This window comes from Stenotrophomonas sp. PS02289, assembly GCF_029960115.1.
Taxonomy (GTDB): Bacteria; Pseudomonadota; Gammaproteobacteria; order Xanthomonadales; family Xanthomonadaceae; genus Stenotrophomonas.
In genome coordinates this window covers 1-48,950 of record NZ_JASCOZ010000012.1, presented here as the reverse complement: position 1 = coordinate 48,950, position 48,950 = coordinate 1, and the positions used below count along the sequence as shown (strand labels likewise).

Here is a 48,950-nt window from a genome sequence, read left to right as displayed (position 1 = left end):
GAGCCACGCCCTGCGTGGCTGCGACTGCGTTTGCCACCGCGAAGCCACGCAGGGCGTGGCTCTACGGCAGATCACCACCACGGTGTGACCTTTGGCCGGTCCGCCCTGCGTCCCGCCCGCGCTACCCTGCGAGATTGCCCGCCCTGCGGGCAATGCTTCCATCTGCAGCCGGAGTGACGCATGACCTTTACCAAGCTGGCCCCGCTGGGGCTCACCGTTGCCATTGCCGCCTCGCTTGCCGCCTGCGGCAAGACCGACGCCCCCGCCGCCGACGCCACCCCGGCCAAGGCCGCGTTTGATCAGTCCCAGATCAAAACCCCGCTGATCTCGCTCAACAGCGCCGACCTCGATCCGACCATTGCCGCCTGTACGGACCTCAACGGTTACGTCAACAGCAAGTGGCTCAAGGCCAATCCGGTCCCGAACGACCAGACCACCTGGGGCAGCTTCGAGATCCTGCGCGAGCGCTCGCTGGAAGTGCAGCACGCGCTGGTCCAGCAGGCTGCCGCCAGCCAGGCCAAGGCCGGCACCGTTGAAGCCAAGATCGGCGACATCTGGAAGACCGGCTCGGACGAAGCCAAGATCGAAGCCGCCGGCATCGCCCCGCTGCAGCCGCAGCTGGACAAGATCGCCGCGCTGAATGACACCGCCGCCATCACCCAGTACCTGCGCGACAGCCAGGCGCAGGGCCAGGGCGTGCTGTTCTCGCTGTTCGCCAATGCCGACTACAAGGATTCGGCCAACGTCATCGCCTACGTCGGCCAGGGCGGCCTTGGCCTGCCTGAGAAGGGCTATTACTTCGACGACGCCCAGGCCAAGATCCGCGACGCCTACGTCGCCTACATCGAGCAGGTGCTGACCCTGTCCGGCGTCGACGCCGCCCAGGCCAAGACCGATGCCAAGGCCGTGATGGACTTTGAAACGCGTCTGGCCAAGGCCTCGCTGTCGCGCATCGAACTGCGCGACCCGGCCAAGCGTTACAACCCGCTCAGCGCCGCCGATGCCGACAAGCTCACCCCGAACTTCAGCTGGACCGCGCTGTTCGACACGCTCAAGGTGCCGGCCGCGCAGAAGTTCTCGCTGGCCCAGCCGGGCTTCTTCACCGAAGTGGACAAGATGCTCACCGAGGTTCCGGCCAGCACCTGGCAGGCCTACCTGCGCTTCCACACGGTCGATGACGCTGCGCCCTACCTGAGCAGCAACTTCGAGAAGGCCAACTTCGACTTCTACGGCAGCACCCTGCGCGGTCAGAAGGAAATGCAGCCGCGCTGGAAGCGCGTGCTCGACTCGGTCAACACCTCGATCGGCGAGGGCCTCGGCCAGCTGTACGTCGAGGCGGTGTTCCCGGCCGAATCCAAGGTGCAGATGCAGCACCTGGTCGAAAATCTCTCGGTCGCGCTGAAGGCGCGCCTGGAGAAGCTGGAATGGATGGGCGAAGACACCCGCAAGAAGGCACTGGAGAAGTGGGCCAGCTTCACCCCGAAGATCGGCTACCCGGACAAGTGGCGTGACTGGTCGGGCCTGGAAACCAACGCCGACAGCTACCTGGGCAACATGCAGGCGGCGCGCGCGTTCAACTACCGCTACATGCTCAACAAGATCGGCAAGCCGGTCGACAAGACCGAGTGGGGCATGACCCCGCAGACCGTCAACGCCTATTACAACGCGACCAAGAACGAGATCGTGTTCCCGGCTGCGATCCTCCAGGCTCCGTTCTTCGACGCCAAGGCCGATCCGGCGCTGAACTACGGCGGCATCGGTGCGGTCATCGGCCACGAGATGATGCACGGCTACGACGACTCCGGCAGCCAGTTCGCCGCCAACGGCAACTTCGACAACTGGTGGACCGACGCCGACCGCAAGGCCTTCACCGGCCGTACCGATCAGCTGGTCGCGCAGTTCGACGGCTACGAGTCGCTGCCGGGCGTGAACGTGAAGGGCAAGCTGACCCTGGGCGAGAACATCGGTGACCTGGGTGGCCTGACCGTCGCCTATGACGCGCTGCAGATGGCGCTGAAGGAAAACCCGAAGGCCAACGTCGAAGTGGACGGCCACACCCAGGACCAGCGCTTCTTCATGAACTGGGCCACCGTGTGGCGTCGCAACTTCACCGACGGTGAGCTGCGCGTGCGTCTGAACACCGATCCGCATGCCCCGGCCAACTTCCGTGCCAACGGTGCGCCGTCGAACATGCCGTCGTTCGCCGCGGCGTTCGAGTGCAAGGCCGGTGACGCGATGGTGCGTGCCGACGACAAGCGCGTGGTGATCTGGTAATCGACCATGTGGTGATGTGACGAAAAGGCCCGGCAATGCCGGGCCTTTTCTGTTTCCGGGATTGCCAGGGCCGGACAACGGCCGGCGCTACCGGTATGCGTGCGCGTGTTTGGTAGCGCCGGCCGTTGGCCGGCCCGCGCATCACCCTGGCGTCAGCGTGGTCAACAACGCCTTGGCCGCATTGAAGCGGTCTTCCGGCAAGGGCAGCGGCACCTTGATGCGCAGCTTGTCCGGGCCGTCCATGGTGTACAGCTTGGGCTGCTTCTGGATCATGGTGATCACCGCCATCGGGTCGATCTGCGGCTTGGCCTCGAACACGATGCGACCACCGGCTTCGCCGAGTTCCAGCTTGCGGATACCCAGTGCGTTGCACTGCAGTTTCAGATCGGCAATCGCGAACAGGTACTTGGTCGGATCCGGCAGCAGGCCGAAGCGGTCGATCATTTCCACCTGCAGCTCGCGCAGCTCGCCACTGTCGCGCGCGCTGCTGATGCGCTTGTACAGGGTCAGGCGGGTGTGCACGTCGGGAAGGTAGTCGTCCGGAATCAGCGCTGGCACGTGCAGCACCACTTCCGCACCGCGCACTTCCTCGCCGCTGTCCAGATCGGGCAGCTTGCCCTGGCGGATGCTGCGCACCGCACGTTCCAGCAGTTCGGTGTAGAGACTGAAGCCCACTTCGGCCATCTGGCCGCTCTGGTCTTCGCCGAGCAGTTCGCCGGCACCGCGGATTTCCAGATCGTGGGTGGCCAGGGTGAAGCCGGCCCCCAGCTCGTCCATCGAGGCGATCGCTTCCAGGCGCTTTTCCGCATCCGGCGTCATCGCGCGCTTGTCCGGCACCACCAGGTAGGCATACGCACGGTGGTGCGAACGACCGACGCGGCCGCGCAGCTGGTGCAGCTGGGCCAGGCCGAAGCGGTCGGCGCGGTTGATGATGATGGTGTTGGCGTTGGGGATGTCGATGCCCGATTCGATGATCGTGGTCGACAGCAGCACGTTGTAGCGCTGCTTCTGGAAGTCCAGCATCACCCGCTCCAGCTCGCGTTCGGGCATCTGCCCGTGGGCGATGCCGATGCGTGCTTCCGGCACCAGCTCGGCCAGGTCGCGTTGCATGCGGCCGATGCTTTCCACGTCGTTGTGCAGGAAGTACAGCTGGCCGCCGCGCGACAGCTCACGCTGGAAGGCTTCGCGCAGCAGCGCGTTGTCCCAGGCGGTGATGAAGGTCTGCACGGCCAGCCGGTTCGGCGGCGGGGTGGCGATGATGGACAGATCACGCAGGCCGGCCATGGCCATGTTCAGCGTGCGCGGAATCGGCGTGGCGGTCAGGGTCAGCAGGTGCACATTGGCACGCATCGCTTTCAGCGCTTCCTTCTGGCGGACGCCGAAACGCTGTTCCTCATCGACGATCACCAGGCCCAGGTCGCGGAACTTTACGTCCGGCTGCAGCAGGCGGTGGGTGCCGACAATCACGTCGATCGTGCCTGCGGTCACCTTCTCCAGTTCCGCCTTGATCTCCTTGGTGGACTTGAAGCGCGACAGCACTTCCACCTTCAGCGGGTAGTCGGCGAAGCGGTCGCGGAAGTTGCGGTAGTGCTGCTCGGCCAGCAGCGTGGTGGGTACTAGCACCGCGACCTGCTTGCCCGCACTGGCGGCGGCGAAAGCCGCGCGCACCGCGACTTCGGTCTTGCCGAAGCCGACGTCACCGCAGACTACGCGGTCCATCGGCTGGCTGCTGGCGAGATCGCGTAGGGTGGCCTCGATGGCGGCCAGCTGGTCGGGGGTCTCCTCGAACGGGAAGCCGGCCGCGAACGGCTCGTACATGGCCCGGTCCACGTGCAGCGCAAGACCGGCGCGGGCACGACGACGCGCCTGGATTTCCAGCAGTTCGGCGGCCACGTCGCGTACCTTTTCGGCCGCCTTGCGCTTGGCCTTGGTCCACTGTTCGCCGCCCAGCGAATGCAGCGGCGCGGTTTCCGGCGACGCACCGCTGTAGCGGCTGATCAGATGCAGCTGGGCGACCGGAACATACAGGCGGTCGCCCTTGGCGTATTCGATCTCCAGGAACTCGCCGGGCATGCCGCCGGCATCGAGCACGATCAGGCCGCGGTAACGGCCTACACCGTGGTCTTCATGGACGATCGGAGCGCCTTCGGTCAGCTCACCGAGGTCACGGATGATCGCTTCCGGTTCGCGGCCTACCCGGCGGCTGCGGCGGGTGGTGCCGGCACGTTCCGGGAACAGCTGGCGCTCGGTCAGCACCGCCAGCGCCGGTTCTTCCAGCGCAAAGCCGTCTTCCAGCGGCGCGACGGTGATCGCAAAGCGCGCGCCGTCGTCGGCGAGGAAGCCGGGCAGGTCCGCCACCACCGGCGGCTTGAGTTCGGCGGCGGCAAGCACTTCCAGCAGCGCTTCACGGCGGCCCGGCGAGTCGGCGGCAATCACCACGCGGCCCGGGTAGTGGCCCAGGAACGACTTCAGCGCTTCACCCGCGGGCGCATCGCGCGCGGCCACCGGCAGCGGCGGCAACGGCTGGTCGCCCAGCGGCTGCGCCTCGGCAATGCGCGGATGATCGGCGGCCCAGATCTCGACGCGCGCCAGGGTGTTGAGGTGCGCATTGAGGCCTTCGGGGGTGAGATACAGCTCGGTCGGAGCCAGCAGCGGCCGTTCCACATCGTGCCGACGCTGCTCGTAGCGGTTCTGGGTCTGTGCCCAGAATGCCGCTGCGGCTTCGCCCACCCCGGCCGCCAGCACCGGCAGCACGTTGGGCTGCAGATAGTCGAACAGCGTGGCGGTCTGGTCGAAGAACAGCGGCAGGTAGTACTCCACGCCAGCCGGTGCCAACCCGGACTTGAGATCCTGGTACAGCGCGCTGCGTCGGGTATCCACGTCAAAGCGCTCGCGCAGGGTGGCCAGCACCCGCGACACGGCCAGCTCGTCCAGCGGCACTTCGCGGCCGGGCAGCATGCGCACGGCGTCGACCTTGTCCAGCGAGCGCTGGCTTTCCGGGTCGAAGGCGCGGATCGAGTCGATGTCCTCGTCGAGCAGCTCGATCCGCAGCGGTGCCTCGGCACCCATCGGGAACACATCGAGCAGGCCGCCGCGCACCGCGAAGTCACCCGGGTCCATCACCTGCGGCACGTTGCGGTAGGCGGCCGCTTCCAGCCGGCGCTTTTCCGCATCCAGATCCAGGCGCTGCCCGACCTTCAGGTCGAAGCTGCCGCCAATCACGTACTTCAGCGGGGCCAGCTGCTGCAGCAGGGTCTGCACCGGCACCACCACGATGCCGCGCTTGAGCGAGGGCAGGCGGTGCAGCGCGGCCAGACGTTGCGAGATGATGTCCGGATGCGGGCTGAAGGCGTCGTAAGGCAGCGTTTCCCAGTCCGGGAACGCCACTACCGGCAGGCTGTCATCCGCGCCCAGCAGGGTGTGCAGATCGGCTTCGATCTGGTTCGCCCCGTGGTTGTCGCGGGCGATGACCAGCAGAGGGCCCGCATGCGTCTGCGCGGCGCGGGCGATATGCCACGCCAGCGCGGTAGCCGAAGCGGGGGCGCGCCACCAGGCGCGGAGCTGGCCGGGACGCGGCAGCGGCGGAGCGGGGTAGGAGATACGTGACATGAGCCGGCAATTTTAGCAGACGGCCATGTGCTCACCGTGTAACCCACCGGTAGCGCCGGCCGTTGGCCGGCGTCACCTGTTACGAATCCAGCTCGAGCACCATCCGAACCAGCCCGGGCGTACCCTGCGGATGCGGGATCGGCTTGAAGCCCAGCGAAGCGGCCAGCTGCTTCATCGGCTCGTTTTCTTCGGCCACGTCGCCGTACAGACGGTCGAGATACTTGCCGCGCGCCCACTTCACGAGCTTGCGCATCAGCTGCCGGCCCAGGCCCTGACCGACCAGGAAGCGGCTGATCAGGATCGCGTACTCCGCATCGCGGGTGCCGGAGATGATCGAGGCCCGGGCCACCGCGCCCACCACCGCTTCACCGGCGGGCACCGACTCGGCGGCGACCAGGGTGATTTCGGTCTTGGGGTTGGGGTGGGTCAGGCGCTGCGTGGTGTCCGGTGACAGTTCGGTCACCGACTGCAGGAAACGGTCGCGGATTTCTTCCGGACCGAACAGACTGAACGATGCCTGCAGCGGCGCGCTGTCTTCCGGCCGGATCGGACGGATCAGCAGTTCGTGGCCGCTGGGAGCTTTGAAGATCTCGTGCCAGGGCGGCATGCGGTTACGGGTAGCCATACCGGTAGTTCCTTGGTGGTCTTCGGATTCTCGCATCCCCGGGGGCGCGTTCCGTGAACGAAACGCTCACACGGGGAACGGGGGCTTAGTCGGCCTGCTTCAACCATTGCAGTCGGGTGCTGGCTCCCGCTTCGCCCAGATGCTGCTTGAGCACCGGCATGGCCGGGGCCAGCACCTGGTCGAACTGCCACGGCGGGTTGAGCAGCAGCATGCCGCTGCCGTTGAGTCTCAACGGCGAGTCGTCCGGGCGCACCAGTAGTTCTACTGTAAGCACGGACTTGACCGGCAGCGCGCAGGCCTTGCGCAGGAAGTGCAGCACCGTGCGGCGCTGCTTGATCGGGAACCAGATGGCGAAGCTGGCCTGTGCCCAGCGGCCCAGGATCTCTTCGATCGAGGCCAGGATGCGCTGGTACTCGGCATCCTGCCCTTCGTAGGGCGGGTCGATCAGCACCAGCCCACGGCCGATCTTGGCCCCATTGGCCTTGGGCGGCAGCAGCGCCTTGTTCTGGGTGTAGCCGTCGGCCTGCAGCACGGCCACGCGGCTGTCATGGGCGAACAGCGCCTTGAGCGTGGCCGCCTCGGCGTCCTGCAGCTCGCACACCGCCATGCGGTCCTGCTCGCGCAGGGTCTGCGCGGTGAGCAGCGGCGAGCCCGGGTAGTTGACCAGCGCGCCGACCGGGTTGTCGGCCTGCACCGCCTTGAGGTAGCGCTCGACCACGGCCGGCAGCTTCGGCTGCGCCATCAGTCGCATCACCCCGTTTTCCGCTTCCAGGGTCTTGCGGCTTTCTTCGCTGGTCAGCAGGTAGCGGCCAGCGCCGCCATGCGTGTCGAGCACGAAGAACGGGCTGTCCTTGCGCTTGAACGCATCCAGCAGGGCCAGCTGGACGATGTGCTTGAGCACGTCGGCATGATTGCCGGCGTGGAAGGCGTGGTGGTAATTCATGCGCGCAGTGTACGGGGCACGGGCGTCAACGGCTATGCTGCGCGCATGAACGCTACCGCCCCTGCCGTCCTGGTCGTCGAGGACGAGACCGCCATCGCCGATACCGTGCTCTACGCCCTGCGCAGCGAGGGCTACCAGGCCCGCCATTGCGCGCTGGGAAGCCAGGCGCTGCAGCTGCTGCGCACCGAAAGCGTGGATGTGGTGGTGCTGGACGTGGGCCTGCCGGACCTGAGCGGCTTCGAGGTCTGCCGGGCACTGCGGGCTTTCAGCCAGGTGCCGGTGATCTTCCTGACCGCCCGCAATGACGAGATCGACCGCGTGCTGGGTCTGGAGCTGGGCGCGGACGATTACATGGCCAAGCCGTTCTCGCCGCGCGAGCTGGTGGCGCGGGTGCGGGCGCGCCTGCGTCGCGCGGTCGCCCCGGAACAGGCGCAGGGCTGGCAGTCGCATGGACGCTTCGCCATCGACCGCGACGGCCGCCGCATCCGCTATGGCGAGCAGCTGCTGGACCTCACCCGCTATGAGTACGCCCTGCTGGCCGCGCTGCTGCAGCGCCCGGGGGCCATTCTGAGCCGCGCGCAGCTGATGGACCGCGGCTGGGACAGCGACGCCGACAGCGCTGACCGGACCGTCGACACCCACGTCAAAACCCTGCGCGGCAAGCTGCGCGCGGCCGGTGCCGAGCCGGATCCGATCCGCACCCACCGTGGCGTGGGCTACGCGCTGGAGGTGTAGCGTGCGGCTGGGGCTGAAGCTGTTTCTGGGGTTCTTCCTGATCGTCGGCATCGCCGCGTTCTTCGTGATGCGTGTGTTCGTCAACGAGGTCAAGCCCGGTGTGCGCCAGGCGATGGAAGCGACCCTGGTGGATGCGGCCAACGTGCTGGCTGAAATGGCGGCCGCCGATCTCAAGGCCGGCCAGATCGCCCAGGGCCGCTTCGTGCAGGACCTGGCGCGTGCGCAGCGACGCGACCCCAAGGCCATGGTCTGGCGCTTCCCCAAGCGCTCACTGGACTACCAGGTCACCATCACCGATGCACGCGGGATCGTGGTGTACGACTCCCGCGGGCAGGACATCGGGCGCGACCACTCACGCTGGAACGATGTCTACCGCACGCTGCGCGGCGAGTACGGGGCGCGTTCCAGCCCGGAAACGCCCGGCGACACCACCCGCACGGTGATGCACGTGGCCGCACCGATCCTTGATCCGGACGATGGCCGCACCCTGATCGGCGTGCTGAGCCTGGCTCAGCCCAACCGCAGCATCGACCCCTTCATTGCCGCCAGCCAGCGCGCCATCATTGAGCGCGGTGCGTGGCTGATCGGGTTGTCGGCATTGATCGGCGTGCTGATGACCGCCTGGTTGATGCACGGGGTAGGGCGGCTCAACCGCTATGCGCAGGCGGTCAGTCGCGGGGAGCCGGTGCCCCCGCCGCCGGCCCGTGGCGACGAGATCGGCGACCTCGGCCGCGCGCTGGAGACCATGCGCCGCAAGCTGGAAGGCAAGGCCTATGTGGAGCAGTACGTGCAGTCGCTCACGCATGAGATGAAAAGCCCGCTGGCGGCGATTCGCGGTGCGGCCGAACTGCTGCAGGAGCCGCTGCCCGACGCCGATCGCGTGCACTTCGCACGCAGCATCCAGGGCCAGGAACAGCGCCTGACCGAAACCATCGACAAGCTGCTGGCGCTGGCGGAGGTGGAGCAGCACGGTTGGCTGCAGAAGCGCGAACGCATTGCGGTCGAACCGCTGCTGCAGGCGGCCGCCGGTGCCGTCGCCCTGCGCGCGCAGGCGGCCGGCGTTGAGGTCCAGGTGCAGGCAACGGCCGGGTTGACGGTGTCCGGCGATGCCTGGCTGCTGGGACAGGCGTTGAACAACCTGCTGGAAAATGCGCTGGCGTTCTCGCCGGAAGGCTCGATCGTGGCGCTTGGCGCGGTGCGCGACGGCGACGCCGTGGTGCTGCAGGTGGCCGATCGTGGCAGCGGCGTGCCGGACTACGCGCTGGCGCGTGTGTTCGAGCGCTTCTACTCACTGGCGCGACCGGCCACCGGGCAGCGCAGTTCGGGGCTGGGGTTGTCGTTTGTGCAGGAGGTGGCACGCCTGCATGGCGGGCGGGTGACGCTGGTCAACCGGGACGGTGGCGGGGCACTGGCGTCGCTTTCCATCGCCTAGAGCCGGGCTCTGCCCGGCCAGCCACGCAGGGCGTGGCTCTACGCTTCACATTCGCTTCAAATTCGGCTCAAACGCCCCACACGTGGCGCATTGAAGCTGGCACCCTCCCAAACCGAGGACGGGTGATGAAGTCTTTGCACATGCTGTTGCGGTTCGCCATTGTCGGCGGGCTGATCCTGCTGTTGTTGATTCCACTGATGCTGATCCGGGGTGTGATCAGCGAACGCGAGGCCTATCGCGACGAGGCCTACATGCGGGTGGCGCAGAGCCGTGCCGGCGCGCAGACCCTGACCGGCCCGATCCGGGTGGTGCCGTGGCGGGAAACCCGTCAGGTGGAAAGCGTGGACGCCGCGGGCGTCAAGAAGATCGAAACCCAGGTTGAAGAAAGCTACTGGTTGCAGATGCCGACCAGTCTGGAGGTGGAAGGCGGCATGCAGCCGGATGAGCGCCGCATCGGCCTGTTCCGGGTGCCGGTGTACACCTGGAAGGCCAAAGTGCGCGCGGCCTTCAACGAGGACGACTACCCGGTGCGCGAAGGACGCGTCTACGGGCAGCCCTACCTGGTGGTCGGCATTGCCGACGTGCGCGGGCTGGTTGGTTCGCCGAAGCTGAGCGTGGACGGGCAGGATCTGACCCTGCAGCCGGGACTGGGCGACGTCGCCGGCATGGGCAAGGGCCTGCACGTGCCGGTGCGTGGCTTCAATGACCCGGCCGGCGGCATGCTGGCGGCCAGCGCGGTGGAGCTGGACCTGGTGCTGGATGGCACCCGCACGTTGTCGGTGGTGCCGGTCGGCGATGACAGCCGCATTGCGGTGAAGTCCAGCTGGCCGCATCCGTCCTTCGCGGGCAGTTTCCTCCCCAACCAGCGCACCGTCGACGCGAACGGTTTCAACGCGCAGTGGTCGGTGTCTTCGCTGGCGTCGCAGGCACAGCGCCAGCTCCGCAGCGGTGGTGATTCCGAGGTCGAGGCGGTCAGCGTGGAGCTGGTCAATCCCGTGGACATCTACACCCAGGCCGATCGCGCCAGCAAGTACGGCATTCTGTTCATCCTGCTGACCTTTGTCGGTTTCATCCTGTTCGAACTGATCAAGGACCTGCGCATCCATCCGCTGCAGTACCTGATGGTGGGCCTGGCACTGGCGATCTTCTTCCTGCTGCTGCTCAGCCTGTCCGAGCACATTCCGTTCTGGATGGCCTACCTGGTGTCGGCGGTGGCGTGTATCGGGCTGCAGGCGGTGTACCTGTCCGGGGTGCTGCGCAGCCGTCTGCGCGGGCTGGGCTTCGCCGGCATGCTCACGGTGTTGTACGGCGCGCTGTATGGACTGCTGGTGTCGGAGAACAACGCCTTGCTGATGGGCTCGCTGCTGCTGTTCGGCGTGCTGGCGGCGGCCATGTGGATCACCCGCCGTATCGACTGGTATGCGTTGGGCGCTGCCGGAAAGTAAGCCTGGACGCGACCGGGTCGGATCGATCCGGTCGCCTCGTCACCCGTTTGCCGGCAGGGGCGAGTAAAATCGCCCCTGATTCCGTTGCCCGCCTTCGAGCCCTTCATGACCTGCCGCACCCGTTTCGCCCCCAGCCCCACCGGTTACCTGCACATTGGCGGTGCCCGCACCGCGCTGTACTGCTGGCTGGAGGCCCGTCACCGCGGCGGCGAATTCGTGCTGCGCATCGAGGACACCGACCGCGAGCGCAGCACCCAGGGCGCGATCGACGCCATTCTGGAGGCGATGGACTGGCTGGGTCTGGACTACGACCAGGGGCCGATCTATCAGACCCAGCGCGTGGCCCGCTACCAGGAAGTGGCCGAGCAGCTGATTGCCTCCGGCAAGGCCTACTACGCCTACGAGACCCGCGAGGAACTCGATGCCATGCGCGAGGCCGCGATGGCGCGTCAGGAAAAGCCGCGCTACAACGGGGCCGCGCGTGAGCTGAACCTGCCGTACAAGGACGACCCGAACCGGGTGATCCGCTTCAAGAATCCGCTCGACGGCACGGTGGTGTTCGATGACCTGATCAAGGGCCGCATCGAAATCGCCAACAGCGAGCTGGATGACATGGTGATCTTCCGCCCGGACGGCTTCCCCACCTACAACTTCGCCGTGGTGGTGGACGACTGGGACATGGGCATCACCGAAGTGATCCGTGGCGACGACCACATCAACAACACCCCGCGCCAGATCAATCTGTACGAGGGCATTGGCGCACCGGTGCCGAAGTTCGGCCACATGCCGATGATTCTGGACGAGAACGGGGCCAAGCTGTCCAAGCGCACCGGCGCAGCCGACGTCATGCAGTACAAGGACGCCGGCTATCTGCCCGACGCCCTGCTGAGCTATCTGGCCCGGCTGGGCTGGTCGCACGGCGACCAGGAGCTGTTCAGCCGGCAGGAGCTGATCGACCTGTTCGACGTGCGCAACTGCAATTCCAAGGCGTCGCGTCTGGACATGGCCAAGCTGGGCTGGGTCAACCAGCACTTCCTGAAGACCGAGGAGCCGGCAACCATCGCGCCGCACCTGGTCTACCAGCTGCAGAAGCTGGGCCTGGACCTGGGGGCCGGCCCCGCGCCGGCCGACGTGGTGGTGGCGTTGCGCGACCGCGTGCAGACCCTCAAGGAAATGGCCGAAAAGGCGGTGGTCTGGTACCAGCCGCTGACCGAGTACGACGAGGCCGCGGTGGCCAAGCACTTCAAGCCGGGCGCGGAACTGGCGCTGGGCAAGGCCGGCGAACTGCTGGCGGCGCTGCCGGCGTGGACCCTGGAAGGGGTCTCGGCCGCCCTGCACGACACCGCTGCCGCGCTCGAGATCGGCATGGGCAAGGTCGCCCAGCCGCTGCGCGTGGCGATCACCGGCACCCAGGTCAGCCCGGACATCTCGCAGACGGTGTTCCTGTCCGGGCGTGAAGAAGCCTTGAAGCGGATCGACGTCGCCCTTACTAAAGTACCGAAGGCCTGATCCCAGGAGACCGCGCATGTCCGCCAAAACCGCCTGTACCGCTCCGCATCATCACGTTCACGACGCATCTGACTTCGTGAAGGTGGTGGAGCGCGTATGCGCCGAGCGCGGACTGCGCCTGACCCCGATCCGCGCCAACGTGCTGCGCCTGATCGCCGAGGCCGGCAAGCCGGTCAAGGCGTACGAGCTGCTGGAATGGGTCCGCAACGGCAAAGGGGTGGGGGCCGATGCGCCGCCCACCGTGTACCGCGCGCTGGACTTCCTGATGGCCAACGGCTTTGTGCACAAGCTGGAATCGGTGAACGCGTTCGTCGCCTGCCACCACCCCAGCAGCGCGCAGCATTCGGTGCCGTTCCTGATCTGCAACAGCTGCCACAGCGCGGTGGAGCTGGAAGACCGCGACATTGTCAGCCAGCTGGAAAAACGCGCCAAGGAGCTGGGCTTCCAGCCGCAGGCCCAGACCCTGGAAGTGCACGGCCTCTGCGCCCGCTGCGCCGGCTGATCGGCGTTACGGCGGGGGTGACGCCGTATCCACCCGCACCACCACCGACATCCCTGGCCGCAAGCGCGGTGCCAGATCCTGCTCCGGATCAATCGCGATCCGCACTGGCAGCCGCTGCACCACCTTGGTGAAGTTGCCGCTGGCATTGTCCGGCCGCAGCACGCTGAACTCCGAGCCCGTTGCCGGGGCAATCTGTTCCACCCGCCCGGTCAGTCGCTGACCGTCAAACGCATCCACCGCGAACGTTGCCGGTTGGCCGACACGCATCTTCCAGGTCTGGCCTTCCTTGAAGTTGGCCACCACCCACAAGGTATCCGGCACCAGGAACAGCAGCTGTGAGCCGGCCGTGACGTATTGCCCCAGGCGTACCGAGGCTTCGCTGACCTGGCCGTCGCGCGGCGCGTGGATCACCGTATTGGCCAGATCAATGCGGGCCAGTTCCAGCTGCGCCTGCGCGGTGGCCACGCGCGCCTCCAGGCCCTTGCGTGCGACCTGGGTGGACGTGAGGGTTTCTTCGGCGATACGGATCTGCGCTTGTGACTGCTGCACGGCCGACTGCGCCGATTGCGTGGAGGTCCGGAATTTGTCGCGGTCATTCAACGCCACCAACTGTTGTGCGGCCAGTTCCTCATAGCGCTTGAGCTCATTGCGCGAACGATTCAATTCGGACTGCCCGGCGGCCAGGTTGGCCTGCGCGGCAGCGATCTGCGCACGATCCTGCGCCTGTGTCTGGTCGGAATTGGCCAACGCGGCCTTGGCACTGTCCAGCTCGGCTTCGGCCTGGGCGACCTTTTCCTTGTAGATGCGGTCGTCGATGCGCACCAGTGCGTCACCCTGTTTGACCTGCTGGTAGTCCTTCACCAGCACGTCGGTCACGTAGCCGCTGACCTGCGGTGCCAGCACGGTGATCTGCCCACGCACATAGGCGTTGTCGGTGGTCTCCCAGGTGGTCTGGAACGGCCACAACGACCACGCACGCAGAATCAGCGCGATACCCACCAGTGCCACCAGCACCATCACGATCACGGCGCGCCGGCTGGGCGTGATGTACTTCGGCGGGGCAGTGCTCACGGGCGCAGCGGCGGCCGCAGGAGCCGCGTCGGTGGGCGGGGGCGGATTGACGTTCTCGTCGTCAGGGCGCGGCGGTTGCGAAGACATGGTCGGGCTCATCAGGAAACAGGATCGGGCGGATGGTGCTTGCGCCATTGCTTGAGCACGGCCGTGCGCAATGACAGGAGCAGCAACCAGCCCAGGAACCCCAACGCTACCTGCCCACTCAGTGAAAACACGTCATTGAAGGCACGCACATTGGCCTCGCGTCGTGCCACCTGGGCCAGCTGCGCGGTGCCCTGGGCAACGCGCTGCACCGGGTCGGTCACCACGCCGGCGTAGACCTGCTGCTGTTGCTTGAGGCGTTGCGCAAGTACGCCGTCCGCCGGGTCCAACTGGCTGACCAGCGCACTGGAGTACACCTGTTCGCGGTGCAGCTGGTAGCTGCTGAGCACGGCCGAGCCGGCCAGTCCGCCGAGAGTCTGGGTGATGGACAGGGTGACCAGGAAGGTGATCATGTGGTCGACGCCCTGCTTCAGGGCCTGGGTGATGCCGAGCATGATCAGCGGCCCCATGAACATGCCGGCCCCGACCGAGGCCAGGAACTGGCTCAGGAAGAAGTCATGCGGGCGGTCCAGGCTGGTGCGGTTCTGGTCGAGCAGGGCGGCGGTGCCGAGCAGGGCGATCGCCATCAGCAGCTGGGCGATGATCCGCTTGGGCCCGAAGGTCAGTGCGCTGGTGGCGATGCCGGTGATCACGCCGGCCAGGATCACCGCGAACAACGGACGCATCTGGTCCGGCCCCATGCCGAGCTGGCGCATCAACCCGATCACACCGTAGGACTGCTCGGCGGTGAGAAAGCGCAGCAGGAACGCACCGGCAATGAAGTGCAGCACCGGCAGGCTGGCCAGCCAGCGGGTCTGCAGCAGTGGGTTGCGCCGATAGTGCTCGATGATGAAGGCGGTCGTGGCCAGGGTGATCGAAGCGACCAGGGCCCAGCCCAGCCATGGCGTGTCCAGCCACCAGCGAACGTAGCCTTGCGCCAGCACGATGACCAGCAGGGCGATGGCCGGAGCGAGCAGGGCGAAGGTGAGAAAATCCAGTGGCTCGAACGCCTTGATCTGCACGCCGGGAGGGAGTTTAAGCAGGACCACGGCAGCGAACGCGCACAGCGCCAGGCCGGCTTCAAAGAAGTACAGGTTGTGCCACTGGCCGGTGTCGACCAGCCCCGGCGACACCAGCCAGGCCAGCGGCACGGCCAGCTGCGATAGGCCGACGCCCACGACCAGCAGGTTGCCGGTGTAGCGTCGCGGCAGCGACTGCAGCATGTACAGGGTGCCGAGCGTGCTGCAGGCCGCACCGGCGAAGCCGCTGGCGGCGCGCATCAGCAGGGTGGTTTCAAAGCTGCCGACAAACAGATGCAGGACGGCGAGCGCGGCGTACAGACCGAGGCCGATCTCGGCGAACAGGCGAATGCCGTACTGCTGGCGGAACTTGAAGGCAAGCAGATTGGCCGTGACGTTGACCATCGCGTAGGCGGCGACGAGGCCGCTGCCCTGCGCGGGGGTGAGGCCGAGCTGGCCCTGCAGAAAGGGCAGGTTGGCGGTGACCAGGGCGTTGCCGAGGCCGCCGGTGATGCCGACCAGCACGGCGACGGCGGCGTAAGCGACGCGCCGGTGCGGGGGATGCCAGGGCATCGAGGCCGAGCCGGGCAGGGTGGGTTTCTCGTGCTCTTCCCAGTCGGGAACGGGCTTGAGATAGGTGCTCATCCGCCCGGCTCGCGAACCGGTCCATGCAGGCCTCCGCGCAGCAACTCCATGGCGCGCGCGGCGAGGTGTTCGCGCTCCTCGGTGGTTTTGCCGCGCAGGGCGGCACCGAGCATGCTGGAGATCAGGCTGATGTCGGCGGGCTGCAGGTCGGGACGGCAGAGGCCCGCGGCGATCGCGCGCTGGATGGGGACTTTGAGGATTTCGCGGACCGCGAGGCGGGCGGCGGCCATGGGCGGGTGGTCGGGGTCGACGGCGCGCCAGTAATCGGCCAGCGCGGGGGAGTGGACCAGGCGCGAGGCCATGCCGTCGAGGACCTGGAACAGGGTGTCGTCGCGGTCACCCAGGCGTTCGACCTGGCGCTCGATGCGGGCGACCGCGCGCTTGAGCAGGGCTTCGATCAGCGCGGCGCGGTCAGGGAAGTTGCGATACAACGTGGCGCGACCCACCTGGGCGCGCTCGACCACCATGTCCAACGGGGCGGTGACACCGTGCTGACCAAACACCGCGTCGGCGGCATCCAGAATGAGGGCACGGCGGGCGGCGGCATCGGCGCGTTGGATGGTCATGCTCTATTTTCGGACAGTTCTGTCCGCTCCGCTATCCCTGGGAGTCCGAAAACGCATCAAGCCGACTGATCGGGTAAAACCGCGTGAAGCCGGCCCACCCCGACCCGCGATCGACAGTGCGTCAGCGGCCATGGCAAGTCAAAAGCACGTGGTCCGGGTAGCGTCGGTCGACAGACGACGGCCGTGAAAACCCCGGCGTTCTTTAACGCATGAACGTCAAATCGACATCATGCGTCCAACCCAATACGCCACCCCCGTCACCGCGCACCCACCGCATGACACCCATAAGGCGCTTCCCGGATCGGCAGGTTCACCACGGCCGCCACGGCCGCCAATGCCATGTCCGCATACCACATCCACACATAGCTGCCCGAGTGCGCCAGCGCCAACCCACCGAGCCAAGCCCCAAAGAACCCGCCCAGCTGATGCGACAACAGCGTCAGCCCGAACAACGTGCCCAGATAGCGCGGCCCGAACAACTTGCCCACCAGCCCCGCCGTAGGCGGTACCGTCGCCAGCCAGGTAAATCCGAGCGCCGCCGCGAACAGGTAGAACGTGAGCGGGGTCGGCGGAGCCAGCAGATACAGCCCGATCATCACCGCACGGCTGGCGTACATCCAGAACAGCAGGTACTTCATCCGATAGCGCTGGCCGAGCGCACCGACCAGCAGGCTGCCGGCGATGTTGAACAGCCCGATCAGCGCGATGGACGTGGACGCCACCGTCGGTGACAGACCACACAGCGCGATCTCGCCGGGCAGGTGCGTGACCAGGAAGGCGATGTGCAGGCCACAGGTGAAAAAGCCGATGTGCAGGTACCAGTAGCTGCGGTTGCGCACAGCGAGCTGCAGTTGCGCGCGCAGGCCCCCGTCTTCCTCCACTGCGGTGATCGCGTGGTCACCCGCGCGACGGCGCAGTGGCCAGGCCATCGGCAATGACAGCAGCGCGGCGGCGGCCATCACCCACATCGCCCGCGCCCAGCCGGCAGTGCTGATCACCCACTGCACCAGCGGGGCGAAGACGAATTGGCCGAGCGAACCGCCGGCGTTGATCAATCCGGCGGCGAATGAGCGCTTCTGCGCAGGCAGACGGTGCGCTGTAGCCCCGATCAGCACGGAGAAGCTGCCGGCCCCCGCACCGGCAGCCATCAATAGCCCGAGGGTGAAGCTGAGCCCCAGCGGGCTGGTCAGCAACGGTGCCAGCAGCAGACCCGCCACCAGCAACACGGTACCGGCCAGCAGCACCGGCCACGCACCGCGCTGGTCGGCCACCGCACCGAATACCGGCTGCACCGCGCCCCAGACAAATTGCCCGATCGCCAGGGCAAAGCTGATCTCAACGATGCTGACCCCGGTACTGCGATGAATCGGGTCGACGTACAGCCCGGAGGTCTGGCGCACGCCCATGGTCACCATCAGGATCGCAGAAGCGGCAACCAGCAGACCCCAGTGCATGCGCGGGGCAGGAGAAGCGGGGGCCATGCGGGTACTCCGGCGGGGAGGTGGACTGATTGTACGGCGGGTGTCGACCGATGCTACCTCGTGACTCATCCAGGAGACTGTGGTCGCGGGCGAAGCCAAAAAAAGGGGGCCTTGCGGCCCCCTAAGGGTGTATCCAAAGACCCAGGGAGGGATCAGAAATACGCGCGGATGCCGAACGCGACGCCGCGGCCCGGCAGCGGGGTGTAATCACGCAGCAGCGAGGTGTGCGGGCGGGCTTCGCGGTTGGTCAGGTTGCTGCCGTCCAGGAAGAACTCGTAGCTGTTGCTGTCGTTGCGGTCCCAGCGGTAGGCCAGGTGCGCATCGACCAGGGTGTAGCCGTCGCTGGGTTCTTCGTTCTGGGCCACATCCTTCTGGCTGCTGTAACGCACCGCGCCGACAGAGGCGCGCCAGCCATCCTTCGACCAGCGCAGGTCGGCACCAACGCGCGCGGGGGAGATGCGGGGCAGGTAGCCGCTGTTGGCAATGTCCACGGTGTAGTTGTGGTTGTGGTCGCCATGCGGCACGGCGATGTCGACGCTGCGGCTGCCGCTGCCATCCAGTTCGGCCTTGACGTAGTCGCCGAACACGCGCAGATCCCAGTCACCTGCGCCGCCCTCGAACAGGTGGAACAGCGCTTCGGCTTCGGCACCCTTGAAGGTGGCGTCCTGCTGGGTCCACAGTCGAACCGGCAGGTCTTCGACCACGCCGGTATCCGCCAGATAGATGAAGTCCTTGAACTTGGTCTGGTAGATCGATGCGGAGAAATCGACCAGGTCGCTGTGGGTATGAATGCCCAGTTCCACGCGCTGGCCGCGTTCGGTCTTCAGGTTGGCATCGCCGATCTCCAGCGAACGGGTGGCGATATGCGCACCGGCGGCGTACAGCTCCTCGGTGGTGGGCGCACGCTCGGAGCTGTCGATGCCGAAGCGCAGGTCGACGCCATCGGTCAGCTTCCAGATGCCGGCGGCCGACAGGTTGGTCGCGTCGAAGTCGCGCTTGCGGTAATCGCCGGTGGGATCGAGCTTGACCTTGTCCTGGCGGGCACCCAGTTCCACCTTCAGCGGACCGAACTGCTTTTCCTGCAGCACGAACACGCCCAGGCTTTCGGTGCCGGTGTTCGGCACGAAGGCCTCTTCGCCGATCGCACCGAAATCGGTATGGCCGAACTGCAGGCCGAAGGCCCCGTCCCAGCCGCCGATCTGCTGCTGGGTCGCTTCCACGCGACCTTCGATGCCGCGGTTGGTGAAGCGAGTGGAAGGCGTGCCCGCTTCCAGCTCGGTGTGTTCGTAGTCGGTGTAGCCGGCGCGGACGTTGATGTTCTTCAGGAACGACACCGGGTTGTAGATGCCGCCCTTCACGTCGAAGCGGTTCTGCACCATGTCGATGCGCACATCATGTTCGTCGCCTTCCTCCTCGTCGCCATGGTCATGGTCGTCATGATCGTGGTCGTCGTCGGCGGCGTGCACGTGCGCGCCATTGGGAATGCCGTAATTGGTGCGGTAGGTGCTGGCCGAGGCACCGAAGTAGCCGCCTTCACCCAGCCAGGTGGCACCGACGCCGCCGGCGCGGGTGCGGATGGAGCTGTTGTCGAGGCGACCGCGGCGCGGCTCATCGGCGTCGGCTTCGTCATGGTCATGACCGCTGTGGTCTTCCAGGCCATCGACCACGGCGTAGCCGGGAATGCGGTAGTCGTCGCCATTGCGGACCAGGCCGTCCACATGCAGGACCACGTTGCCGCTGACACCATCGAGGCGGAACATGCCGCTGCGCTCGTCATTGACCGAGTTGCCGCGCAGTTCGGCGCGGCCGCTCAGCGGACGGTCCGGGATTTCGCTGGCAATGCGGCCATCCACGACATTCACTGCGCCGCCGATGGCACCGCTGCCGAACAGCAGGGTGGCCGGGCCCTTGAGGACTTCCACCTGGTCGGCCAGGAACGGCTCGATGCTGGTGGCATGGTCGGCACTGACCGTGGAGGCATCGAGATTGCCGACACCATTGGAAAGCACCTGCACGCGCGGGCCTTCCTGACCGCGGATGATCGGGCGGCCTACACCCGGGCCGAACGAGGTGGTCTGCACGCCAGGCAGCTTGGCAACGGTTTCGCCCAGGGTGCCCGCCTTCTGTTCGTCCAGACGCTCGCCCGCGAGCACCTCGACCGGACGGGCCAGGGATTCGGCGTCACCCTGCAGGGGCGAGGCGGTCACCTTCACAGTGGTCAATTCCGTCAGGTGGCGGTCAGGATGACCGCCGTCTTCAGCGGCGCTGGCGAAGGCAGGAACGAGGGCAACGGCGAGCGCGAGGGACAGCGCGTGCGGAGTGAGCAGGGGGCGGGGAGAGCGCATGGAATGGGGTCCGTCAGTCAAATTGTTACAATGTATCAATGAGTTGGCGCAGCTTTCCTGTCGTTTCCGGCCCGGTCTGGGACGGTGGGTGACAGGGGTGGAACACCCGGAAGGGGTGTGCGTCAGGATTGATGTTATATTATTCCATATCGCCTCGCCGACCCTGCTGGAAGTCATGCCCCTGTTTGCCCGCCTTCGTCATCTACTTGATCGTTTTGGTGCGACCGGTTCGCTGCTGTGTGCGGTGCACTGCGCGGTGCTGCCGGTACTGCTGGCGGCGGCCCCGTCGTTGGGCCTGTCGGTGTGGATGAGCGACGGGGTGGAACTGGCCCTGGTGTGCTTCGTGACCCTGCTGGGGCTGTTCAGCCTGGTATGGGGCTACCGCCGCCACGGTGCCCTGCGCGCGCTGGGTTTTCTGGTGCCGGGCCTGGTGGCCCTGTGGGCAGGGCTGCTGTACGACCCGCTGCATCATTCGGCGGTCCCGCACGCGATCGTGATGACCCTGGGTGGGGTGCTGGTGGGTGTCGCCCACCTGGTGAATCTGCGCCTCAACCATGGCCACGTCCACGACGCCAGCTGTGCGCATTGAGGCCGTGTGATAGTCTTTCCGATCGTGCGCAGGGCGGTCAAAACTGACCGACTTGCCGAACCCGTGTCCGTACGGGGTAATCAGTATTCAGACTTTAAGGAGTTGACGACATGGGTAAGGGTGACCGCAAGACCGCCAAGGGCAAGCGCTACAACGCCAGCTATGGCAATTCGCGCTCGCACAGCGTGAGCAAGGTGGCCGTGGGCGCAGCTGCGCCGGTCGCCAAGAAGACCGTGGCCAAGGCTCCGGCAAAGAAGGCCGTTGCCAAGAAGGCTGTGGCCAAGGCCAGCTGATCCATCTGGATCGGTCGAGAAAAACGCGGCGCTTGCGCCGCGTTTTTTTTATTGGCGCGCGGTTACTTCAACGCAGGCAGCAGCGTCTGCGGATTGCCATCGTTCGGCGCAGCCGGAATCCCCAGCAGTCGCGTCAGCAGCGGATACACGTCGACGTTGTCGAAACCGGGCAGGGTTTCTCCTTGTTTGAACGACGGGCCGCGGGCGATGAACACCGCGCGCATCGAGGGCAGGGCATTGTCATAACCGTGCGAGCCGCGCTCGCCTGATTTTTCCTGGATGCGGTCGCGGCGCATCGCGTTCCAGCCTTCGTGCATCTGGCAGATGATCGGTGGGATGCGGGGATTGGAACCGTACTGCCAGCGCGCCGGCAGCGTTTCGCGGGTCCAGCAGTCGTACTGCGCGTGTGCGCCCAGCAGCGCTTTCTCCGCCTGCGCCTGCTTGCCCGGCAGCGGCGCGAAACCCACCGACTGGCCCACCGACACGTCCTTGGCCAGCGACGGGTCGACCATGTCTTCCACCGCGATGGTGTTGCCTTCCGGCACCAGTGCCATGCCATGGTCGGAGACCACGATCACGTTGGTGGTGTCTGCAATGCCGCGTGCCTGCAGGCCATCCAGCAGCCGACCGACCGCTGCATCCGCGTCCTTGACCGCTGCGGCGTACTCCGGTGAGTTCGGTCCGTGCTGGTGACCCTCATGGTCCACGTTCTCCATGTACAGCGTGACCAGTCGCGGGGCTTGTGCGTCATCGCGCGCCACCCAGCCCAGCACCTCGTCCACGCGGTTTGGCAATGGCACAGTGCCATCGTAGATCCGCCATTTTGTCGGGCGCACGCCCTGGATGGCGGCTTCGCTGCCGGGCCAGGACCAGATCGCCGTGCGCAGGCCGGCTTTTTCCGCGCCGACCCAGATCGGCTCGCCGCCCCACCAGCGCGAATCGGTCACCGCCTCGCGCATGCTCAGCTTGAAACTGCCCAGCTCGTCCTCGTGCATGCTGTTGTGCACGATGCCATGGTGGTTCGGGCGCAGCCCGGTCACGATCGTGTAGTGGTTCGGGAACGTGAGCGAGGGATACGACGGCGTCATGTACTGCGCGCGTACACCCTCATGCACGATGCGCGACAGATTCGGGGTGATGCCCTTGTCGAGCATGTCCGCACGCAGGCCGTCGATGGAGACCAGCAGCAGCTTCGGTGCCTGCGTCGCCACCGTCGTGGACGCCGCCGAGGCCGGCGAGGTGGGAGGGGTGCTGGCACAGCTGGTCAGCGCGAGGGTGGCGGCAATCGCCAGAGTCAGGCGGACAGAGATCATCCGACCATCATAGGCCGCACGGGTGACCGCGCGAAGACAACCAATGGCACATCACACCAGCAACGGCGTGCCCCGGCCTTCCAGCTCCAGCAACGCAGCCTTGGTCTCAATACCGCCGCCAAAGCCGGTCAGCGCACCGCTGGCCCCGATCACGCGGTGGCACGGCAGCACGATCGGCAGCGGATTGCGCCCGTTGGCCGCACCCACCGCACGACTCGCGGTCGGTTGGCCAATGTGGCGGGCCAGCTGCACGTAGCTCCAGGTCTGGCCGAACGGAATATCCGCCAGCGCCTTCCACACCCGCAGCTGGAAATCGGTGCCATGCGGTGCCAGCGGCAGTTCGAACGTGGTGCGCTGGCCATGCAGGAACTGCAGCAGTTGGGTGCGTGCATCGCGCAGCGCATGGGCGTCGCGTTGCCAACGTTCGCGGCCCTTGGCGTCGTAGCGGTTGTTCTCGAACAGGATGTGGTGGATGCCCTGGCTGTCGCCGGCCACGGTCAGCGCGCCAATCGGGCTGTCGAAGGTGTCGTAGAGCAAGGTCATTTCGTGTCTCCTGAAGTCGTCACGGTCGGCGTGGCCAGATGCCACAGATGCAGCACCGCATAGGCACGCCACGGTCGCCACGCCTGTGAGCGGGCTTCGGTGGCGCGTTCGCTCAGGCGCGTGCCTTGGCCGAGTACCTGCTGCAGCACCAGGTCGCCCGCCGGGAACGCATCGGGCAGGCCCAGCGCGCGCAGCGCGATGTAATGCGCGGTCCAGGGGCCGATGCCAGGCAGGGCGACGCAGCGTTCAATGAAGCCATCCAGGCGCTGGCCGGCGGCGAAGTCCAGTCGCCCTTCGGCGACGGCGGTGGCGACGGCGCGCACCGTCGCCGCCCGCGAACGCGGCAGGCCGATGGATTCCAGTGGCGCGTCGGCCAGCTGCGCGGGTGTCGGGAACTCGCGGTCCAGACCTTCCGGCATGCCGTCCAGCACGCCGCCGAAGCGGTCCACCACGCGCCGGGCCAGGGTGATCGCGGCCGCCACGCTGACCTGCTGGCCGAGCACTGCGCGTACCGCCACTTCAAAGCCATCCCAGCCGCCGGGCACGCGCAGGCCGGGGCGTTCGGCCACGCCCCGCGCCAGCAGCGGTTCCTGCGCGAAGCTGGCATGCACCATGCGCAGGTCGGCGTCGAGGTCGAAAATGCGCCGCACCCGGCGTACCACTCCGGGAATCGCGCGTGGATCAATCTGGCCCAGCTGCAGCAGCAGCTCGGGTCGGCGCGGGTCGGCGGTCACGGTGATGATCGAGGGCCGTTCGGGCGGACCGATCACGCGCTGGTAGCGGTCTTCGCCGATCTGTTCGATGCCGGGAATGCAGCGCCGACGCAGGAACGCCAGCATGGCCGGGAAATCCAGCGGCGGCCGGTAGCCCAGGCGCAGGGTCAAAGCGCCGGCGTCGAGTGCGCCGCGCTGCCGTCGGATCGCGGTGGGTGGCATGCCGCAGCCTTCCAGAAAGGCGGCGTTGAAGCGGCGCAGGCTGTTGTAGCCGGCGGCCATGGCCACGTCGGTGACCGGCAGGGCGGTTTCAGTGAGCAGCTGCTTGGCCAGCAGCAGCCGGCGGGTGGCATGGATCTGTGCAGGGGCCGCGCCCAGCCGGGCCACAAAGAGGCGCTGCAGCTGGCGCGCGCTCAGTCCCAGGCGTGCGGCCAGGTCGCTGACCGCCGCGTCCTGCAGGTAGCCGTCGTGAATCAATGCCAGCGCACGCTGCAGGGTTTCATTGTGCAGCGCGTCCTGGGCTTCGGGAGCGAGTTCAGGGCGACAGCGCAGGCACGGGCGGAAGCCGGCGGCCGCAGCGGCAGCGGCGGTGGGGTAGTAGTCCACATTGCGCGGCTTCGGCGGCGGGGCCGGGCAGACCGGCCGGCAGTAGATGCCGGTGCTGCGCACGGCGGTGTAGAACACGCCGTCGAAGCGCGCGTCGCGGGCGAGGCGGGCGCTTTCACAGGCGGCGTAGTCCAGGGGCGGGGCGGTGTCCATGGGAGCCAGTCTATGCCCCGATGTGGGCCGTGGCTCGCCATTTTCGGACATGTATGAGGCACGCGGCCCGGGCGGTTCAGGGCAGGTTCCCGCGCGCGGCCCCGCTCGCACTAGACTGTGTCTTCACGTGTCGCCTCTGGCACGCCATCGAACGGGAACCGGGTATTCATGTTGCTCAAGTCGTGGGGATTGCCGTTGCTGTGTCTGGGCCTGGTGGCCTGCAGCCAGTTGGAGAACCCGGGCAACGTGACCGCCGCTGACAAGGCCGCGCGGGCACCGGCGGTGGATGGCAACAACATGGTGTCGATCAACGCCGCCGATGCGCCACCGGCGGTGCCGCCGCCGCCGCGCAAGGGCGAGCAGGGCTGGCCGGACGTCGCCCTGGAGAACGGCAAGGCCTGGATCAGCTGTGATACCGACTACGCAGGTGACGTCGGCGACGGCGTCGCGCTGGAAGCGCTGGATCGCGCCAGCCTGGATGCGGCCATTACGCCATGCGCGGAACGGGGTCTGCTGCGCCTGCGCTACGTGGGCAAGATCAACCCGGGTTTCTCCGAACTGGTCGCGCGCACCGCGCTGGTGGCCGAAGCACAGCACATCCAGAGCCGCATCCTCGACCTGGACTCGAGTGGTGGCCAGGTTGAAGCGGCGATCGTGGCCGGCGACCGCATCGGCGAATCACGCTGGACGATCTGGGTGCGTGAAGGGTCGGTGTGCCACAGCGCCTGCGTGTTCGTGCTGGCGGCCGGTGACAACCGCCTTATCGCGGGCAAGGTCGGCATCCATCGGATGATGCGGATCAGCTCCAAGGCGACCTCGCGCGCCGAACTCAACGGCGAGCTGCAGCAGGTCTATGACAACGTCAAGGATTACCTGCAGCGCAACGGTGTGGCGGTCGGCGTGGCCGACCTGATGATGACCGTGCCCAATCGCAGCCTGCGTCTGCTCAGCGCCGACGAACTGCGCCAGTTCGGGCTGGATGGCACCAACGCGGTGCAGGACGACCTGGAACGCATCAAGCAGATGCGCAAATGCGGCGACGACTTCGTGCGGCGCAAGGACGCCTTCCTGGTGGCATTCGACCAGGAGTGCAAGCGCGAGGGCAGCGAACTGGAGGCGGTCACGGCCTGCGGGCAGACCTTGAAGCAGCGGTTCGGCTTCCCGGACGAGACCTGCCCGGCAGAAAGCCCGCTGTCGGAAATCGATGTGTCCACCCTGTTGCCGCCGGCGGCGACCAAGCCGCAGGACCCGCTGGCCGAGCGCACCGCCAGCGAAGCGGCGCAGCCTGCGGCAGAGGCGGCCGAACGCAACTGACGGCGCGCTAACGGCAGTGGCTTAGACTCAGCCCACCTTTCACGTGGATGGTGAACCGATGCGCGTTTCGTTGCTGCTGTCGCTCCTGCTGCCTGTCGCCACGCTGGCCCAGACACCGGCCCCGGCCACGCCTGCCCCCGCACCGGCGCGTCCGGCACCGTCCGCGCCAGCGGCCGCTGCACCGGCAACCGCGGCGACACCCGCACGGCCGGCACTGACTCCGGCCCAGCAGAAGCAGGTCAAGGAACAGGACGACCAACTCAGCGCTGCCGCCCGCCAGATCGCCGTATTGGTGGACAGCAACCGGGCTGCCGAGGCCTGGAAGGGAGCCTCGGCCGTCGCCCGCAAGGCCGTGCCCGAGCAGACCTTCGTCAACCAGCTCGCTGCCGACCGCAAGCGCCTGGGCGCACTGACCACGCGCGGCCAGCCGGTGGTGACGCGGGTGAAGTACGGCCCGGGTGCCACCGTGCCGGAGGGGCTGTACATCAACGTCAGCTTCCCCACCCAGTTCGCCAACAGCGCCCAGCCGGTGCGCGAGCTGGTTTCCTTCCGCCTGGACGAGGACAAGGTCTGGCGCTTGGCCGGCTACAGCGTGCGTGCCGCCGCACCCTGACGCACGCCACCTGCCCTGCCGGTGAATGCCGGCGAACCCGGCTGATCCAGATCAAGGGCGTGGGCCGGGCAGAGCGTTAAGCTCAAGGGCGACTCGTCATCAGGAAGGAATCATGTCGGACACCGGAACCCAGGCGCAGGGCGCGCAGGACACCGCCGCAGGCCAGCAGATCGGCACGGTCGACGTGCTGGTGGTGGGGGCCGGGCCGGCCGGGCTGTGCTTCGCCCGCGCGCTGGCCGACAGCGGCCTGTCAGTGACCCTGGTGGAGCTGCAGCCGCGCGCGGCACTGGCCGAGGCAGCGTTTGACGGCCGCGAAATCGCACTCACCCACGCCTCGCGCCGCATCCTGGAGCAGCTCGGCGTGTGGGACCGGCTGGACCCGACCGAGGTTTCCGACCTGCGCGATGCCCGGGTCATGGACGGCAGCTCGCCGTTCGCGTTGACCTTTGCCGCCGACCAGCGCCAGGGCGATGCGCTGGGTTGGCTGGTGCCCAATCACCTGATCCGCCGTGCCGCGTGGGACAGCGTGCAGGGCCAGGCCGGCCTGCAGTTGATCGACGAAACCAGCGTGCGCGAGGTGGTGCCCGGGGCGGCGTACAGCGAGGTGACCCTCAGCGACGGCCGCCGCCTGCAGGCGCGCCTGGTCGTGGCCGCTGACAGCCGTTTCTCATCAACACGCCGGCTGCTGGGTATCGGCGCGAAACTGCGTGACTTCGGCAAGTCCATGCTGGTCTGCCGCATGCAGATCGACGTGCCGCACCAGCACACCGCGTGGGAGTGGTTCGGCTATGGCCGCACCATGGCCCTGCTGCCGCTCAACGGTGAACTGGCTTCTGCGGTGATCACCTTGCCACCGCGCCAGATCGCGGAGCTGATGGCGCTGGACGAGGACAGCTTCGGGGCCCGCGTCAGCACCCTGTTCGAGTACCGCCTGGGCAACATGCGGCCGGTGGCCAAGCCGGTGGCGTATCCGCTGGTGGGCGTGTTCGCCAACGCCTTCGTCGGCGAGCGCTGTGCGTTGATCGGGGATGCGGCCGTTGGCATGCATCCGGTGACGGCGCATGGCTTCAACCTGGGGCTGCAGAGCCAGGACCGACTGGCAGCGGTGCTGCGCGCGGCAGCGCAGCGCGGGACCGATATTGCCGCGCCGGCCGGGCTGGCCCGCTACGAACGCGGGCACCGGCTGGCCGCACGGCCGTTGTATGAGGCCACCAATGCCATCACCACGCTGTACACCGACGACCGCCTGCCGGCCCGGGTGCTGCGTCGGGCCGGATTGCGGCTGGCGCAGGGGGTGGTGCCGTTCCGCAAGCTGATCGCCGCGCACCTCACCCAGCGGTGACCTACTGTTGGTTGGCCGCCAACACGTGGATGACCGAATCGCCAAACTGAACCTGCTGGCCTGCGCGGATCTTGCAGGCTTTGCGCAGTTCCACCTGGCCGTCGACCAGCACCTGCCCATCGCCGATCAGCATCTTCGCCTCGCCACCGCTGGTGACCAGGTCGGCCAGCTTGAGCAGCTGTTTCAGTTCGACGTACTCGCCGTCCAGATCAAATTCGAGGGTCTGCATGGAGGGGGTATCCTGTGAAGGGCACGGACGAGGAGCCGGGCCGGAAGAGGGCGCGTATTGTGCGCCAGCGCGCGCCAGAACGGCATCCAGGCCGGAATCTGTATACGTTGTTCAGGAACGATGCGGTATCATGTCGGCCTGAGCGAGTGAATTCTCCTCCAAACGAGCAGCGCCAGGGCACGCGATAAGAAAGGGCGCCCAAAGCGCGAACCATCACCTTTTTTTATCGCACTGCCCTGTAAGACGGCAGTGCCTTTGGAGTTTCCCATGTCCCAAGAATCTTCCGCGCCGCTGCTGTTTGCAGACCTCGGCCTGTCCGACGCTGTGATGCAGGCCGTCGCCGCCGTCGGCTATGAAACCCCTTCGCCGATCCAGGCGGCCACCATTCCGGCGATGCTGGAAGGCCGCGACGTGCTGGGCCAGGCCCAGACCGGTACCGGCAAGACCGCAGCGTTCGCGCTGCCGGTGCTGTCCAACCTGGACTTCAACCAGATCAAGCCGCAGGTGCTGGTGCTGGCCCCGACCCGCGAACTGGCCATCCAGGTCGCCGAGGCGTTCCAGACCTACTCGGCCAAGATCCCCGGCTTCCGCGTGCTGCCGGTGTACGGCGGCCAGCCCTACGCCCAGCAGCTGTCGGCCCTGCGCCGTGGCGTCCACGTGGTCGTGGGTACCCCGGGCCGCGTGATCGACCACCTCGATCGCGGCACCCTGGACCTGTCCGAGCTGAAGACGCTGGTGCTGGACGAAGCCGATGAAATGCTGCGCATGGGCTTCATCGACGACGTCGAAGCGGTGCTGAAGAAGCTGCCGGAAACCCGCCAGGTGGCGCTGTTCTCGGCCACCATGCCGCCGCAGATCCGCCGCATCGCGCAGACCTACCTGCAGAATCCGGCCGAAGTCACCATCGCGGCCAAGACCACCACCTCGGCCAACATCCGCCAGCGTTACTGGTGGGTGAGCGGGCTGCACAAGCTCGATGCGCTGACCCGCATCCTGGAAGTGGAACCGTTCGACGCGATGATCATCTTCGCGCGGACCAAGGCCGGTACCGAAGAGCTGGCAGAAAAGCTGCAGGCGCGCGGCCTGGCCGCGGCGGCGATCAACGGCGACATGCAGCAGGCCCAGCGTGAGCGCACCATCGGTCAGCTCAAGGAAGGCAAGCTGGACATCCTGGTGGCCACCGACGTGGCCGCACGCGGCCTGGACGTGGAGCGCATCAGCCACGTGCTGAACTACGACATTCCGTACGACACCGAAAGCTACGTGCACCGCATCGGCCGTACCGGCCGCGCCGGCCGCAGCGGTGAGGCGATTCTGTTCGTCACCCCGCGCGAGAAGGGCATGCTGCGCGCGATCGAGCGCGCCACCCGCCAGCCGATCGAAGAGATGCAGCTGCCGAGCGTGGACGCGGTCAACGACACCCGCGTGAACAAGTTCATGAGCCGCATCAGTGACGCACTGGGTGAAGGCAACATCGACTTCTACCGCGACCTGCTGCAGCGCTTTGAAGGCGAAAACAACGTGCCGGCGATCGACATCGCCGCTGCGCTGGCCAAGCTGCTGCAGGGCGACTCGCCGTTCCTGCTGACCCCGCCGGTGCGCGGTCCGCGTGAAGAACGTGCCCCGCGTGAGCGCCAGGAGCGCGGTGAGCGCCCGTCGCGGTTCGAGCCGCGTTTCGAGCGTGGCCCGCGTCGTGACGACGAACGCGCCGTGCGCGGTCCGCGTCCGGAAGGTGACTTCGGTGCGCAGGACGGCGGCTTCGAACGTGCTCCGCGCCGTGACATCGCCCCGCGCGGTGCTCCGGAGCCGGGCATGGAAACCTTCCGTATCGAAGTGGGCCATGTGCACGGGGTCAAGCCGGGCAACATCGTTGGCGCGATCGCCAATGAAGCCGGGCTGGAAAGCCGCTACATCGGCCGCATCGACATCCATGACGACTTCTCGGTGCTGGACCTGCCGGCGGAAATGCCGGCCGACCTGCTCGGCCATCTGAAGAAGGTGTGGGTGGCTGGCCAGCAGCTGCACATGCGCCGGGTCGAGCCGGGTGAAGACCTGACCCCGTCGGCGCGCGCCCCGTTCAAGCCGAAGTTCGGTCGTGGTCCGGGCAAGCCGGGCGGCCATCGCGGCGGCCCGGGCGGCAACGACCGCCCGCCGCGTCGTGACGGCTTCAAGCCGCGCGGTCCGCGCTGACCCCTGACAAACGCCAGCCCCCGGGCTGGCGTTTTTCGTTCAGGGTCTTTTTTCGCGCCATCTCAACACCCACGCACATAGCCTCAAGGGGTATGGCGTGCTTGGGAGGGCGGGCAGGCGTCGGCGGGCGCAGGCCAGCCTGGAATCGCAACCAGCGACGACAGGACAGGAGGGCGCATGCTGGGAGGCGGCAACAGAGAGGGAGGTGGCAACGCAGTACCGCACGTGACACGGGGCCTGACACTGCGGTTTGTGCTGCTTACCGGAATGGCGATCGGTCTGGTCGGCATCTCCGCGCTGATCCAGGAACTGCAGGCGGCATCCACCGCGTGGATTGTCGGGCAGAGCCACTGGTCGCGCGGGCAGCAGCGCGCCACATTCTCGCTGGCGCGGTATATCGAATCGGGCAATCCCGCCAACCTGGCCGATGCACGGGCTGCCCTGGCGGTCCCGCTGGGTGACCTGGACGCGCGGTTTGCCATGGAGCAGGACGACCTGGACTGGCAGCGCGCGCGCAAGGGGTTGCTGCAGGGAAACAACACGCCGGCCGATGTCGAGCGCCTGATTCTCTCGTTCCGATATCTGGGCGGCATGAGCTACTTCCGCGATGCGGTGCAGTTCTGGCGACGCACCGACCACGGGCTGCTGCAGCTCCAGCAGATGGCCGACGCCGCCGAAGGAATGCATCAGGCCGGCGGCATGCCGCCAGAAGTACGCCAGGCGATGCTGCTGCATCTGCAGGCACTGGACCGCAGCCTGCAGGCGCACGCCAACGCCTACTCGAAATCGCTGCTCAATACCGCCTCGGTGGTGCGCATCACCACGCTGACGGTGGGCGGCTTGTCGGTGCTGCTGATCACGGTGGTCGCGGTGCTGCTGGCGCGCCGCGTGCGCAATGACCTGATCGAAAAGGAAAGCCGTTTCCGGGCCGCGTTCTACCAGGCCACCATCGGCATGCTCAAACTGGACGTGGAAGGCCGTATCGTCGAGGCCAATCAGAGTGCGGCGGACATGCCGGGCTACCGCCGCGAATCCCTGCTGGGCATGACCCTGCCCGAGCTGCTGGTGGAAGGCGAACTGGTGCAGACCGCGGAAGGGGCCATCGACTGGCCGCAGCAGCTGCGGCCGGCGGAACTGCGCTTCCGGCGTGCCGACGGCAGTCTGCTGTGGGGGCGCAGCAGCGGCACGCTCGTCCACACCCCCACCCGGGTACCGCGGGTGTTCGCGATGATCGAGGACGTGTCCCAGAACCACGCACTGGCGCGCGAAGTGGAACACCAGGCCAGCCACGACCCGCTGACCGGGCTGATCAATCGCCGCGAGATCGAGCGGCGGCTGGAGCAGGCGCTGTTGAACGTCCGCACCCATGGCGGCGTGCACAGCCTGTGCTACATCGACCTGGACTACTTCAAACTGGTCAACGACGGCCTCGGCCACGCCGCCGGCGACCAGCTGCTGCGCAGCCTGGCCGAATACCTGGTGGGCGCAGTGCGCGACGGTGACTGGGTCGGGCGCATGGGCGGGGATGAGTTCGCCCTGTTCCTGGCCCACGCCGGGCAGGAAGACGCCCGCCAGGTGCTGCAACGGGTCATGCGCTCGCTGGGGCAGGCGGGCGCGGTGCAGGATGAGGGCACACCGCAGGTGCGCTGTAGTGTCGGGGTGGTGGAGATCACCGCCGACGCGGCCGATGTGAACTGGCTGATGAGTGCGGCCGACAGCGCCTGCTATGCCGCCAAGCAGGCCGGACGCAACCGCATCCACTTCTTCAACGAGACCCGTGAGGCGCTGGAGGAACGGCGGCGCGAGGCCGAGCGCCTAGCCCGTGTTTCGTCCGCCATGGCCGACAACCGCATGCTGCTGTATGCCCAGCGCATCGCCTGGCGTGATGATCCGGCATTCCTGCACTACGAGGTGCTGGTGCGCCTGCGCGGGCGTGATGGCCAGCTGCACACGCCGGGTGAGTTCATGCCGGCGGTGGAGCGGTACGGCATGGGCATGGCGCTGGACCGGCACGTGCTGGGCCTGCTGTTCCGCCACCTGCAGGTCTGTCCCGGCCATGTCCAGCGCCTGGGGCTGTGCAATGTGAACGTGTCGGCGCAGTCGATTGCCGAACCCAGCTTCCTGGCCTATGTGAGCGACCTGCTGGAGCGCAACCGGGGACTGGCTCGCAAGCTGTGCTTTGAGGTGACGGAGACGGCCGCGATCAGCAACCTGGACCAGGCGCGCAGCTTCGTCGAAGCGGTGAAGGCGCGTGGCTGCCGGGTGGCACTGGACGACTTCGGTTCGGGTCTGTCCTCGTTCGGCTACCTGCGCCAGCTCCCCGCGGACATGCTGAAGATCGACGGCGTGTTCGTCCGTGACATGGACGTGGACCCGGTCAGCCGGGCCACGGTACGGGCCATCACCGAGATCGGTCGGGAACTGCACATGACCGTGATCGCCGAATGGGTGGAATCGGACGAGGTGGCCGACCAGCTGCAGTCACTGGGCGTGAATGGCCTTCAAGGCTACGCCGTGGAACGGCCGATGCCGCTGGAGAAGATGACCCAGTCAGCGCTCTGGGCCGCCCGGGCCGCGTCGGATGGGTCGCGGTAGCACCGGGACTATCGTAGGGCAGTTGCCGTGCAGCAGTTCTTGCGATAATGGTCGCAGGGGACGGCGCGCGCAGGGTGTGTCGGCAGCACGTGGGACTGTGGCGTGAGGCAAGGCGAAGTGAGGTTCAAGCACGACAGGCTAGGTCAGACGGGCCTGGTCTGGCTGCTGTGCGTGCTGGCGTTCATGCTGCCGCTGCTGGCGCTGGCCCACGCCCCTGAACCGGGGCACGATGTTCTGCTGCTCGGCGCAGCCACGGCCGAACAGACGCCGCAGCGCGCCTGCCCGCCCGAGGTGCTGGCGCGGCACCAGGAAGTGCTGAACGTGCCGGCACCGCCCGAAGGCTGGTCCGGTGAGCCGCAGGCGATCGATGTGTTCGGGGTGTTCACCGGTGAGGTGCGCATCAGTCACGGCAATCGTCAGATCTGCGGCAACATGCACGATGCGCGCACCCGCGATTCACGCTTCCGTGCCGGCATCGGCATGGTGGTCGTGCCCAAGGCCGGCGACCACGAACCCATCGTGGTGTCGTGGACCACGCCGCTCAAGGCGTACTGGATTCCCACCGTGCGGTTGGGTGCACCCAGCCCGGTGCAGCAGAACGACACCGCGCGCCTGCTGGTCCGCGTGTCCTGTATTGCCGTGGCGATTGCGCTGGCATTGTCGGCGTTGATGGGCTACGTCACCGCCAAGGACCGCTCGTTCCTGATCTACGTGGCGGTCTGCCTGGTGTTCGTGCTGTGGCAGGCGGTGCTGAGTGGCCTGAGCGGCTACCCCGAGCCTTGGCTTCCGGTGTACGAAAGCGCCGCGTGGTGGCAGGTCGGGCTCAGCGCGGTCACCCTGGGGATCCTGCTGCCGGTGCTGTGGCGGCTGAACGGCGGCGACCGCCTGTGGCCGCGTTCGCGGCTGGCCCAGCAGCTGGTGCTGTGGTCCGGTGTTGCTGCGGCGCTGTGCGTGCCGTGGCTGGGCACGGGGGGCCTGGCGTGGCTGGCCGACGTGATGGAGCACGTGTTCCAGCTGGGCAGCATCGTTTGCCTGGGTGTCGGTCTGTGGGCGCTGCGCCGGCGCGACTACTACGCCCTGGCCGGCCTGCTGGCGCTGCTGCCGTGGTGGGTGATGATGCTGGCAGACCTGGTTCAGGCGCAGTGGCTGATCGCCTACCGGATTGAAGCGTTGCAGCTCTCGGCGACCTGGTTCCTGATGATGTCGGCCTATGCGCTCAATCTGCGTCTGGGGCGGCTGCGCCAGCAGCGTGACGAGATGCGCCAGCTGGCCGACACCGATGGTCTGACCGGGTTGCCCAACCGCCGCGCCGGCCTGCGCCTGCTCGCCCGGCACCTGGAGCGTCCCGCCCATGAGCAGCAGCCGCTGGTGATCGGGTTCCTGGACATCGATCTGTTCAAGGACATCAACGACCAGTTCGGCCACGAGGCCGGCGACCAGGTCCTGGTCGCCGTGGCGCGCGCGCTGCGCGCAGCAGTGCGCACCCAGGACCATGTAGTGCGCATGGGCGGGGAAGAATTCCTGATTCTGCTGCCGGGGGCCAACCCTGCGGCCGCGCGGACGCGGCTGGAAAGCGTGCGCCAGCAGGTCGCCGCGGTATCGCCGACCCTGGGCCTGGACGGATTGGCGCTGACCGCCAGCATCGGCCTGGCTGTGTGGCGGCCCGGGCATGACGATCTGGCCGGGCTGCTGCGCCGTGCCGACCATGCGATGTACTGCGCCAAGCGGGCCGGGCGCAACCAGGTCTATGACGCCGAAAGTGGGGCGGCCCCAGACCCGATGCAACCGGCCTGAATGTTTCTGCCGGTGCTGCCGCGAAGCCGCGGTTTTTCCCGGATAATGGCGTGATGACCATTCGACTCAACAAGCACATCGCCGAAACCGGCTTCTGTTCCCGGCGTGAAGCCGACCGCCTGATCGGCGAACGCCGCGTCACCGTCAACGGCATCGCCGCCGGTACCGGCGCGGTGGTCGGGGAGGGCGACGTGGTGCTGGTCGACGGCCAGCCGCTGCGCGCCCGCGAAGCGAAAAAGGCCGGCGGCCGCCGCCATGTGTACATCGCCTTGAACAAGCCGGTCGGGGTGACCTGCACCACCGAGAGCGCGGTCAAGGGCAACATCGTCGACTTCGTCGGCCATGAGCAGCGCATTTTCCCGATCGGCCGCCTGGACAAGGATTCCGAAGGCCTGATCCTGATGACCAGCAATGGCGACATCGTCAACCAGATCCTGCGCGCCGAGAACGGCCACCAGAAGGAGTACCTGGTGGCGGTGAACAAGCCGGTCACCGACGAGTTCCTGCGTGGCATGGCCCGCGGCGTTCGCATCCACAACGAGACCACCCTGCCGTGCCGGACCTCGCGGATTGCCAAGTTCGGCTTCCGCATCATCCTGGAGCAGGGCTTGAACCGGCAGATCCGCCTGATGGCGGCCGCGTTCGGCTACCGCGTCACCCAGCTGCGCCGGGTACGCATCGACAACATCAAGATCGGGGCGCTCAAGCCCGGCCAGTGGCGCAACCTGACCGACGCCGAACTGAAGGGCCTGTTGCCCAAGCAGCTGGACTGGTAACGCGGTGGCGGCGTGCACGGGGCGCTCACGCTCCGTCACGCGGACCGGGCTAGACTGAGGCCAGCTCCCGGATTTCGACCCGTTGCATGATCAAGCCCGAGAAGCCTTCGAACGAAGCGCTGCGCCTGGACGCGCTGTACCGTTACCGCATTCTCGACACCGACAAGGAGAAGTCCTTCGAGGACTTGGTCACCATCGCCAAGGCGGTGTGCGGCACCTCCATGGCCGCGGTGACCCTGATCGATGCCGAGCGGCAGTGGTTCAAGTCCATCCAGGGCACCGACGCCGCCGAACTGCCGCGCGCCGAATCGATGTGTGGGCACGCCATCCTGCAGCCGCAGCAGGTGATGGTGATCGAGGATGCGCGCATCGATGAGCGCTTCCACGACAACCCGATTGTCACCGGCGCACCGCATGTGCGCTTCTACGCCGGTGCCCCGCTGATCAGCAACGAAGGCTACCCGCTGGGCACGCTGTGCGTGTTCGACCCGCAGCCGCACCACCTGGACGCGGACCAGACCGAGGCACTGGCGGCGTTGTCGCGGCAGGTGATGCTGGTGATGGAGCTGCGCCGTTTCGCCCAGGACATCCAGAGCCACATGCTGGAGCGTGAGGACTACGAGCGGCTGCTCAACGAGTATCACGACCTGCTGCTGGCGCAGAACGCCGACCTGGCCGAGCAAAGCCGCACCGACGTCCTGACCGGCCTGCCCAACCGTCGCGCGATGGCAGTAGCACTGGAGGCCTCGGTCGCCGACGCCGATGGCCAGCCGCGGCAGACCGCCGTGGCACTGGTGGACATCGACCACTTCAAGCAGATCAACGATTTCCACGGCCATGCCACTGGCGACCGTGTGCTCGCGGCGCTGGGCGTGCTTCTGCGCGCGCACTTCTCCGGACGCGGCATGGCCGCACGCTACGGCGGCGAGGAGTTCGTGGTGCTGATGCCCGACACCGACCTGCGCACCGCCGAGCTGCAGTGCGACTTCCTGCGCATGGCGGTGGCAGAGCTGCCGTTGGGCTTCCCGGTCACGATCAGCATCGGCGTGGCCGCGCACAAGGCCGGCGACAGCGTCGACCAGACCGTGTCCCGTGCCGATGCCGCGCTGTACCAGGCCAAGCGCAACGGCCGCGACCGGGTGGAAATCGCAGGGTAGGTACCGACCGTTGGTCGGTACACGGCATCACTCGGCGATATTGCGCGCCTCAGCCGTCCCTAGAATCTCCGGATGCTGCACCGGCTTGCGGCGGTTCAACAGCGGGTGCAGGAACACCGCACCAACGATGATCGCCACGCCGGCATAGAACAGCGGTGTGAGTTCGCGCTGCTCGCCCAGCAGCAGGATCGCCAGCACGATGGCATACACCGGCTCCAGATTGGTCACCAGCTGCACGGTGTACGCGCTGAGGTGACGCAGAGCGACCAGTGCCAGCGCGAACGGCAGCAGCGTGCACACGCCCGCCAGGGTCAGCAGCAACAGGCTGTCGCGCAGATTGGGGACGACCCACAGGGGGCTGGCCAGCGCCGGCAGCAGGAACGGCAGCAGCGGAGCCAGCACGGTCAGAGTGATCGTGCCGGCACCCAGTTCCACGGCGGTGACGGTGAGCGGGTCGGCATGACTGACCAGGCGCTTGTTGAGCGAGCCGAACACCGCTACCAGCAGCGCAGAGAGGGCACCCACCAGCACGCCCAGGCGCATGCCATCCGGCACGCCACCGACCACCAGCGCCACGCCGGGTAGCACGGCGATGCCGAACGCCAGCTCGCGCAGCTGGAACGGACGCTTGGCCACCCACGGTTCGATCACCGCGGTGAACACCGGAGCCAGTGCGATGCAGGTCGCGGCCACCGAGGCATTGGCCAGCTTCGCCGCGCCATAGAACGTGAGCCAATGCAGCGCGACCAGCGCGCCCACGCCGCAGTAACCGGCCAGCAGGGCAGGGGAGAGCTGGCGCAGGCCGCGCCACACGCGTGGCAGCAGCGCCAGCAGGGCCACGACCAGCAGCATGCGCCACCACACCAGGGGCAGTGCGGGCAGGCTGATCAGAACGCCGAGGATGGCGGTGACGCCCCACAGCAGCACACAGAAATGGATTTGCAGCAGGGCTCTGCGGGTATCGGTCATCGGCATGCGAGTATTGTGCGCGTTAACCTTCGCGAGGAATACCATGCGTGCGCCATCCACCTTTGCCCGTCTGCTCGCTGGCCTGACCGCGCTGGTCGCGGTGCTGTCGCTGGTGCTGCAGTTCGTGCTGCTTCTGCCCCCTGGTGGCGGGCTCGAGGGTGCTGGCAGCGCCAGCCTGCGTCTGCTGGGCTACTTCACCATTCTGAGCAACATCGGCGTGGCGGCGGTCTGCCTCGCGCGTGCCAGTGGTGACGCCGACGGCCTGGCCGGTCCGGGGCCCCGGGCGGCGATGGCGCTGTACATCGGCATTACCGGTTTGGTGTACGTACTGGTGCTGCGTACGCTGTGGCATCCGCAGGGATGGCAATGGTGGGCCGACTCCGGTCTGCACTACGCCGTACCGGTGTTGTACCTGCTGGGATGGGGGCTGGGTGAACACGGCGGCCTGCACTGGCGGCAACTGCTGCTCGCGCTGCTGGTACCCGTGGCCTATCTGGCCTGGGCGATGCTGCTGGGTCGCGTCACCGGGCAGTACCCCTATCCGTTCCTGGATCTGGAGATGCTGGGCTGGAAGTCCCTGCTCGGCAACGTCGCCTCAATGACGCTGGCCTTCATCGCGCTCGGCGGGTTGTTGTGGAAGGTGGATGAGAGCCTGGCGCGAAAGCAAACCGCGCCGTAAGGCCGGGCGGGTGCCAGGCTATCGCGCGATGGCGCGCACGTGGTCGTGCAGGGCGATCGCCGCGCCGGGATTGCGATGCTTGGCCGCACCGATGAACAGCAGATAGACATCGCGCGCGGCGTGGGGCGGTGCCGCATGCGCCAGATGGGGCAGGTCGGGATTGTCCTCGCCACGGGCCCAACGCTGGGCGCGCAGTGCCCATTGCTCCAGCGCACGTTGCGGGTAGCCGGCGCGCAGATTGGAGCGTGACTGCATCAAGCGGGCATAGATGAAAGGGCCGGTGGGGTCGGCATAGCTGGGGTAGTCGCTTGAGCCGCTGAACACCAGGGCGACGCCGTGATGGCGTGCGACATCGACCAGTTCCGCCGTCCACGCCGCGCGGTTGCGCACCTCCAGTGCATGCTGCAGAACGCGGCCGTTCGCCTCACGTGGCAGACCCTCCAGCAGCCGGTCGAACTCCTGTGCTCCGGCCGGGTGCTGTTCTCCGTATTGCCAGACCAGAGGGCCGAGCCGATCCTGCAGCGTGGTGATGCCCTCGATGAAGCCATCGGCACGCGCGGCCACGGCGGCGAGATCACGGCCTTGAGTGAGGCTTCGCGGCACCTTGGCCGAAAAGCGGAAACCGGCGGGTGTCTGGTCGCGCCACTGCGCGTACACCGCCGGTTTCTGTGCACGGTAAAAGGTGCTGTTGATCTCGATGCAGCCCAGTCGTGCGGCGGCATAGGACAGTTCTTCGCGCTGCGCCAGATCGCTTGGGTAGAACATGCCGCCGCGCCACTCCGGAAATACCCAACCACCGATCCCGGTGCGGATGGTGCCGGCGACCACGCTCATGCGCCGGGGTGCTCCGCCTGCCACGGGTCATAGCTGCCGAACCACCACAGATGGCCTTCCGGATCTCGGCAGGCGTAGCCGCGACCGCCGTAGTCCTGGTCGGCGATGTCGATCACGACCTTCGCGCCTGCGGCGACGGCGCGAGCGTAGTGCGCGTCCGGGTCGGTCACGATCACGCAGGCGCTCTGGGTTTCGCGGCCGTCGATCTCATCGGGCTGGACCACCAGTTTTCCCCACTCGCCGCCGTTGTCCACCGAACCGAGCATCACCATGCCGCCGCCATAGACCAGCTGGGCGTGGTAGACGATGACACCGTCGGCGTAGACCGCCTGCGGTTTGAAATCGAATGCCTTTTCCAGCCACGCGATGGCCGCATGGGCATCGCGGTAGCGCAGGCAGGGGATGATGGCACTGGCAGCAGGGGCGCTCATGGCGGGGGCTCCGGGACGGGCTTCTGGCACACGCGAGCCTGCGACGTGAGGCGTTACCATTCTGCGAAAGGCCGCGCTGAATGCGGCCTCGACATTCCGATTACAGTCCCGTGGAGACACTGCTTGAACACATCATGGATTGGAGGCGTCGTGCTGCTGGCCTGCGCACCGTTGGTATCGGCCGCCGCGCCGACCGAACTGGACACCCGGCTGGAGGCCACGGTGGAGCGTGTGCGCAGCCAGTTCGATGTGCCCGGCATCGCGGTGGCCGTGGTCAAAGACGGGCAGGTGGTGCTGGAACGCGGCTTTGGGGTGCGTGAACAGGGCAAGCCGGATCCGGTGCAGGCTGACACCCTGTTCGCCATTGCTTCCAATACCAAGGCGTTCACCGCCACCTCGCTGAATCTGCTGGCCGAGCAGGGCAAGCTGAAAATGGATGACCGGGTGATCGACCACCTGCCGTCGTTCCGCATGTCCGACCCGTACGTGACCGGCGAGATGCGCATCCGCGACCTGCTCTCGCACCGCAGCGGACTCAGTCTGGGAGCCGGCGACCTGCTGTTCTGGCCGACCACCACCTACAGCAATGCCGAGGTGGTGCAGCGCCTGGGCAAGGTGCCATTGAAGGCCGGCTTCCGTGACCGCTATGCCTACGACAACATCCTGTATGCCGTGGCCCAGCAGGTAATCGAGCAGGTCTCGGGTCAGTCGTATGCCAACTTCCTGCAGCAGCACATTTTCACCCCGGTGGGCATGACCGGCACCCGCTACAACGCCGACCACCTGCAGGCCGGCGACAAGGCCGCGGTGGGGCACGCGAAATACGATTTCAGCGAACTGCGCACCGTGGCACCGCTGACCTGGTCCAACAATGCCGGTGCCGGCGGCATCTATTCCAGCGTGCATGACATGGCGCGCTGGATGAACGTGCAGCTGGCCCATGGCGTGCTGGAGAGCGGCACGCCGCTGTTCACGCCCAAGACCCAGCAGGCGATGTGGCAGGTGATTACGCCGCAGGTCGTCGCCGATCCGGCGGTGCCGGAACTGGCCGCAGCCAAGCCCAACTTCGCCGGGTATGGTGAAGGCTGGAGCCTGAGCGATTTCCGCGGCCAGAAGCTGGTATGGCACACCGGCGGCTGGCCGGGCATGGTGTCGCGGGTCACCTTGGTGCCGGAGCAGAAGCTGGGCATCGTGGTGCTGACCAATCAGGAAGTGGGCGCGGCGTTCAATGCGATCACCCTGGACGTGCTGGACACCTACCTGAAGCCGCAGACCCCCACCGACTGGGTGGCGGCGTATGCGGCCGCCGTGGCCAAAGCCCAGGACAAGGCCGACGAAGGCTGGGCCGCACACCAGGCGGCGCGCGATCCGAAGTCGAAGCCGTCACTGCCGCTGGCGAAGTATGCCGGCCGCTACCGCGACGCGTGGTACGGCGATGTGCACGTCGAAACGGACAAGGGCGGTTTGCGGCTGCGCTTTGACAAGACCGCGCAGCTGGTGGGCCGGCTGGAGCACTGGCAGCACGACACCTTCATCGTTCGTTGGGACGACCGCTCGCTGAATGCCGATGCGTTCGTTAACTTCAGTCTCGACCCGGATGGCAAGGTGCGCGACATGCGCATGCAGGCAGTATCGTCGTTGACCGATTTCAGTTTTGATTTCCAGGACCTGGTGCTGGTCCCGGTGCGGTAAGGAGGTAACAGGATGTTCCGCTGGTTCGAATCGCTGATTCCGGTGTTCCCGCCGGTGGATGCGCGCATGCCGCCACGCAATGTGGCGGCGTTCTATCTGTATTACCTGCGCCCGGTGTGGCCGGTACTGCTGGCTACCCTGATCGCCGGCCTGCTGCTGGCGCTGGTGGAAGTGGCGATGTTCGACTTCCTCGGTCGCATCGTCGACATGGTCAGCGAGCAGCCGGACGCCAGCTTCTTCGCGCGACACGCCGACACCCTGCTGTGGATGGCGGCGATCACCCTGATTGCCCGGCCGGTCCTGGTGGGACTGCACAACCTGCTGGTCAACCAGGCTATCGTGCCCGGGCTGAGCAACCGCTCGCGCTGGCTGATGCACAACTACGTCGTGCGCCAGAGCCTGTCGTTCTTCCAGAACGACTTTGCCGGCAGCATGGCCAACCGGGTGATGCAGACCGGTACCTCGCTGCGCGAGTCCGCCGTGCAGATGGTCGACTCGCTCTGGTACATCGTGGTCTACACCGGCACGGCGCTGTATCTGTTCGCGCAGGCCGACTGGCGGCTGATGATTCCGCTGGTGCTGTGGCTGGCGGCCTACGTGGTGATCATGTGGGTGTTCGTGCCGCGCGCCAAGGAACGTGCCTGGATCGCCTCGGAAGCGCGCTCCAAGGCCATGGGACGCATTGTCGATGGCTACACCAACATTCCGACGCTGAAGCTGTTTGCGCACGGTGGCCGCGAGCAGGCGTATGTGGCCGAGGCGATCGAGGAACTGGCAGTCAAACACCGCCGCCAGACCCGGGTCACCACCGGCATGGACCTGACCATCGCCATCGTCAACGGCTTCCTGATCGCTGGCACCTGTGGGTTGGCGCTGTGGCTGTGGAGCCACGGCGACATCACCGTGGGTGCGATCACCCTGGCCACCGGCCTGGTGATCCGCATCCACAACATGTCGGGCTGGATCATGTGGACCATCAACGGCATCTTCGAAGACATCGGCACGGTGCAGGACGGCATCACCACCATTGCCCAGCCGCTGACCGTGCAGGACCGCGCCGATGCCGTGCCGCTGCAAGTCACCGAGGGCGGCGTGCGCTTCGAGGACATCCACTTCCATTACGGCAAGAAGGGTGGGGTGATTGCTGGGCTGAACCTTGCGGTGAAGCCGGGCGAGAAGATCGGCCTGGTTGGTCCGTCCGGTGCGGGCAAGTCGACCCTGGTCAATGTGCTGCTGCGCCTGTACGACCTGGAGAGCGGCCACATCCGCATCGACGGCCAGGATATCGCGACCGTCACCCAGGAGAGCCTGCGTCGTCAGATCGGCGTGGTCACCCAGGACACCTCGTTGCTGCACCGTTCAATCCGCGACAACCTGCTGTACGGTCGGCCGGACGCCACCGAGGCCGAATTGCGTGCGGCGGTGGCCAAGGCGCGTGCCGATGCCTTCATCGACACCCTTCGAGACGGCGAAGGACGCACAGGCTATGACGCGCACGTCGGCGAGCGCGGGGTGAAACTCTCCGGTGGCCAGCGTCAGCGCATCGCCATTGCCCGCGTGCTGCTCAAGGATGCGCCGATCCTGGTGCTGGACGAAGCCACCTCGGCGCTGGATTCGGAAGTGGAAGCGGCGATCCAGGACAGCCTGGACGAACTGATGGGCGGCAAGACCGTCATCGCCATCGCACACCGGTTGAGCACGATTGCACGCATGGATCGGCTGGTGGTGATGGACCAGGGCCGGATCGTGGAAACCGGGACGCATGCCGAGCTGATTGCCGCCGGTGGGTTGTATGCGCGGCTGTGGGCGCGGCAAACCGGTGGGTTTGTGGCGGCCGATTCGTAAACACGCGCAAACAAAAACGGCCCGGTTCTCACCGGGCCGTTTGTCCATCACATCACTCGATCGGCTGACCCAGCATCAGCTGGCGCGCGAAGCGCACCGGCGGTGCGCCGTAGGACAGCATCTGGTCGTGGTAGGCCTTCAGGTTGAAGTTCGCCCCCTGCTTTTCCTGCACTGCCTTGCGGGTGTCGAAGTGCTCCTGCGCGCCGACGAAGTAGGTCGGCAGCTGCGCCGAGGTCAGCTGCGCACGCACCCACTTGCCCGACGCTTCGCTTTCCTGCTGGAAGGCGTCGTGGGTCATCAGGTGCATCGCCTGCTCACGCGTCCAGTTGTCCACATGCACGCCCTGGTCCAGGATCGCGTTGGAAATGGTGCGCAGGTAGAACTTCAGCTGCACCAGGTGGAACAGCGGGTCGTTGTCCAGGTAACCCTGCTCCTGCATCATCCGCTCGGTGTACACCGCCCAGCCTTCGGCAAACAGGCCCGAACGCAGCACTGCGCGCAGCGTCGAGGGGAACTTGCCCGAGTGCCAGCCTTCCAGGTAGTGGCCCGGGGTGCCTTCGTGGATGCTGAGCAGGTGGATCATGCGGCTGTTGTACTCGCGCAGGAACGAATCCACCTGCTTGTCGTTCCAGTCGTCCGGAATCGGCGACACCGCGTAGAAGGTCTTCAGGTTCTTGTCCAGCGGACCCGGTGAATCGCAGTAGGCCACGGCCACGCCGCGCTGGAATTCCGGCATCAGGATGATGTCCACCGGTGCGTCCGGCAGCGTCATCAGGTCGTGCGTGCGCACGAACTCGGTCGACTGGGCGAGGGCGGCCTTGGCGTCGTCCACGACCTTGTCGCGGGCCGGCTTCTCGGCGTAGGCCAGTTCCAGCGCCGCTTCGATCGCGGCCTGCTGCTGTTCATCGGTCGGGTTGGCGGGCAGTGCCGGCGCACCCGGCTTGTCCTTCAGCACGGTCTGGGCAATGCCGTACATGTCGCCACGCACGCGCTTGAGCTCGGCACGGGCGCGTTCGCCGATCTCGGCGCGCGACAGCGAGGAATTCAGCGCGAACTTCAGCTTCTGGTCATACAGCTCCGCCCCGATGCGGAAGTCACCCTTGGCGTTCGGCACCAGGGTGGTGTCCAGCCAGGTCTGCTGTTCGGTCACGGCCTTCTTCAGGCCCTCGATGGCGGCCTGCAGGCGCTTGCCGTCTTCGGCCGGCAGTTCGGCGATGTGCGGGGTGATGAAGGTATCGACGATGCTGAGGATGCCCTTGTTCTGCTTGGCCACCGTTTCAGCGTGGATCTTCGGCACGCGCGCCGGGTCCAGGTTCTCGCGGGCCTGGGCGAAGATCTGCGGCAGCTTTTCCATGCGCGCGGTGGCCGACTTCAGGCGTTCGGGCAGCGGCGCGAACTCGCGTGCCATCAGCCCGTACAGCGCGCTACCGGCCAGGCCGTTGTACAGCTGCGGGTCCCACTTGGACGACTGCAGCACTTCGGCATTCCAGATTTCCGACTGCAGCTGGTTGCGCAGAATCGCGGCATCGACCTGGTTCTCGCGGCCGAGCTTGCTCACGTCCACCTTGTCGAGGTCAGCCAGCAGGCCCTTGTAGGCGGCCAGGGTCTTCTGCTGCCCGGCGGCACTGAGATCATCGATCTCGCTGTCGAAGCGGTGATCACCGATCTGGGTGGCGCTGACCGGCGAAAGCTGCATCCAGGTATCCAGGGCGCGCTTGGACAGGTCGGCGAACGCGGCATCAGCCGCGGCATCGCCCGCGGTGGCCGCCGCTTCGGTGCCGGTCGGGGCGGTGGGGGCGTCGGCCTGCTGGCAGCCACCGAGGGCGGCGATCAGGGCGAGGGCAAGAAGATGCTGGCGCATCGGCGATCCTGTGCTGGGGACAATCGCCGAGCATAGGCCTGCCCGGGTGCGGCCCGCCCGTGCCATTGGATTACCATGGCGCTTTCCAGCCCGACGCAGGTGGTGCCATGCAGTACCAGGGAAGCTGTCATTGCGGAAACATCGCCTTCACGGTTGACACGGCCGAGCCCATCGTCGACGTAGTGGACTGCAACTGTTCGCTGTGTCGACGCCGGGGTGGGCTGCTGTGGTTCGCCCCGCGCGCTGCGCTGACCCTGAACACGGACCCCGCGCTGCTCGGCACCTATCAGTTCAACAAGCACCATCTGGAGCATCATTACTGTGCCACCTGCGGGATCGCTCCGTTCAGCGAGGGCGTGGACCCGCGCAGCGGTCAGGCGATGGCGGCGGTGAATGTGCGCTGCCTGCCGGACCTGGCGTTGGAAGGCTTGAAGATCACCCACTTTGACGGAGCACGCATGTGAGAACAGGGACGACGTGGCGCGGGAGCGCCTTGGCAGGGATGCTGCTGGTGATGGCACTGGCCGGATGCGCTGCGCCGAACGGGCACGTGGCGGCCGATGCATCGGCTGCGGGCGCGACCATCGCCTCGCCGGAAGGGGCGATGCTGGCCTACGAGCACACCCTGAACATCAAGCTGGAAGCGGAGAAGATCGGGCCACGGGTCAAGCAGATCGCCGAGGCTTGTCAGTCGGCGCGCTTCGGCGACTGCGCGGTGCTGCAGGTGGAGCAGGAGGGGGGCGAGTATCCGTCCGGCTCCGTGCGCTTCCGGGTTGCTCCGAAGGGCGTGGAGCCGTTGATCAGCCTGGCCGGTGAGGGCGGCGAGATTGCCTCCCGCAACACCCAGGCCGAGGACCTGGCCCAGCAGGTCGCCGACACCGCGTTGACCAAGGCGCGACTGCAGAAGGAACACGAGCGCCTGTTGGCGTATCAGGACGCCAAGGACGTGAAAATGGCGGACCTGCTGGTGATTGCCCAGCGCCTGTCGGAGATCGAGGCCGGGGTGGAGCAGGCCAACAAGGATGCGGCCAACCAGCGTCGACGGATCGACACGCAGCTGGTGACGGTGCGTTTCAATGCGCCGTCGGGCGAGCGCAATCGCAGCGCCATCGGTGAGGCTTTCGGGGATGCAGGGACGATCTTTACCGAAAGCATCGCCTTCCTGATCCGTGCGGTGGCGGCGCTGGTGCCGGTGGTCGTCGTGGGCGGGGTCTTCCTGTGGGGCGCATTGGCGCTGTGGCGGCGTTGGCGTCGCTCGCGGAAGGTCGGCTGAGGTATCGACTGAGGTATCGACCATCGGTCGATACCTACCGGCGCTGAACCTCAACCTTCGTCGTGTTCGTACTCGACAAACACATCCAGCTCGCGCGCGAGTGCTTCCACCGCATCGCGCACGCGCTGGGTGGTGTACTCGTTACCGACTTCCACCTCCAGCTCGTGAATGCCGGGACCGATGTCGTCGGACAGCCCGGCCGAGCTGGAATCGTCGTCGTCCATATGCGGCATCAGATCATCGGTTTCCTCGACGTGCTCGATGCCGTCAATGCTCTGCAACAGGTCGCTGATCGCACGGGCGTCGTCTTCGGTGCCGGTGATCCTGAGTCGCAACAAGGCCATGGGGAATTCTCGGGGGATTCGGGAGTTCCAGCCTAGCCAGCGGGCGGACAAGAGTGGGTGATGATGGGTTAGGACACCGGCCGGCCCATCAATTCCTCCGGCAAGGCCGGAATCGGCGTGCGTTCGTCCTGCGCCTCGCGCTTGAGCCAGTCCATGAACGTGACGGCCACCGGGCTGAGCGGGCGATGCTCGGCATGCACGACGTAGTACGCGTAACGGGCCTTGAGCGCAGGCCCGGGAAGCCGCACCAGCTCGTAACGCTGCAGATAGGGCTGGGCGATGTGTTTGCGCGCCAGCACGGCACCGATGCCGTACACCGCTGCGCGCATTGCATCGGTGCTGTCGCTGAACACATGCGGCGTGGCCAGGTCCAGGCCGCGTACCCCAGCGGCGCGGAACCAGTCGCGCCAGCCCTGCGGGGACATGTCGCTGACCAGCGGCATCTGCGCGATCTGCGCCGGTTCGCGGAGGGCGGACACGCCCTGCAATGCCGGTGATGCCACGGGAAACAGTTCGTCGTCCATCAGATGATGCGCGGTCAGGCCGGGCCATTGGCCCAGGCCGTAGCGGATGCCCAACTCCGGACCGTTCTCGTCAAATCGGGTGAGTTCGCTGCTGGTCTGCAGTTCGATGCGCAGGCGCGGATGCTGGTGGGTGAAGCGCGGCAGGCGCGGAATCAGCCAGCAGTAGGACAGCGAGCGGATGGTGGTGACCCGCAGCGGGACGATGTCCGCCTGGGGGTGGAGGTTGGCGGCGACCGCATTGAGATCGCTGAGCGCAGCGGCGGCGGCATCGGCGAGCTGCCGTCCTTCGGCGGTCAGGCGTACACCCCTGGCCTGGCGCTGGAACAGCACGGTGCCGAGCAGCGATTCCAGGCGGCGCACATGGTGGCTGACCGCGCTGGCGGTGAGGTGCAGCTCCTCGGCGGCGTGGGCGAAATTCTGGTGGCGGGCGGCGACCGCGAACACGCCGAGGGCGGGCAGCAAGGCAGGGCGCAGGATCATTGGCTAGACCCAAATCTGATTTGTGGCTGGCAGTGATACTACGCGCTTGCAAGGGGTCGGGGTCAGGGGGATGCTGTAATTCTCACCCCGGAGCCTGCGCCATGTTGCTTCCCAGCCGCCCTCAGCCTGCCCGTTGCACCTGCCTGCGGGGGCGCGCATGAGCGCGGACCTGGCGGCCAGCCAGAGCCGTGATTGGCGCACCCCGCTGGAGCTGACCCTGCTGGGAGCGATCTGGGGCTGCTCGTTCCTGTTCATGCGGGTGGCGGTGCCGTCGTTCGGTGCGTATGCGCTGGTGGAAGTGCGGCTGGTGCTGGGCGCGTTGGTGCTGCTGCCCTTCCTGTGGAAGGCGCGCGCGCTGTTCCCGGCGCGGCGTTGGTTGTGGCTGGCACCGATCGGGCTGATCAATTCGGCATTGCCTTTCGTGCTGTTCGCCTATGCGGCCGAACGCGCGCCGGCGGCGATCGGGGCGATCTGCAATGCGATGACAGTGTTGTTCGCGGCCCTGATTGCGTTCCTGTTCTTCGGCGAGAAGATCGGCATGCGCCGGGCGATCGCGCTGCTGGTGGGCTTTGCGGGTGTGGTTGTGCTGGCGACGGCAAAGGTAAGCGGATTGAGCATCGGCGCGGCGGTGATTGCGGGTGCCACGGCGTCGCTGTTGTACGGGCTGGGCGTGAATCTGGTGAAGCGGCACATGACCGGCCTGCCGTCAGCGGCCGCGGCTGCGGCAACGCTGGGTTGCGCATCGTTGTGGATGCTGCCGATGGCGATCACCCACTGGCCGCAGACGGCGGTGCCCTTCAACGCCTGGGCGTGCGCTGTGGCATTGGGCGTGCTGTGCACCGGCCTGGCCTTCCTGATGTTCTATCGCCTGATCGGCCGCATCGGCCCGGCGCGTGCCTCCACGGTCACCTACCTGATTCCCCTGTTCGGCGCCGCCTTCGCCTGGCTGTTCCTCGGCGAACCGGTCACCCTGGCGATGTTGATCGCCGGCGCATTGATCCTCGGCAGCGTCGCGGTGTCGCAGCGCTGACAGCATGGATTGCACGTTGTACGTGTCGCCGGGCGTTGCCCGGCGTCTGATGGATTTGGGCGAACAGCCGGTTTCCATCGGATCTCTGGTTTGGCGGCTCGGGATGGGCGTTCCGGGGGACGCTGCAAGTACGTCCCTGTAAGCTCGGTCGCCGCATCCATGCGGCTCACGCCCCCTCCAGCCCACCCCGACCCGCCATCGACAGTGAGTCGGTGGCCACCGAAGATCAAAATCACGCGGTCACCGCGCGAATGGGATTGCTCGGGATGTTGGGCCGGTAGCGTCGGTCGACAGACGACGGCCGTGAAATCCCCAACAGTCGGTAACGCATGACCCCGGATCAACATTGCCGTTGATGTGGCATTTCCCATGGCCGCCGACCCTCTGTCTGGGGCGTGCCGGGGTGGGTTTGCGGGACCGTCAAAAACATGGATGTTTTTGACGAGCCTCCATGGATGGATTCACGGCGTGTCCCGCAAACCC

The 48,950-nt window shown here is 66.9% G+C and carries 40 protein-coding genes; 22 read left to right on the top strand and 18 right to left on the bottom strand.

Annotated elements, in window-relative coordinates; all coding sequences use genetic code 11:
* Positions 1–180 precede the first annotated feature (180 nt).
* Positions 181–2,274, top strand: a complete 2,094-nt coding sequence (locus QMX83_RS03335) for a M13 family metallopeptidase (RefSeq protein ID WP_282295223.1) — start codon at positions 181–183, stop codon at positions 2,272–2,274.
* Positions 2,275–2,415: 141 nt separating this feature from the next.
* On the opposite strand, the gene mfd is transcribed toward QMX83_RS03335, so the two are convergent.
* The 3 genes from mfd to rlmJ form a co-directional block, all read right to left on the bottom strand.
* A complete protein-coding gene (mfd, locus tag QMX83_RS03330; protein WP_282295222.1) occupies positions 2,416–5,883 on the bottom strand; it encodes a transcription-repair coupling factor in 3,468 nt (1,155 codons plus the stop codon).
* Positions 5,884–5,962: 79 nt separating this feature from the next.
* The gene (locus QMX83_RS03325; RefSeq protein ID WP_282295221.1) at positions 5,963–6,508 is read right to left on the bottom strand and encodes a GNAT family N-acetyltransferase; all 546 of its coding nucleotides are present in this window, start codon (positions 6,506–6,508) and stop codon (positions 5,963–5,965) included.
* Between the two features lie 85 nt (positions 6,509–6,593).
* On the bottom strand, positions 6,594–7,451 hold the full coding sequence (gene rlmJ, locus QMX83_RS03320; protein WP_282295220.1) for a 23S rRNA (adenine(2030)-N(6))-methyltransferase RlmJ: 858 nt from the start codon (positions 7,449–7,451) through the stop codon (positions 6,594–6,596).
* Between the two features lie 45 nt (positions 7,452–7,496).
* On the opposite strand from rlmJ, the gene creB reads away from it, so the two are divergent.
* From creB to QMX83_RS03295, 5 genes are all read left to right on the top strand, one after another.
* Positions 7,497–8,186: a two-component system response regulator CreB gene (creB, locus tag QMX83_RS03315; RefSeq protein ID WP_282295219.1), complete on the top strand. Its 690-nt coding sequence runs from the start codon at positions 7,497–7,499 to the stop codon at positions 8,184–8,186.
* 1 nt (position 8,187) lies between these two features.
* Complete coding sequence (creC, locus tag QMX83_RS03310) at positions 8,188–9,618, top strand: two-component system sensor histidine kinase CreC (protein WP_282295218.1); 1,431 nt, start codon at positions 8,188–8,190, stop codon at positions 9,616–9,618.
* A gap of 125 nt (positions 9,619–9,743) precedes the next feature.
* The gene (gene creD, locus QMX83_RS03305) at positions 9,744–11,063 is read left to right on the top strand and encodes a cell envelope integrity protein CreD (protein ID WP_282295217.1); all 1,320 of its coding nucleotides are present in this window, start codon (positions 9,744–9,746) and stop codon (positions 11,061–11,063) included.
* Between the two features lie 105 nt (positions 11,064–11,168).
* Positions 11,169–12,572 (top strand): glutamate--tRNA ligase, encoded by a 1,404-nt coding sequence (gene gltX, locus QMX83_RS03300; protein WP_282295216.1) that lies wholly within the window; start codon positions 11,169–11,171, stop codon positions 12,570–12,572.
* A 16-nt stretch (positions 12,573–12,588) separates the two neighbouring features.
* The gene (locus QMX83_RS03295) at positions 12,589–13,074 is read left to right on the top strand and encodes a Fur family transcriptional regulator (protein ID WP_125358305.1); all 486 of its coding nucleotides are present in this window, start codon (positions 12,589–12,591) and stop codon (positions 13,072–13,074) included.
* Positions 13,075–13,080: 6 nt separating this feature from the next.
* On the opposite strand, the gene QMX83_RS03290 is transcribed toward QMX83_RS03295, so the two are convergent.
* From QMX83_RS03290 to QMX83_RS03270, 5 genes are all read right to left on the bottom strand, one after another.
* The gene (locus QMX83_RS03290) at positions 13,081–14,232 is read right to left on the bottom strand and encodes an HlyD family secretion protein (protein WP_282295215.1); all 1,152 of its coding nucleotides are present in this window, start codon (positions 14,230–14,232) and stop codon (positions 13,081–13,083) included.
* Between the two features lie 11 nt (positions 14,233–14,243).
* Positions 14,244–15,893, bottom strand: coding sequence for an MFS transporter (locus QMX83_RS03285; protein WP_282295214.1), 1,650 nt, complete (start codon positions 15,891–15,893; stop codon positions 14,244–14,246).
* A complete protein-coding gene (locus tag QMX83_RS03280) occupies positions 15,890–16,459 on the bottom strand; it encodes a TetR/AcrR family transcriptional regulator (protein ID WP_282295213.1) in 570 nt (189 codons plus the stop codon). Before QMX83_RS03280 ends, QMX83_RS03285 begins: the two co-directional genes overlap by 4 nt.
* Before the next feature lie 257 nt (positions 16,460–16,716).
* A complete protein-coding gene (locus tag QMX83_RS03275; protein WP_282295212.1) occupies positions 16,717–17,940 on the bottom strand; it encodes an MFS transporter in 1,224 nt (407 codons plus the stop codon).
* Between the two features lie 152 nt (positions 17,941–18,092).
* A complete protein-coding gene (locus QMX83_RS03270) occupies positions 18,093–20,285 on the bottom strand; it encodes a TonB-dependent receptor (RefSeq protein WP_282295211.1) in 2,193 nt (730 codons plus the stop codon).
* Positions 20,286–20,460: 175 nt separating this feature from the next.
* Here QMX83_RS03270 and QMX83_RS03265 point away from each other — a divergent pair, with 175 nt between their 5' ends.
* Entirely contained in the window at positions 20,461–20,874 is a 414-nt protein-coding gene (locus QMX83_RS03265) for a MerC domain-containing protein (protein ID WP_282295210.1), read from the top strand.
* A 110-nt stretch (positions 20,875–20,984) separates the two neighbouring features.
* Positions 20,985–21,167, top strand: a complete 183-nt coding sequence (locus QMX83_RS03260) for a 30S ribosomal protein THX (protein WP_125358291.1) — start codon at positions 20,985–20,987, stop codon at positions 21,165–21,167.
* Positions 21,168–21,229: 62 nt separating this feature from the next.
* On the opposite strand, the gene QMX83_RS03255 is transcribed toward QMX83_RS03260, so the two are convergent.
* From QMX83_RS03255 to QMX83_RS03245, 3 genes are read right to left on the bottom strand one after another with little or no spacing between them, the layout of a single operon-like run.
* Positions 21,230–22,480 (bottom strand): ectonucleotide pyrophosphatase/phosphodiesterase, encoded by a 1,251-nt coding sequence (locus QMX83_RS03255; protein ID WP_282295209.1) that lies wholly within the window; start codon positions 22,478–22,480, stop codon positions 21,230–21,232.
* 51 nt (positions 22,481–22,531) lie between these two features.
* Entirely contained in the window at positions 22,532–23,023 is a 492-nt protein-coding gene (locus QMX83_RS03250) for a methylated-DNA--[protein]-cysteine S-methyltransferase (protein WP_282295208.1), read from the bottom strand.
* Positions 23,020–24,495, bottom strand: a complete 1,476-nt coding sequence (locus QMX83_RS03245) for an AlkA N-terminal domain-containing protein (RefSeq protein WP_282295206.1) — start codon at positions 24,493–24,495, stop codon at positions 23,020–23,022. The genes QMX83_RS03250 and QMX83_RS03245 overlap by 4 nt, the downstream gene beginning before the upstream one ends.
* A gap of 171 nt (positions 24,496–24,666) precedes the next feature.
* Between QMX83_RS03245 and QMX83_RS03240 the strand changes: the two genes are divergently transcribed.
* The 3 genes from QMX83_RS03240 to ubiM all read left to right on the top strand — a co-directional run bounded on the left by QMX83_RS03240 (position 24,667) and on the right by ubiM (position 27,764).
* The gene (locus QMX83_RS03240; RefSeq protein ID WP_282295227.1) at positions 24,667–25,809 is read left to right on the top strand and encodes a hypothetical protein; all 1,143 of its coding nucleotides are present in this window, start codon (positions 24,667–24,669) and stop codon (positions 25,807–25,809) included.
* Between the two features lie 58 nt (positions 25,810–25,867).
* Positions 25,868–26,422, top strand: coding sequence for a DUF4019 domain-containing protein (locus QMX83_RS03235; RefSeq protein WP_282295205.1), 555 nt, complete (start codon positions 25,868–25,870; stop codon positions 26,420–26,422).
* A 169-nt stretch (positions 26,423–26,591) separates the two neighbouring features.
* Positions 26,592–27,764, top strand: coding sequence for a 5-demethoxyubiquinol-8 5-hydroxylase UbiM (ubiM, locus tag QMX83_RS03230; protein WP_282295226.1), 1,173 nt, complete (start codon positions 26,592–26,594; stop codon positions 27,762–27,764).
* A 1-nt stretch (position 27,765) separates the two neighbouring features.
* Here the strand turns inward: ubiM and QMX83_RS03225 are convergent, their stop codons facing one another.
* A complete protein-coding gene (locus QMX83_RS03225; RefSeq protein WP_282295204.1) occupies positions 27,766–27,993 on the bottom strand; it encodes an RNA-binding S4 domain-containing protein in 228 nt (75 codons plus the stop codon).
* 267 nt (positions 27,994–28,260) lie between these two features.
* Between QMX83_RS03225 and QMX83_RS03220 the strand changes: the two genes are divergently transcribed.
* From QMX83_RS03220 to QMX83_RS03200, 5 genes are all read left to right on the top strand, one after another.
* Entirely contained in the window at positions 28,261–30,183 is a 1,923-nt protein-coding gene (locus QMX83_RS03220) for a DEAD/DEAH box helicase (protein WP_282295203.1), read from the top strand.
* A 267-nt stretch (positions 30,184–30,450) separates the two neighbouring features.
* Positions 30,451–32,778 carry an EAL domain-containing protein gene (locus QMX83_RS03215; protein ID WP_282295202.1) on the top strand — a complete coding sequence of 776 codons (2,328 nt, stop codon included), beginning with the start codon at positions 30,451–30,453 and terminating at the stop codon, positions 32,776–32,778.
* A 183-nt stretch (positions 32,779–32,961) separates the two neighbouring features.
* On the top strand, positions 32,962–34,572 hold the full coding sequence (locus tag QMX83_RS03210; protein ID WP_282295225.1) for a GGDEF domain-containing protein: 1,611 nt from the start codon (positions 32,962–32,964) through the stop codon (positions 34,570–34,572).
* A 53-nt stretch (positions 34,573–34,625) separates the two neighbouring features.
* Positions 34,626–35,348 carry a pseudouridine synthase gene (locus QMX83_RS03205; RefSeq protein WP_282295201.1) on the top strand — a complete coding sequence of 241 codons (723 nt, stop codon included), beginning with the start codon at positions 34,626–34,628 and terminating at the stop codon, positions 35,346–35,348.
* 86 nt (positions 35,349–35,434) lie between these two features.
* Positions 35,435–36,505: a sensor domain-containing diguanylate cyclase gene (locus QMX83_RS03200; protein ID WP_282295200.1), complete on the top strand. Its 1,071-nt coding sequence runs from the start codon at positions 35,435–35,437 to the stop codon at positions 36,503–36,505.
* Between the two features lie 27 nt (positions 36,506–36,532).
* Here the strand turns inward: QMX83_RS03200 and QMX83_RS03195 are convergent, their stop codons facing one another.
* On the bottom strand, positions 36,533–37,480 hold the full coding sequence (locus QMX83_RS03195) for a DMT family transporter (RefSeq protein WP_282295199.1): 948 nt from the start codon (positions 37,478–37,480) through the stop codon (positions 36,533–36,535).
* A 37-nt stretch (positions 37,481–37,517) separates the two neighbouring features.
* On the opposite strand from QMX83_RS03195, the gene QMX83_RS03190 reads away from it, so the two are divergent.
* Positions 37,518–38,153 (top strand): Pr6Pr family membrane protein, encoded by a 636-nt coding sequence (locus tag QMX83_RS03190; RefSeq protein WP_282295198.1) that lies wholly within the window; start codon positions 37,518–37,520, stop codon positions 38,151–38,153.
* An 18-nt stretch (positions 38,154–38,171) separates the two neighbouring features.
* On the opposite strand, the gene QMX83_RS03185 is transcribed toward QMX83_RS03190, so the two are convergent.
* Positions 38,172–38,987 carry a DUF72 domain-containing protein gene (locus QMX83_RS03185; RefSeq protein ID WP_282295197.1) on the bottom strand — a complete coding sequence of 272 codons (816 nt, stop codon included), beginning with the start codon at positions 38,985–38,987 and terminating at the stop codon, positions 38,172–38,174.
* A complete protein-coding gene (locus QMX83_RS03180) occupies positions 38,984–39,418 on the bottom strand; it encodes a VOC family protein (protein WP_282295196.1) in 435 nt (144 codons plus the stop codon). The genes QMX83_RS03185 and QMX83_RS03180 overlap by 4 nt, the downstream gene beginning before the upstream one ends.
* 123 nt (positions 39,419–39,541) lie before the next feature.
* On the opposite strand from QMX83_RS03180, the gene QMX83_RS03175 reads away from it, so the two are divergent.
* Positions 39,542–41,110, top strand: coding sequence for a serine hydrolase (locus QMX83_RS03175; protein WP_282295195.1), 1,569 nt, complete (start codon positions 39,542–39,544; stop codon positions 41,108–41,110).
* A gap of 12 nt (positions 41,111–41,122) precedes the next feature.
* Positions 41,123–42,955: a multidrug efflux ABC transporter SmrA gene (gene smrA / locus QMX83_RS03170; protein WP_282295194.1), complete on the top strand. Its 1,833-nt coding sequence runs from the start codon at positions 41,123–41,125 to the stop codon at positions 42,953–42,955.
* Between the two features lie 52 nt (positions 42,956–43,007).
* On the opposite strand, the gene QMX83_RS03165 is transcribed toward smrA, so the two are convergent.
* Complete coding sequence (locus QMX83_RS03165; protein WP_282295193.1) at positions 43,008–44,816, bottom strand: DUF885 domain-containing protein; 1,809 nt, start codon at positions 44,814–44,816, stop codon at positions 43,008–43,010.
* Between the two features lie 107 nt (positions 44,817–44,923).
* Between QMX83_RS03165 and QMX83_RS03160 the strand changes: the two genes are divergently transcribed.
* Both QMX83_RS03160 and QMX83_RS03155 read left to right on the top strand, forming a co-directional pair.
* Positions 44,924–45,280: a GFA family protein gene (locus QMX83_RS03160; RefSeq protein WP_282295192.1), complete on the top strand. Its 357-nt coding sequence runs from the start codon at positions 44,924–44,926 to the stop codon at positions 45,278–45,280.
* A 38-nt stretch (positions 45,281–45,318) separates the two neighbouring features.
* Positions 45,319–46,089, top strand: coding sequence for a DUF4349 domain-containing protein (locus QMX83_RS03155; protein WP_282295224.1), 771 nt, complete (start codon positions 45,319–45,321; stop codon positions 46,087–46,089).
* Positions 46,090–46,139: 50 nt separating this feature from the next.
* On the opposite strand, the gene QMX83_RS03150 is transcribed toward QMX83_RS03155, so the two are convergent.
* The gene (locus QMX83_RS03150; RefSeq protein ID WP_282295191.1) at positions 46,140–46,433 is read right to left on the bottom strand and encodes a hypothetical protein; all 294 of its coding nucleotides are present in this window, start codon (positions 46,431–46,433) and stop codon (positions 46,140–46,142) included.
* A 68-nt stretch (positions 46,434–46,501) separates the two neighbouring features.
* Positions 46,502–47,437 carry a LysR substrate-binding domain-containing protein gene (locus QMX83_RS03145; protein ID WP_282295190.1) on the bottom strand — a complete coding sequence of 312 codons (936 nt, stop codon included), beginning with the start codon at positions 47,435–47,437 and terminating at the stop codon, positions 46,502–46,504.
* Positions 47,438–47,594: 157 nt separating this feature from the next.
* On the opposite strand from QMX83_RS03145, the gene QMX83_RS03140 reads away from it, so the two are divergent.
* Positions 47,595–48,467, top strand: a complete 873-nt coding sequence (locus tag QMX83_RS03140) for a DMT family transporter (protein ID WP_282295189.1) — start codon at positions 47,595–47,597, stop codon at positions 48,465–48,467.
* The last annotated feature ends 483 nt before the right edge of the window (positions 48,468–48,950 follow it).

Excerpts from the sequence above, each read along its gene's own strand:
- QMX83_RS03165 (WP_282295193.1), bottom strand. The coding sequence starts at position 44,816 with ATGCGCCAGCATCTTCTTGCCCTCGCCCTGATCGCCGCCCTCGGTGGC.
- QMX83_RS03290 (WP_282295215.1), bottom strand. The coding sequence starts at position 14,232 with ATGTCTTCGCAACCGCCGCGCCCTGACGACGAGAACGTCAATCCGCCC.
- QMX83_RS03180 (WP_282295196.1), bottom strand. The coding sequence starts at position 39,418 with ATGAGCGCCCCTGCTGCCAGTGCCATCATCCCCTGCCTGCGCTACCGC.
- gltX (WP_282295216.1), top strand. The coding sequence starts at position 11,169 with ATGACCTGCCGCACCCGTTTCGCCCCCAGCCCCACCGGTTACCTGCAC.
- QMX83_RS03225 (WP_282295204.1), bottom strand. The coding sequence starts at position 27,993 with ATGCAGACCCTCGAATTTGATCTGGACGGCGAGTACGTCGAACTGAAA.
- creD (WP_282295217.1), top strand. The coding sequence starts at position 9,744 with ATGAAGTCTTTGCACATGCTGTTGCGGTTCGCCATTGTCGGCGGGCTG.
- QMX83_RS03140 (WP_282295189.1), top strand. The coding sequence starts at position 47,595 with ATGAGCGCGGACCTGGCGGCCAGCCAGAGCCGTGATTGGCGCACCCCG.
- QMX83_RS03295 (WP_125358305.1), top strand. The coding sequence starts at position 12,589 with ATGTCCGCCAAAACCGCCTGTACCGCTCCGCATCATCACGTTCACGAC.
- QMX83_RS03160 (WP_282295192.1), top strand. The coding sequence starts at position 44,924 with ATGCAGTACCAGGGAAGCTGTCATTGCGGAAACATCGCCTTCACGGTT.
- QMX83_RS03210 (WP_282295225.1), top strand. The coding sequence starts at position 32,962 with ATGCTGCCGCTGCTGGCGCTGGCCCACGCCCCTGAACCGGGGCACGAT.
- QMX83_RS03220 (WP_282295203.1), top strand. The coding sequence starts at position 28,261 with ATGTCCCAAGAATCTTCCGCGCCGCTGCTGTTTGCAGACCTCGGCCTG.
- QMX83_RS03205 (WP_282295201.1), top strand. The coding sequence starts at position 34,626 with ATGACCATTCGACTCAACAAGCACATCGCCGAAACCGGCTTCTGTTCC.
- smrA (WP_282295194.1), top strand. The coding sequence starts at position 41,123 with ATGTTCCGCTGGTTCGAATCGCTGATTCCGGTGTTCCCGCCGGTGGAT.
- rlmJ (WP_282295220.1), bottom strand. The coding sequence starts at position 7,451 with ATGAATTACCACCACGCCTTCCACGCCGGCAATCATGCCGACGTGCTC.
- creB (WP_282295219.1), top strand. The coding sequence starts at position 7,497 with ATGAACGCTACCGCCCCTGCCGTCCTGGTCGTCGAGGACGAGACCGCC.
- QMX83_RS03215 (WP_282295202.1), top strand. The coding sequence starts at position 30,451 with ATGGCGATCGGTCTGGTCGGCATCTCCGCGCTGATCCAGGAACTGCAG.
- QMX83_RS03265 (WP_282295210.1), top strand. The coding sequence starts at position 20,461 with ATGCCCCTGTTTGCCCGCCTTCGTCATCTACTTGATCGTTTTGGTGCG.
- QMX83_RS03190 (WP_282295198.1), top strand. The coding sequence starts at position 37,518 with ATGCGTGCGCCATCCACCTTTGCCCGTCTGCTCGCTGGCCTGACCGCG.
- mfd (WP_282295222.1), bottom strand. The coding sequence starts at position 5,883 with ATGTCACGTATCTCCTACCCCGCTCCGCCGCTGCCGCGTCCCGGCCAG.
- QMX83_RS03185 (WP_282295197.1), bottom strand. The coding sequence starts at position 38,987 with ATGAGCGTGGTCGCCGGCACCATCCGCACCGGGATCGGTGGTTGGGTA.
- QMX83_RS03275 (WP_282295212.1), bottom strand. The coding sequence starts at position 17,940 with ATGGCCCCCGCTTCTCCTGCCCCGCGCATGCACTGGGGTCTGCTGGTT.
- QMX83_RS03280 (WP_282295213.1), bottom strand. The coding sequence starts at position 16,459 with ATGACCATCCAACGCGCCGATGCCGCCGCCCGCCGTGCCCTCATTCTG.
- QMX83_RS03235 (WP_282295205.1), top strand. The coding sequence starts at position 25,868 with ATGCGCGTTTCGTTGCTGCTGTCGCTCCTGCTGCCTGTCGCCACGCTG.
- QMX83_RS03285 (WP_282295214.1), bottom strand. The coding sequence starts at position 15,893 with ATGAGCACCTATCTCAAGCCCGTTCCCGACTGGGAAGAGCACGAGAAA.
- QMX83_RS03145 (WP_282295190.1), bottom strand. The coding sequence starts at position 47,437 with ATGATCCTGCGCCCTGCCTTGCTGCCCGCCCTCGGCGTGTTCGCGGTC.
- QMX83_RS03270 (WP_282295211.1), bottom strand. The coding sequence starts at position 20,285 with ATGCGCTCTCCCCGCCCCCTGCTCACTCCGCACGCGCTGTCCCTCGCG.
- QMX83_RS03255 (WP_282295209.1), bottom strand. The coding sequence starts at position 22,480 with ATGATCTCTGTCCGCCTGACTCTGGCGATTGCCGCCACCCTCGCGCTG.
- QMX83_RS03155 (WP_282295224.1), top strand. The coding sequence starts at position 45,319 with ATGCTGCTGGTGATGGCACTGGCCGGATGCGCTGCGCCGAACGGGCAC.
- QMX83_RS03250 (WP_282295208.1), bottom strand. The coding sequence starts at position 23,023 with ATGACCTTGCTCTACGACACCTTCGACAGCCCGATTGGCGCGCTGACC.
- QMX83_RS03195 (WP_282295199.1), bottom strand. The coding sequence starts at position 37,480 with ATGCCGATGACCGATACCCGCAGAGCCCTGCTGCAAATCCATTTCTGT.
- QMX83_RS03325 (WP_282295221.1), bottom strand. The coding sequence starts at position 6,508 with ATGGCTACCCGTAACCGCATGCCGCCCTGGCACGAGATCTTCAAAGCT.
- QMX83_RS03260 (WP_125358291.1), top strand. The coding sequence starts at position 20,985 with ATGGGTAAGGGTGACCGCAAGACCGCCAAGGGCAAGCGCTACAACGCC.
- QMX83_RS03150 (WP_282295191.1), bottom strand. The coding sequence starts at position 46,433 with ATGGCCTTGTTGCGACTCAGGATCACCGGCACCGAAGACGACGCCCGT.
- QMX83_RS03200 (WP_282295200.1), top strand. The coding sequence starts at position 35,435 with ATGATCAAGCCCGAGAAGCCTTCGAACGAAGCGCTGCGCCTGGACGCG.
- QMX83_RS03335 (WP_282295223.1), top strand. The coding sequence starts at position 181 with ATGACCTTTACCAAGCTGGCCCCGCTGGGGCTCACCGTTGCCATTGCC.
- QMX83_RS03245 (WP_282295206.1), bottom strand. The coding sequence starts at position 24,495 with ATGGACACCGCCCCGCCCCTGGACTACGCCGCCTGTGAAAGCGCCCGC.